Annotated in this window: 57 protein-coding genes, 1 tRNA gene and 1 pseudogene (1 of these 59 running past the window's edge); 17 read left to right on the top strand and 42 right to left on the bottom strand. The window is 62.0% G+C overall.

Features of this window, described 5'->3' with window-relative positions; genetic code table 11:
• Both D0550_RS12715 and D0550_RS12710 read right to left on the bottom strand, forming a co-directional pair.
• On the bottom strand, positions 1-383 hold the 5' portion of the coding sequence (locus D0550_RS12715; protein ID WP_206606243.1) for a MacB family efflux pump subunit. Its footprint begins 1,558 nt before the window's first position; only the first 383 of its 1,941 coding nucleotides appear in the window; the start codon lies at positions 381-383; its stop codon lies beyond the left edge, outside the window.
• Between the two features lie 31 nt (positions 384-414).
• The gene (locus tag D0550_RS12710) at positions 415-1,584 is read right to left on the bottom strand and encodes an efflux RND transporter periplasmic adaptor subunit (RefSeq protein WP_161965796.1); all 1,170 of its coding nucleotides are present in this window, start codon (positions 1,582-1,584) and stop codon (positions 415-417) included.
• A gap of 131 nt (positions 1,585-1,715) precedes the next feature.
• On the opposite strand from D0550_RS12710, the gene D0550_RS12705 reads away from it, so the two are divergent.
• Both D0550_RS12705 and D0550_RS12700 read left to right on the top strand, forming a co-directional pair.
• Entirely contained in the window at positions 1,716-3,098 is a 1,383-nt protein-coding gene (locus tag D0550_RS12705) for an ATP-binding protein (RefSeq protein ID WP_116809573.1), read from the top strand.
• A gap of 1 nt (position 3,099) precedes the next feature.
• Positions 3,100-3,786, top strand: coding sequence for a response regulator (locus tag D0550_RS12700; RefSeq protein ID WP_116809561.1), 687 nt, complete (start codon positions 3,100-3,102; stop codon positions 3,784-3,786).
• Here the strand turns inward: D0550_RS12700 and D0550_RS12695 are convergent.
• From D0550_RS12695 to guaB, 9 genes are all read right to left on the bottom strand, one after another.
• Positions 3,783-4,184, bottom strand: a complete 402-nt coding sequence (locus D0550_RS12695) for an MbcA/ParS/Xre antitoxin family protein (RefSeq protein ID WP_116809560.1) — start codon at positions 4,182-4,184, stop codon at positions 3,783-3,785. The genes D0550_RS12700 and D0550_RS12695 overlap by 4 nt on opposite strands.
• Entirely contained in the window at positions 4,160-4,651 is a 492-nt protein-coding gene (locus D0550_RS12690; RefSeq protein WP_116809559.1) for a hypothetical protein, read from the bottom strand. Before D0550_RS12690 ends, D0550_RS12695 begins: the two co-directional genes overlap by 25 nt.
• A gap of 97 nt (positions 4,652-4,748) precedes the next feature.
• On the bottom strand, positions 4,749-6,887 hold the full coding sequence (locus tag D0550_RS12685) for a CHASE domain-containing protein (RefSeq protein ID WP_116809558.1): 2,139 nt from the start codon (positions 6,885-6,887) through the stop codon (positions 4,749-4,751).
• Between the two features lie 197 nt (positions 6,888-7,084).
• The gene (locus tag D0550_RS12680) at positions 7,085-7,867 is read right to left on the bottom strand and encodes a ZIP family metal transporter (protein ID WP_206606242.1); all 783 of its coding nucleotides are present in this window, start codon (positions 7,865-7,867) and stop codon (positions 7,085-7,087) included.
• 27 nt (positions 7,868-7,894) lie between these two features.
• Positions 7,895-10,120, bottom strand: a complete 2,226-nt coding sequence (locus D0550_RS12675) for a patatin-like phospholipase family protein (RefSeq protein WP_116809557.1) — start codon at positions 10,118-10,120, stop codon at positions 7,895-7,897.
• 53 nt (positions 10,121-10,173) lie between these two features.
• Positions 10,174-10,758, bottom strand: coding sequence for a YhgN family NAAT transporter (locus tag D0550_RS12670; RefSeq protein ID WP_116809556.1), 585 nt, complete (start codon positions 10,756-10,758; stop codon positions 10,174-10,176).
• An 82-nt stretch (positions 10,759-10,840) separates the two neighbouring features.
• Positions 10,841-11,029, bottom strand: a complete 189-nt coding sequence (locus D0550_RS12665) for a hypothetical protein (protein WP_153067139.1) — start codon at positions 11,027-11,029, stop codon at positions 10,841-10,843.
• Positions 11,030-11,163: 134 nt separating this feature from the next.
• Complete coding sequence (gene guaA, locus D0550_RS12660) at positions 11,164-12,759, bottom strand: glutamine-hydrolyzing GMP synthase (RefSeq protein ID WP_275129239.1); 1,596 nt, start codon at positions 12,757-12,759, stop codon at positions 11,164-11,166.
• Positions 12,749-14,215 carry an IMP dehydrogenase gene (guaB, locus tag D0550_RS12655; protein ID WP_116809554.1) on the bottom strand — a complete coding sequence of 489 codons (1,467 nt, stop codon included), beginning with the start codon at positions 14,213-14,215 and terminating at the stop codon, positions 12,749-12,751. The genes guaA and guaB overlap by 11 nt, the downstream gene beginning before the upstream one ends.
• A 156-nt stretch (positions 14,216-14,371) precedes the next feature.
• On the opposite strand from guaB, the gene xseA reads away from it, so the two are divergent.
• Positions 14,372-16,057, top strand: a complete 1,686-nt coding sequence (gene xseA / locus D0550_RS12650; protein ID WP_206606241.1) for an exodeoxyribonuclease VII large subunit — start codon at positions 14,372-14,374, stop codon at positions 16,055-16,057.
• Positions 16,054-16,890, top strand: coding sequence for a M23 family metallopeptidase (locus tag D0550_RS12645; RefSeq protein ID WP_116809553.1), 837 nt, complete (start codon positions 16,054-16,056; stop codon positions 16,888-16,890). Before xseA ends, D0550_RS12645 begins: the two co-directional genes overlap by 4 nt.
• Here D0550_RS12645 and D0550_RS12640 read toward each other — a convergent pair.
• The 14 genes and pseudogenes from D0550_RS12640 to D0550_RS12575 all read right to left on the bottom strand — a co-directional run.
• A pseudogene (locus D0550_RS12640) lies at positions 16,891-17,732 on the bottom strand (Fic family protein); the annotation flags it as partial.
• Between the two features lie 119 nt (positions 17,733-17,851).
• Complete coding sequence (gene metX / locus D0550_RS12635) at positions 17,852-18,964, bottom strand: homoserine O-acetyltransferase MetX (protein ID WP_116809552.1); 1,113 nt, start codon at positions 18,962-18,964, stop codon at positions 17,852-17,854.
• Between the two features lie 129 nt (positions 18,965-19,093).
• Positions 19,094-20,488 (bottom strand): ribosome biogenesis GTPase Der, encoded by a 1,395-nt coding sequence (der, locus tag D0550_RS12630; protein ID WP_116809551.1) that lies wholly within the window; start codon positions 20,486-20,488, stop codon positions 19,094-19,096.
• A 52-nt stretch (positions 20,489-20,540) separates the two neighbouring features.
• Entirely contained in the window at positions 20,541-21,746 is a 1,206-nt protein-coding gene (gene bamB / locus D0550_RS12625; protein ID WP_116809550.1) for an outer membrane protein assembly factor BamB, read from the bottom strand.
• Positions 21,743-22,441 (bottom strand): YfgM family protein, encoded by a 699-nt coding sequence (locus D0550_RS12620; protein ID WP_116809549.1) that lies wholly within the window; start codon positions 22,439-22,441, stop codon positions 21,743-21,745. Before D0550_RS12620 ends, bamB begins: the two co-directional genes overlap by 4 nt.
• 49 nt (positions 22,442-22,490) lie before the next feature.
• Positions 22,491-23,771, bottom strand: a complete 1,281-nt coding sequence (gene hisS / locus D0550_RS12615; protein WP_241520790.1) for a histidine--tRNA ligase — start codon at positions 23,769-23,771, stop codon at positions 22,491-22,493.
• On the bottom strand, positions 23,768-24,673 hold the full coding sequence (locus tag D0550_RS12610) for a RodZ domain-containing protein (protein ID WP_116809548.1): 906 nt from the start codon (positions 24,671-24,673) through the stop codon (positions 23,768-23,770). The genes hisS and D0550_RS12610 overlap by 4 nt, the downstream gene beginning before the upstream one ends.
• Positions 24,670-25,452, bottom strand: coding sequence for a type IV pilus biogenesis/stability protein PilW (gene pilW / locus D0550_RS12605; RefSeq protein WP_116809547.1), 783 nt, complete (start codon positions 25,450-25,452; stop codon positions 24,670-24,672). The genes D0550_RS12610 and pilW overlap by 4 nt, the downstream gene beginning before the upstream one ends.
• Positions 25,452-26,570: a dual-specificity RNA methyltransferase RlmN gene (gene rlmN, locus D0550_RS12600; protein ID WP_116809546.1), complete on the bottom strand. Its 1,119-nt coding sequence runs from the start codon at positions 26,568-26,570 to the stop codon at positions 25,452-25,454. Before rlmN ends, pilW begins: the two co-directional genes overlap by 1 nt.
• A gap of 20 nt (positions 26,571-26,590) precedes the next feature.
• Positions 26,591-27,022: a nucleoside-diphosphate kinase gene (gene ndk, locus D0550_RS12595; protein ID WP_116809545.1), complete on the bottom strand. Its 432-nt coding sequence runs from the start codon at positions 27,020-27,022 to the stop codon at positions 26,591-26,593.
• 170 nt (positions 27,023-27,192) lie between these two features.
• Positions 27,193-27,516 carry an iron-sulfur cluster assembly protein IscA gene (iscA, locus tag D0550_RS12590; protein WP_116809568.1) on the bottom strand — a complete coding sequence of 108 codons (324 nt, stop codon included), beginning with the start codon at positions 27,514-27,516 and terminating at the stop codon, positions 27,193-27,195.
• Positions 27,517-27,593: 77 nt separating this feature from the next.
• A complete protein-coding gene (locus tag D0550_RS12585) occupies positions 27,594-27,989 on the bottom strand; it encodes an iron-sulfur cluster assembly scaffold protein (protein ID WP_116809544.1) in 396 nt (131 codons plus the stop codon).
• Positions 27,990-28,076: 87 nt separating this feature from the next.
• Positions 28,077-29,246, bottom strand: coding sequence for an aminotransferase class V-fold PLP-dependent enzyme (locus tag D0550_RS12580; RefSeq protein ID WP_116809543.1), 1,170 nt, complete (start codon positions 29,244-29,246; stop codon positions 28,077-28,079).
• Positions 29,243-29,983 (bottom strand): RNA methyltransferase, encoded by a 741-nt coding sequence (locus tag D0550_RS12575; RefSeq protein ID WP_116809542.1) that lies wholly within the window; start codon positions 29,981-29,983, stop codon positions 29,243-29,245. Before D0550_RS12575 ends, D0550_RS12580 begins: the two co-directional genes overlap by 4 nt.
• Before the next feature lie 115 nt (positions 29,984-30,098).
• On the opposite strand from D0550_RS12575, the gene D0550_RS12570 reads away from it, so the two are divergent.
• Entirely contained in the window at positions 30,099-30,902 is an 804-nt protein-coding gene (locus D0550_RS12570) for an inositol monophosphatase family protein (protein WP_116809541.1), read from the top strand.
• Positions 30,903-30,948: 46 nt separating this feature from the next.
• On the opposite strand, the gene D0550_RS12565 is transcribed toward D0550_RS12570, so the two are convergent.
• Positions 30,949-32,484 carry an amino acid permease gene (locus D0550_RS12565; RefSeq protein WP_206606238.1) on the bottom strand — a complete coding sequence of 512 codons (1,536 nt, stop codon included), beginning with the start codon at positions 32,482-32,484 and terminating at the stop codon, positions 30,949-30,951.
• A gap of 267 nt (positions 32,485-32,751) precedes the next feature.
• Between D0550_RS12565 and D0550_RS12560 the strand changes: the two genes are divergently transcribed.
• The gene (locus D0550_RS12560; protein ID WP_116809539.1) at positions 32,752-33,063 is read left to right on the top strand and encodes a lipid-A-disaccharide synthase N-terminal domain-containing protein; all 312 of its coding nucleotides are present in this window, start codon (positions 32,752-32,754) and stop codon (positions 33,061-33,063) included.
• Between the two features lie 4 nt (positions 33,064-33,067).
• Here the strand turns inward: D0550_RS12560 and D0550_RS12555 are convergent, their stop codons facing one another.
• From D0550_RS12555 to yajC, 5 genes are all read right to left on the bottom strand, one after another.
• Positions 33,068-33,820: a TerC family protein gene (locus D0550_RS12555; protein WP_116809538.1), complete on the bottom strand. Its 753-nt coding sequence runs from the start codon at positions 33,818-33,820 to the stop codon at positions 33,068-33,070.
• A gap of 33 nt (positions 33,821-33,853) precedes the next feature.
• Positions 33,854-34,828 (bottom strand): TerC family protein, encoded by a 975-nt coding sequence (locus D0550_RS12550; RefSeq protein WP_116809537.1) that lies wholly within the window; start codon positions 34,826-34,828, stop codon positions 33,854-33,856.
• 76 nt (positions 34,829-34,904) lie between these two features.
• Positions 34,905-35,840 (bottom strand): protein translocase subunit SecF, encoded by a 936-nt coding sequence (gene secF, locus D0550_RS12545; protein ID WP_116809536.1) that lies wholly within the window; start codon positions 35,838-35,840, stop codon positions 34,905-34,907.
• Positions 35,841-35,852: 12 nt separating this feature from the next.
• Positions 35,853-37,709, bottom strand: a complete 1,857-nt coding sequence (gene secD, locus D0550_RS12540) for a protein translocase subunit SecD (protein ID WP_116809535.1) — start codon at positions 37,707-37,709, stop codon at positions 35,853-35,855.
• A gap of 57 nt (positions 37,710-37,766) precedes the next feature.
• The gene (gene yajC / locus D0550_RS12535; RefSeq protein ID WP_116809534.1) at positions 37,767-38,099 is read right to left on the bottom strand and encodes a preprotein translocase subunit YajC; all 333 of its coding nucleotides are present in this window, start codon (positions 38,097-38,099) and stop codon (positions 37,767-37,769) included.
• A 242-nt stretch (positions 38,100-38,341) separates the two neighbouring features.
• On the opposite strand from yajC, the gene D0550_RS12530 reads away from it, so the two are divergent.
• The gene (locus D0550_RS12530) at positions 38,342-39,631 is read left to right on the top strand and encodes a hemolysin family protein (protein ID WP_116809533.1); all 1,290 of its coding nucleotides are present in this window, start codon (positions 38,342-38,344) and stop codon (positions 39,629-39,631) included.
• Here the strand turns inward: D0550_RS12530 and D0550_RS12525 are convergent.
• The 6 genes from D0550_RS12525 to D0550_RS12500 form a co-directional block, all read right to left on the bottom strand.
• Positions 39,628-40,755 carry an AI-2E family transporter gene (locus tag D0550_RS12525; protein WP_116809532.1) on the bottom strand — a complete coding sequence of 376 codons (1,128 nt, stop codon included), beginning with the start codon at positions 40,753-40,755 and terminating at the stop codon, positions 39,628-39,630. The two genes, D0550_RS12530 and D0550_RS12525, sit on opposite strands and share 4 nt — an antisense overlap.
• A 36-nt stretch (positions 40,756-40,791) precedes the next feature.
• Positions 40,792-41,910 carry a tRNA guanosine(34) transglycosylase Tgt gene (gene tgt / locus D0550_RS12520; RefSeq protein ID WP_116809531.1) on the bottom strand — a complete coding sequence of 373 codons (1,119 nt, stop codon included), beginning with the start codon at positions 41,908-41,910 and terminating at the stop codon, positions 40,792-40,794.
• 9 nt (positions 41,911-41,919) lie between these two features.
• Positions 41,920-42,936, bottom strand: coding sequence for a tRNA preQ1(34) S-adenosylmethionine ribosyltransferase-isomerase QueA (gene queA, locus D0550_RS12515; RefSeq protein ID WP_116809530.1), 1,017 nt, complete (start codon positions 42,934-42,936; stop codon positions 41,920-41,922).
• 68 nt (positions 42,937-43,004) lie between these two features.
• Positions 43,005-44,078: a PDZ domain-containing protein gene (locus D0550_RS12510; protein WP_116809529.1), complete on the bottom strand. Its 1,074-nt coding sequence runs from the start codon at positions 44,076-44,078 to the stop codon at positions 43,005-43,007.
• Positions 44,079-44,096: 18 nt separating this feature from the next.
• Complete coding sequence (locus tag D0550_RS12505; RefSeq protein ID WP_153067138.1) at positions 44,097-44,726, bottom strand: hypothetical protein; 630 nt, start codon at positions 44,724-44,726, stop codon at positions 44,097-44,099.
• The gene (locus D0550_RS12500; RefSeq protein WP_116809527.1) at positions 44,699-45,301 is read right to left on the bottom strand and encodes an RNA polymerase sigma factor; all 603 of its coding nucleotides are present in this window, start codon (positions 45,299-45,301) and stop codon (positions 44,699-44,701) included. The genes D0550_RS12505 and D0550_RS12500 overlap by 28 nt, the downstream gene beginning before the upstream one ends.
• Before the next feature lie 99 nt (positions 45,302-45,400).
• On the opposite strand from D0550_RS12500, the gene D0550_RS12495 reads away from it, so the two are divergent.
• The 6 genes from D0550_RS12495 (at position 45,401) to tcmP (ending at position 48,603) form a co-directional block, all read left to right on the top strand.
• Positions 45,401-45,487 (top strand) — tRNA-Leu (locus tag D0550_RS12495).
• A 204-nt stretch (positions 45,488-45,691) separates the two neighbouring features.
• On the top strand, positions 45,692-45,811 hold the full coding sequence (locus D0550_RS36825) for a DUF4102 domain-containing protein (RefSeq protein ID WP_206606237.1): 120 nt from the start codon (positions 45,692-45,694) through the stop codon (positions 45,809-45,811).
• A 96-nt stretch (positions 45,812-45,907) separates the two neighbouring features.
• Positions 45,908-46,108 (top strand): phage integrase central domain-containing protein, encoded by a 201-nt coding sequence (locus D0550_RS37135; protein WP_414717288.1) that lies wholly within the window; start codon positions 45,908-45,910, stop codon positions 46,106-46,108.
• Positions 46,109-46,303: 195 nt separating this feature from the next.
• Positions 46,304-46,615, top strand: coding sequence for a site-specific integrase (locus D0550_RS35455; RefSeq protein WP_206606236.1), 312 nt, complete (start codon positions 46,304-46,306; stop codon positions 46,613-46,615).
• 36 nt (positions 46,616-46,651) lie between these two features.
• Complete coding sequence (locus tag D0550_RS12485) at positions 46,652-47,395, top strand: DUF5131 family protein (RefSeq protein ID WP_116809526.1); 744 nt, start codon at positions 46,652-46,654, stop codon at positions 47,393-47,395.
• Positions 47,396-47,427: 32 nt separating this feature from the next.
• Positions 47,428-48,603, top strand: coding sequence for a three-Cys-motif partner protein TcmP (tcmP, locus tag D0550_RS12480; protein ID WP_116809525.1), 1,176 nt, complete (start codon positions 47,428-47,430; stop codon positions 48,601-48,603).
• Positions 48,604-48,879: 276 nt separating this feature from the next.
• Here tcmP and D0550_RS36365 read toward each other — a convergent pair whose 3' ends face one another.
• Positions 48,880-49,059 carry an ORF6N domain-containing protein gene (locus tag D0550_RS36365; protein WP_275129238.1) on the bottom strand — a complete coding sequence of 60 codons (180 nt, stop codon included), beginning with the start codon at positions 49,057-49,059 and terminating at the stop codon, positions 48,880-48,882.
• A gap of 561 nt (positions 49,060-49,620) precedes the next feature.
• Entirely contained in the window at positions 49,621-49,968 is a 348-nt protein-coding gene (locus D0550_RS12470) for an ORF6N domain-containing protein (RefSeq protein WP_206606234.1), read from the bottom strand.
• 298 nt (positions 49,969-50,266) lie between these two features.
• Here D0550_RS12470 and D0550_RS12465 point away from each other — a divergent pair, with 298 nt between their 5' ends.
• Complete coding sequence (locus D0550_RS12465) at positions 50,267-51,502, top strand: GGDEF domain-containing protein (RefSeq protein WP_116809524.1); 1,236 nt, start codon at positions 50,267-50,269, stop codon at positions 51,500-51,502.
• Positions 51,503-51,532: 30 nt separating this feature from the next.
• Here D0550_RS12465 and D0550_RS12460 read toward each other — a convergent pair whose 3' ends face one another.
• Positions 51,533-51,832: a hypothetical protein gene (locus tag D0550_RS12460; RefSeq protein WP_116809523.1), complete on the bottom strand. Its 300-nt coding sequence runs from the start codon at positions 51,830-51,832 to the stop codon at positions 51,533-51,535.
• The gene (locus D0550_RS12455) at positions 51,829-52,200 is read right to left on the bottom strand and encodes a hypothetical protein (RefSeq protein ID WP_116809522.1); all 372 of its coding nucleotides are present in this window, start codon (positions 52,198-52,200) and stop codon (positions 51,829-51,831) included. Before D0550_RS12455 ends, D0550_RS12460 begins: the two co-directional genes overlap by 4 nt.
• A 517-nt stretch (positions 52,201-52,717) precedes the next feature.
• Between D0550_RS12455 and D0550_RS12450 the strand changes: the two genes are divergently transcribed.
• From D0550_RS12450 to D0550_RS12440, 3 genes are all read left to right on the top strand, one after another.
• Positions 52,718-52,906, top strand: coding sequence for a hypothetical protein (locus D0550_RS12450; protein WP_116809521.1), 189 nt, complete (start codon positions 52,718-52,720; stop codon positions 52,904-52,906).
• A 108-nt stretch (positions 52,907-53,014) separates the two neighbouring features.
• A complete protein-coding gene (gene roxB / locus D0550_RS12445; protein WP_116809520.1) occupies positions 53,015-55,060 on the top strand; it encodes a rubber dioxygenase RoxB in 2,046 nt (681 codons plus the stop codon).
• Positions 55,061-55,177: 117 nt separating this feature from the next.
• Positions 55,178-56,305: a glycoside hydrolase family 88/105 protein gene (locus tag D0550_RS12440; protein ID WP_116809566.1), complete on the top strand. Its 1,128-nt coding sequence runs from the start codon at positions 55,178-55,180 to the stop codon at positions 56,303-56,305.
• Positions 56,306-56,309: 4 nt separating this feature from the next.
• Here D0550_RS12440 and D0550_RS12435 read toward each other — a convergent pair.
• Positions 56,310-57,182 (bottom strand): ATP-binding protein (locus D0550_RS12435; RefSeq protein ID WP_206606233.1); only part of this gene is annotated, 873 nt, incomplete at its 5' end.

The following is a 57,182-nucleotide window of genomic DNA, read 5'->3' as shown; positions in this document are numbered from 1 at the left end:
GCACGCTGTCGACGTGCATCCTGTGGCACACCGGCATAGATCGCGGGCAACTCGACGTTCTCGGCCGCACTCACTGTCGCAAGCAAGTTGTAACGTTGGAACACAAAGCCGAACGTGTCACGACGCAGCGCCGCCAGCTCGTCAGGCGTCAAGCTGCCCACATCGACGCCGTTGACTTCGTAGCGACCTTCGTTGGGCCGATCCAGACAGCCGAGGATATTCATCAGCGTGGACTTGCCGGAGCCGGACTGCCCCATGATGGCCACGAACTCGCCGCGCCGGATTTCCAGCGATGCATGATCGAGCGCACGGATCTCCGAGTCGCCGCTGACATAGACGCGACTTGCGTCGACGACTCGAATCAACGGTGTGTTGGCGTCCATCGAATTCTCCCGATGTGTCATGCGCAGCGGCTTAGAGGCGCGGGCCCATCTGTCGACCCGGGCCACCACCCTGCGCACCGCCACCGGCCGGCGCCGCAGCCGCGACAACCAGCTGATCACCCGGCGACAAACCAGAGACGATCTGCGCCATCGAACGACTGGTGAGACCAACCTGCACGTCGCGCTCGACCACACCGTCCTTGGTGAGCACCTTCGCTTTATAAGCACCCGCGCCCGCCTCACGCTGCGCCTGCAGAGCGTTGATCGGCGCCAGCGGCACATCCTTCGCTTCACCCAAAGTGAAGAACACCTGCACGGTCATCTGCGGCAACAGCAACTTCTCGCGGTTGTCGACATCGATGAGCACGTTGTAGAGCACCACGTCGTTCTCGACGACCGGCGTCGGATACACAGCACGTACATTGCCGTGCCACTTCTTCTCCGGCATGCCGAGCGTCGTGAACGTCGCCGGCATGCCGACGGTGATGCGACTTACATCGGCCTCTGCCACCTGCGCCCACACAGTCATCACATCCATGTTCGCGACTTGCACGATGACCGGTGCAGACTGTGCGGCATTCACGGTCTGGCCTTGGAGCGTGGTCTGCGATGCGACCGTGCCGTCCAGCGGTGCATAGATCTTGGTGAACCCGAGATTGGCGAGGTCACCCTCGAGCGTTGCTTCTGCGGCCTTGATTTGAGCGCGCGTCGCAGCGACCGTCGCGGCGGCGACTTTGGCCTGCGCGACGGACTGATCCACGGTGGTCTGACTGATCGCATCGGCGGCACGCATTTCCTGATTGCGCTTCAGCTCGATCGTTGCCAGCGCCGATTCGGCCAACTGCTGGTCCAGCTGCGCCTTGAGATTCTCGAGCGTGGCGCGATCTTTACGGACCGTCGACTCGTACACGGTCGGATCGATCTCGGCGATCAGATCGCCTTTGGCCACGCGGTCGCCGATCGCCACATGGATCTTCATGACCCGGCCGGACACCTGAGTGCCCACGTCGACATAGTCCTTGGGCTCGATCGAGCCGACCGCGGTGATGCTCCTCTGCAGGTCGCCCCGGGTCACGGTCACCGTTTTCATGCCTTTGGCATCGGCATTGCCGATGTAGTGGCAGGCTCCCGCCACCACCGCTGCCCCCAGCACCGTCGCCAGCCCCAGCTTGCGCCAGCCACTGAATTTCCCCGCCTGCATGGTCGAGACTCCGTCATGCGTGTTTTGCATGGGTCGAGGATGGGAGCCAAACGTGGAGGAAAATTGAAGACTTTATGGAGTCAGCGCCCCAGTCTTGCCCCAAGTGCGCCCGGCGGGCGTTAATGGTGGCCATGAAATGGAGTATCTCGACCAAGCTGTTCCTGGTCCTGGTCGCGATCAGCATCGCGACCGTGACGGCCATGGGGCTATCCGCGCGTATCAGCTTTACGCGCGGCTTCATCGGCTATCTCAACGACCAGAGCACGGCCTATGTCGAATCAGTGATTCCCCGCTTGGCCGAGGCGTACGAGAGCGAGGGCAGCTGGGAGTTCCTGTATCACAATCCCCGCGCCTGGTATCGCCTGCTCGACACTCGTGTCCGGCGCGACGGCCCGCCGCAATTCTCTGAAGTGGACTTCGCGGCCGTGCAGTTGCGCATGACCTTACTCGATGCGGACAAAGAGGTCGTCATCGGCAATCGTGACCTCACGCCTGGCGTGCCGATGCGGCCAATCAATGCCGATGGCAAGACCGTGGGCTGGCTGGCACTCGTGCCCTACCAGCAAGCGACAGCCACCGCCGACGTGCGATTTCAGCAGCGTCAGCTCAAGCAGAACTGGTTGATCGGACTCGGCACGGTGCTGCTTGCGGCACTCGCCGCATGGTGGTTGTCGCGATTGCTGGTAACGCCGCTCACACGAATCGCCTCGGCCACCCACAATCTCGCCAGTGGCGACTACACCGTTCGTATTCCGGTGACATCGAAAGATGAAATCGGCGGCCTGTCGGAAGATTTCAACCGCCTCGCGCAGGCGCTGGCACATAACGAGCAGCTGCGGCGCTCGTTTATGGCGGATGTGTCGCACGAGCTGCGCACACCACTGTCCGTGCTCAAAGGCGAGCTCGAGGCCATCGAAGACGGCGTACGTACCATGACGCCAGAGACGCTGGCGTCGTTGCAATCGGAAGTTGCAACGCTCAGCAAGCTGGTCAGCGATCTCTACGATCTGTCGCTGTCGGACATCGGAGCGCTGAGCTATCGCATGGCCGACGTGGATATCGCCGAGGTTCTGCAGTCCACGCTCGCGGCGTTCCAGCAACGGCTGGCAGAGCGCGGACTCAAAGTGGAGACGCAGATCGATGCGCCCGTCATCGTCAACGGCGACGAAGGACGACTACAACAACTGTTCAACAACCTGATCGAGAACTGCGCGCGTTACACGCAAACCGATGGCACCGTGCAGGTAGCCTGTCGGAACATCGACGGCGAAGTGCTCATTGAAGTCGCAGACTCCGGGCCCGGCGTGCCGGCCGACATCCTGCCTCGCGTCTTCGAAAGATTCGTGCGTGCGGAGGCTTCTCGAAATCGCTCGCACGGCGGCGCGGGGTTGGGCCTGGCCATCTGTGCCAACATCGTCCACGCCCACGGCGGCACGATCACGGCCACTGCTGCTCCTCTGGGCGGTTTGCTGATCGGCATTCGCCTGCCGCAGCAGCGTACGTTGAAGGTGTGATATGAGCGACGGCGCCCCTCAGATCCGAATTCTCATCGTCGAGGACGAGCCCAAGCTCGCGCAGCTGCTCGCGGACTATCTCACATCCGCCGGCTATCACACGCAGATGATCGGTGATGGCCGCGAAGTCGTGCCGGCGCTCAAGTCGGCGCATTTCGATTTAATGCTGCTCGACCTGATGCTGCCGGGCCGTGACGGCCTGGAGGTGTGCAAGGACGTGCGCGCCTTCAGCAACATTCCCATCGTGATGGTGACGGCGCGGGTCGAAGAGATCGATCGACTGTTGGGTCTGGAGCTGGGCGCGGACGATTACATCTGCAAACCGTTCAGCCCTCGCGAAGTAGTCGCGCGAGTGAAAGCTATTCTGCGCCGAAGCCCGCAGCAGGTGCAGGCTCAGGTCGACTCCAAGCTGAGCATCGATGAAGCGCAATTCAAAGCCACGCTCAATGGCCAGATGCTCGATCTCACACCGGTGGAATTCCGGCTGTTGAAGGCGCTGTCGGCGGCGCCGGGCCGCGTGTTCTCGCGTCAGCAGCTGCTGAACACGTTATATGAGGACCATCGCGTGGTGACCGATCGCACCGTCGACAGCCACGTCAAAAACTTACGCCGCAAGTTGCAACAGGCGAATCCCGGCGATGAGCTGATCGAATCGATCTACGGCGTGGGCTATCGATTTACGCTTTAGTGCTCGCGCCGAACCGCGGGCGGCATGCGCAACTCGTGTTTGCGCACCGAATTGAGATAGCGATGTACGCGCTCAGCATCCGGCGTGCCGAGCAGATCCACGGGCCGGCCGCCCAATGTTTCATTCGACGTACCGAGCCACGCTTTGGCGCGATCTACCGATCCGAGCACTTCCACGATCGTCCGGAACAGACCAACGATTTGTAGCGCACCCTGCCATTCCTCACGCTGTGGATCGAGCACGCGCTCGCCCGCCTGCAAGCTGGCGATCTCATCGGCCGATACGCGCAACAAGGACGGTAAATTTTCCGTAAGGTTGAGCTGTTCAACGGCGCGAAACAGCGCCTTGGTCAGCAAGGCAGGCGACAATTGTTTCAAATCTGCACGGTCTGCAGCCACGCGCGGGCCTCATCAAGCTTCTCGAAAGAGCGCACCGCTATTTCCCGCGGCGCTCCCGACATAATGTTCGCGACCGACTGCCTGCCGAAAAATCCATTCGGATACTTGCTGGCCGCCGCTTTCAGGCCCTCGGTGGCCGCCCGGGGCATCCAGTCCTCACGGATCCAGGCCTGATCGTCGACCCCAATCATCGCGAGCGCGGTGTCGTCACCCAGAATCCGGTGTAAAGCATTCCGTCGCAGTAACTGGAGCGCGCTCTCGTGGACGAAGCGAAACTGCGCGCTGGTGGCATACCGCCCCCAGGCCAGCACGACGCACGGAATTGCCGCATCGACCGTGATCCGACAAATAGGATTGTCCGCAAGATTCGCGACTAGCCTGGCACCGTCGCTGGATTCCGTCCGGACCACTTCCGTGAGTTGCCGCAGGGAGTCCTTCTCCCGCGCTTCCGTTGCATCATCCGTCATCGCGTCTCGACCGCCCTCCCAATTCCCAGGGGGCGATGATAGTTCGATATGGGGCTTCCCGCGACCCTAATAGCTTTACGGGCCTGTGAAAATGCTGTCAGGCGAGGGCCGGCGGGCACTCGGGCAGCACGAAATAGAACGTCGCGCCCGCGCCAGGTCGTGACTCGGCCCACACGCGCCCGCCGTGTTTCTCGATCACCGATTTCACGATGGTGAGCCCCAGGCCAGTGCCTTCGAACTCGCGCTCGGAGTGCAGGCGCTGGAAGGCCCCGAACAAACGCGGCGCATATTTGGGATCGAAGCCCACGCCATTGTCGCGCACGAAATAGGCACGATCGCCTTCGATATCGGTCGCACCCACCCAGATCTCCGGATTCGCTCGCGTCTGTGAGAACTTCACGGCATTGGCGAGCAGATTGCGCAACGCCAGCGTGAGCAGGCCCGCATCTGCCCGCACACATTCGGACGCCAGCGCGACATGCACTTCCGCCGGCGGTTGCGGATTCACCTCCGCCACCACCTGCCGCATCAGCTCGCCGAGCTCCAGCTCCTGAGTCTGCAACTCGCGCTGACTGATCGAAGCGAGCTTCAGCAGATTGTCGATGATGGCGTCCATGCGCCGTGTCGTGTCCATGATCGCAGCCATGTGGCGCTGGACTTGCGGTGAACCGGGCTGGCCTAGGTCTTCGCCGAGCAATGATGTGTAACCCTTGATCGCTCGCAGTGGCGCACGCAGATCGTGCGACACGCTGCGGGTAAACGCTTCGAGATTTCGATACGCCGCTTCCAAGCGACGATGTGCAGTCTCCAGCTCTTGCGTGCGCTCACTGACTCGGTGTTCGAGCGTGGCGTTGAGCTGCTTCACTTGCTCCTCTTGCTGGCGACGCGCGGTGATATCACGCAGTGACGCGAAGAACACTGTTTGTCCACGTCGCAGCGTAGACGCGATCGAGATCGCCACGATGATCTGGGTACCATCACGGCGCAGCGCTGGCATCTCGACTCGCCTGCCGAGCACGGTGTGCTTGCGAATATGAAAGTTCTTGACCGCATCGATGTGAGCTTCACGCAGGCTCTCCGGCACGATGAGATCGGCGAGCCGGCGCCCCAGCACTTCGTTCTTGGTCCAGCCGAAGGTCTGCACTGCCTGCTTGTTCCATTCGAGGATGCGGTCCTGCTCGTCGATGACGACGAACACTTCCAGCGAATTCTCCAGAAGCGTCGCCGCGTCCCGCTCCTGCTCGAGCAATCGCTCGTCAGCCAGCGCACGCTCGCGCAGCACATGCCGGCTGCGAGCCATCGCAAACGCCAGACTGCTCAACAACAACGAGCCGCACGCGCCGACGATCCAGACGATCCACACCGGCACGAGCTGATTGTTTCCAATCATTGTTGGCGTGGCAGCAATGCGCAGCGTCCAGCTACGTCCGCCGACCATGATATGACGCACGACGTGCGTCGACTCAGTGACGGCGACGTCGTCAGCGGCGCGTCGATACAACAACGAACTGGCGCGCACCTGATCGTCGTCATAAAGTTCGAACTCCACATCGCGCGGATCGCCCTCGAAAACGCGCTCCATGAAGTCGCCGGCTCGAAACGGGCTATAGACATAGCCGATCAGCGCTGCGCGTCGCTCTTCGAGCGTGGCTATGGGCAGATCGCGCTGGTAGACCGGCACATACATGAGAAAGCCCGGCTGCGGCGTGGAGTCGATCTCCTGCACCAGCGTGACTCTGCCGGTGACCGCCGCCGTTCGCCCATCGCGCGCCCGCTCCATGGCGACACGGCGCACGGCTTCGCTTGCCATGTCGAAGCCCAGCGCCTGCTGGTTTCGCGCGTCCTGAGGTTCCAGAAAAACAATCGCGGTCTGCGGGTGCTCGTCGCGCCCCTCTGGATTGCTCCACAGCCCTGATGGCAACGCATTCAACTGCGCGGCGCTCAACTTGCTGACCACCGCGGTGAAGCCGACTCCTTGTACGCCGGAAAGCGCCTCGCCCAGATTCAACGGGCGCACGAAACGTCGCCATTGCTGTTCGGCGATGGGCCACGCGTTATCGATGAAGCCCGCGCCGGCGCGCAGCACCGCTTCGCAAGCCATCATTCGATCTTCGATGGCGTGCTCGCTGCGAGAGGCACGAGCGTCCAGCATGCTCAAGGTGAGCGTGTGTGCCGCCCGATCCATGGACAGCGCAAACGCTGCCGTCACTGCCGCACCGAGACCCAGAATGGCCAACGCAATCGCGCCTGGAACCAACCACCCGGAATGGGATTGTTCTTGTGAATGCACCGCGGAACACTATCGTCGGGCAGCATGCTGCTGCATGGGTAGAAATACGATTGTGGGGTCCACGCAGTTCATCACCGACAGAAATCGCTTCGACGCTTAGACCGAGCGCACGATGCAGCTCACCTCTGGACAAGCTTCCAGCGTCAAGCGAACACCGCGTCCAGGAACATCATCACCGCGAAACCGCCGAGCAACGAGAATGTAGCGATGTCCTCGTAGCCGCCGCGATGCGTCTCCGGAATGATCTCGTCGCTGATGATGAACAACATCGCGCCGGCCGCCATGCCGAGCACGATGGGCATCATCGGCCCGGCGATCCACACCGCGGACGCGCCAACGGCACCGCCCAACGGCTCGACCAATCCAGTCAACGACGCCACCAGAAACGCTTGTGACTTCGGATAGTCGATAGCCAGCATCGCGGCCGCAACCGCCAGACCTTCGGGAATGTTTTGTAACCCGATGCCCACCGCCAGCGGCATGGCCTTGGCCATGTCGCCCCCGGCGAAACCGACACCGACCGCCATGCCCTCAGGGAAGTTGTGCAGAGTGATGGCGATGATGAACAACCAGAGCCGCTGCAATCGCAGGGTGTCCGGCCCTTCCTTACCCAGCACGAAGTGCTCGTGCGGCACGCGCGTGTGTATCAAGTACAGGCCAATCGCGCCACCGAGCAACCCGAACACGACGATGAGCACGCCCAGCGGCTTGGAAGAAATGTTCGCTTCGGCATGATCGAGTGCCGGCTGCAACAGCGAGAAAAAGGTCGCCGCCAGCATGACGCCAGCTGCCCCACTGAGCAGCGCATCCTGCGCCTTCGGCGACGGGCGTCGAAAGAAGAATATCCAGACCGCGCCTACCACCGTGCCCATGCCGGCGATGAAGCTGGCCGTCAGACCGCGCCAGAAAATCTCATGAGCTTGCATCGAGCAGCGCCTCCGGTCTTAACGGTCCTAGCGATAGTTGGGCAAGACCAGCGAGCCGAAACTGAGATACACCGCATCGCGCCCATCGAAGGTACGCCCGTAGCCCAGTTGCAAAGGACCGATCGGCAGGTCCAGGCCGAGGAACACGCTGCCGGCCTTGATCAGATCGCCGGTCGAGACCTGGTGTCGGTCGAGCCAGGTATTGCCCGCTTCGAGACTGCCCGCCAGGTACACCGGCAGATCGAAGATCAGACTCTGCTGGGTGAGGCGTCGATAGTAAATCCCTCGCAGGAACAGCATCTGGGTGCCGATCAACTCGCGCTCTTTCAGGCCGGAAAGAAATGTCAGTCCGCCGAGGGTGGAGAACGTCTGCAACGCGCCGGTCTCATCGCTCGACAGCGACGCCCGGCCACCGAGCATCACCGTGTTACGCCCGAAGCTATAGGCCTTGTCGAGCGCAATTCGCAACAGATCGCCGTCCTGATCGGAGCCGAGCGACTTATCAAACATCGTATAGGTGATCTCGGTACGCATGCCGTGACGCGGGAAACGCACGTTGTCGAGACTGTCCCAGAGCACGCCAAGCTCCACGCCGCCCACATCCTCCGAATTCAGCTCGCCCAACTCCGGTAAGCCAATTTGCAGGTCGGCACGCGCGCGACTGCGTACCAGCGACGTTGAAAGCTGCAACCTATCGCCAATGTCACGACCAATCTTGAACGCGCCGCCATACGTCGTCAGCCGATACTGAGCAACCGTATCTCCGTCCGCGACCAGCGGCTGATTGAGCGCGCTGTACTCGATGGACGGGGCGACGAACCAATTGCCGCGCTCGGCGAATGGCAGATACACATCGGTGGCCAACGACGCCACGCGCCCCAAACCGACGAGCGTGCGCCATTCGCCTCCCTTCTCGGTCAGACTGGTCACCCTACCTTCTACGTTCAACTGATAGTCGCTGTTGCCAGCGAAGTCATCGTCTATCTGCAAGCCGGCGCGAAACAACGTGCGGCCGATACTGGCGTCCACCGGCACGACTCTGAGCCCAGACCTGCCCTCCTCATCGGTTTCCAAGTGATAGGAGATGGATTCATATGTGCCGCGGCCGAACGAGCCGGCGATGTCGTTCTCCAGCACCTTCAAGTCCAGCGGGCGGCCCGCCTTCACCGAGAGCCGATCGCGCACGAACTCCGAGGTTGTGCTTTGTGACGTGTCTACATCGATGAATGCCACCGTAGTCGGTGGCGAATACGGTTCGCGTTGCTTGCTTTGCCAGGCCTGGTAGTCGGCCTCGGACACCGACATCTCGCGCAGCTGTTCGACGGCCGCAATGGCCGCCTTTTCGCCCGCATCGACCCCTTGGATCGCCTGCTGGAAGCTGGCACTCGTCAATGGGCCCAAGTCCGGGCGTAACAACACGTCGCGGCCGCCCAGTTTGCTCAGGCTCTGCTGCGTCCGATCGCGCATCATGCCGCCGACCATTTGCACCAGCACCTGCACGCCACTCTGCACCGACTCCGCCGGCGCCAGCGGCTGACCCACGTCGACGACGATCACGCGGTCGACGCCCATGTCGCGGGCCACATCGATGGGAATGTTATTGACGACGCCGCCATCCACGAGCACGCGGCCCTCGTGCTTTACCGGCGCGAACGCACCCGGCACGGCCATGCTCGCACGCACCGCCAGCGCCAGATCGCCAGACTGAAATACAACCGGCTTCACCTCGCCGATGTCGGTGGCGACACAACGAAATGGAATGGGCAGATCGTCGAAGCTCTCCACCTTGCCGCGGCCTAGAAACATCCGACGCAGCCACAGGCCCAGCTTTTGTCCGCGCACCAGCGTGGTCGGGAATCGTAAGTCGCCGTCCTCGATGCCGACTTCGAGATTGGCGACGATGCCGATGTCGGTTTCCTTCTGGCGCATCGGCCGCTCGCGGCGCGCCGTGCCGTCGTGGAAGATATCGACCCAGTCGATGGAGCCGATGGCTTGCTCGATCTCATCGGGGGAATAACCGGCCGCATACAGGCCACCGACGATGGAGCCGACGCTCGTGCCGGTGATCGCATGAATCGGAATGCGCTCGCGCTCCAGCACTTTCAGCACGCCGATATGAGCCGCGCCTCGTGCTCCGCCGCCTCCCAACACCAATCCGATGCGCTCGCCTTCTGCTTGCGCCAGACCGCCCACCAACATCGCCAGCAACAGCACAAGACCGCGAGCAGCCTGCCGCCAATGCGCCCACTTCATCTTCAGCCTCTCGTTAGAACTCCGGCGCGAGCGCGTCGATCACACGCTGACCCTCACGCCATGTGCAGAAACGTCGCCACGCCATTCAGGAACATCTGCACGCTGATCATCACCAGCACCATGCCCATCAGGCGCTCCATGGCAACCAAGCCGCGCTCGCCGAGCGCTCGATAGAAGAACGGTGCCGCAATCAGAATGGCCGCGGTCGCCGACCAGGCAATCGTAGTAGCCAACCACAGTTGAAACGTGCTCTCGGCGGTTGCTCTTAGCAGCAGCAGAGCGGCCAACGTGGATGGCCCGGCGATCAACGGAATCGCGAGCGGCACCACCAGCGGCTCGTCGTGCGCGGAATCCTCATGCCCGCCGGGCTCGGGAAAGATCATGCGGAGCGCGATCAGGAACAACACGATGCCGCCGGCGATGCTGATCGTCTCCTGCTTGATCTGTAGCAGCGTCAGCGCGCGATCGCCGACCAGCATGAAGAAGATCAGGACGGCGTACGCAATCAACACCTCGCGAACCAGCACCTTCCGCCGCCGCTCCGGCGGGACTCGCTTGAGCACGGCCAGAAACACCGGCACGTTCCCCAGCGGGTCCATGATCAGCCACAACGTGATGACGGCGGATAGGATGTCCATCCGCACAGGTTCTCACAAAGACCCCGATGGCGACTACGGGATCAGCAGACCGAGCGCGCTCGAACCGAACGGCCCGACTGGATCAGCCGAAGCGACGGAACAGGCGCACGAGGGAACTGGTCTTCGGCTGCGACTTCGCCACCGGCTGATGGGCCTGGGTGCGGATGGTCTGCTCGCGCCACTCGAAATAGGACGGGCTGGACGACTTGTCGTCCTCGTCGAGGAAACTGAGTCGATCGATTCGAGAGCGGGCGCGAAGGCGGGGCTGCATGACCGGTCGGTCCATAAGTTGACGAGTCGTCAACTTATGTCAGCCCTACCCCGGCCTGAATAGGGCGTCCGCTGAACGAACTCTGCGGCGCCCACGTCGTGAAGAATTTGCAGCCGCGCTGCGCGGCTACTGCTCTACTCCCACTCGATCGTCGCCGGCGGCTTGCCGGAAATGTCGTACGTGACTCGCGAAATGCCGTCGACCTCGTTGCAGATACGACGAGCCACGAGATCCAGGAACTCATACGGCAGCCGCGACCAGCGAGCGGTCATGAAGTCGATCGTTTCGACGGAGCGAAGCGCGATGACATAGTCATAGCGACGGCCATCACCCATCACCGCAACGGAGCGCACCGGCAGGAACACCGCGAACGCCTGGCTGGTGCGGTCATAGAGATCGTGCTTGCGCAACTCGTCGAGGAAGATCGCATCGGCTTTACGAAGCAGATCGGCGTATTGCTTGGTGACTTCACCGAGGATGCGCACGCCCAGGCCCGGACCGGGGAACGGATGGCGATACACCATCTCGCGCGGCAGGCCGAGCTCGACGCCGAGCTTACGCACTTCATCCTTGAACAACTCGCGCAGCGGCTCGCACAGCTTGAGATTCATCTTCTCGGGCAGGCCGCCGACGTTGTGATGACTCTTGATCACATGCGCCTTGCCGGTGCGAGAGCCGGCGGACTCGATGACGTCGGGATAGATCGTGCCCTGCGCGAGCCAGCGAATGCCCTGCAGCTTGGCGGCTTCTTCTTCGAATACTTCGACGAACAGGCGGCCGATGATCTTGCGCTTGCGCTCCGGATCCACCTCGCCCTTCAGCGCCGTGAGGAAACGTTCTTCGGCATCGACACGAATCACACGCACACCCATGTGCTTGGCAAACGTTTCCATCACCTGGTCGCCCTCACCCTGCCGCAGCAAGCCGTGGTCGACGAATACGCAGGTAAGCTGATCGCCGATCGCACGATGTAACAGCGCGCCGACGACGGAGGAATCGACACCGCCCGACAGGCCAAGCAGCACGTTGTCGCGACCGACCTGCTCACGCACGCGAGCGATGGAATCGGAGATGATGTTGCCCGGGCTCCAACGCGCTTCGCAGCCGCAGATCTCGCGCACGAAACGTTCGAGGATCTTCACGCCCTGCAGCGTATGAGTGACTTCCGGGTGGAATTGAACGGCGTAGTAGTGACGCGACTCATCGGCCATCGCCGCGAGCGGCACGCTGTTGGTGAAACCCACAGCCACGAACCCTGGTGGCAGCTCATCGACCTTGTCGCCGTGGCTCATCCACACATCGAGCAGCGGCCGGCCCTGCTCGTCTTTGTGATCGAACAAACCGTCGAGCAGTTTGCACGGTGCCGACGAAGTCACCTGCGCATAGCCGAACTCGCGATGCGTGCCGGCGGTGACGCGACCGCCGAGCTGCGCAGCCATCGTCTGCATGCCGTAGCAAATGCCCAGCACCGGCACACCGCTTTGAAACACGGCTTGCGGTGCTGCGGGACCTTTCGCTTCCGTCACCGACTCCGGTCCGCCGGAGAGAATGATGCCCTTGGCACCAAACTCGCGAACCTCGGCATCCGTGATATCCCACGGCAGGATCTCGCAATACACGCCGCTTTCACGCACTCGACGCGCGATCAGCTGAGTGTATTGCGCGCCGAAATCGAGAATCAGAATACGGTGCGCGTGAATGTCCGAGCGAGGCAAAGTATCAGCTGACACGGTAGTTGGGTGCTTCTTTTGTGATAGTCACATCGTGAACGTGGCTCTCGCGCACACCGGCGTTCGTGATGCGCACGAACTGCGGCCGCGTCCGCATCTCTTCGATGGTGCGGCAGCCGGTGTAGCCCATCGCTGCCCGCAGGCCGCCGGCCAGCTGGTGCAGGATGGTGACAATGGAGCCCTTGTAAGGCACGCGACCTTCGACGCCTTCGGGGACAAGCTTTTCCAGTTCCGCGGTCGCGTCCTGGAAATAGCGGTCCTTGGAGCCGTGCGCCTGAGACATCGCGCCCAATGAGCCCATGCCGCGATAGGACTTGTACGACGCGCCTTGATACAGCTCGACATCGCCCGGCGATTCTTCGGTACCGGCGAACATGCCGCCGCACATCACCGAATTCGCACCGGCGACCAGCGCCTTGGCGATATCGCCGGAGAAGCGAATGCCACCGTCCGCGATCAGCGGCACGCCAGTGTCCTTCAGGGCAGCGGCTACATTTGCGACGCCCGTGATCTGCGGCACGCCCACGCCGGCAACGACGCGAGTCGTGCAGATCGATCCAGGGCCGATACCCACTTTCACGCCATCGACGCCTGCCTCGACCAGCGCCAACGCTGCATCCGCGGTCACGATATTGCCGCCGATGAGCTGCTGATCCCGCCAGGTCTTCTTGATCTCGCGGATCGTCTGGATCACGCCGCTCGAATGGCCGTGCGCTGTGTCGACGATGATCACGTCGACACCGACTTCACGCAGCGCGGCGACGCGCTTCATCGTGTCTGCACCGGTGCCGACGGCGGCGCCGACGCGCAGCGCGCCTCGCTCGTCCTTGGCGGCACGTGGGAATTCGGTGGCCTTCTGGAAGTCTTTGACCGTAATCATGCCCTTCAAGTTGAAGTCGGCATCCACTACCAGCACCTTCTCGATGCGATGCTTGTGGAGCAGCGCCAGCACTTCTTCCTTCGGCGCGTTCTCCCGCACGGTGACCAGGCGCTCTTGCGGGGTCATGACGGTGGAGACCGGGGCGTCGAGCTTGGTTTCGAAGCGCAGGTCGCGGTGGGTAACGATGCCGACCGCCTTGGAGCCGACCACGACCGGGACGCCGGAGATGTTCTTGGAGCGGGTCAGCTCCAGCACTTCGCGAATGGTCTTGTCGGGGGAGATGGTGATCGGGTCGTGGATCACGCCGCTTTCGAACTTCTTCACCTTGCCCACTTCGCGCGCCTGGGCTTCGATGCTCATGTTCTTGTGGATGATGCCGATGCCGCCTTCCTGGGCAATGGTGATTGCCAGGCGCGCCTCGGTAACGGTGTCCATGGCGGCGGACAGGATGGGCAGGTTGAGACGGATCGCGCGGGTGAGTTGCGTGCTTAGGTCAGCGTCGCGCGGCAGGAAATTGGAGTAAGCCGGGACCAGAAGCACGTCGTCGAAGGTGAGTGCTTCCTCGAGAATACGCATGGGAGTGCCCGCAGATTATCGATGAAAGCACGTCATTGTACGCGGCGGAGCCTCTCCGGTAAATGTGCTGCCCGAGGTCGGGCAGGAACCGCGGGATCCGCCGAGGGACATCGCCGGACGTGCGCGGCCGGGGCGTAGGCTGTAGCCTTCCGGGCCATGAATCGCGAATTGGAATTCGACTTCTCGATGCCGCCTGCCCCGAAGGCGCCGACGGAGGACGCGCCGGCCGCGCGGCCGCCCGAGCCGGCCCCGGTGGCGAAGAAGGCCGCCACTGCGCCCGCCCGCAGAGCGACCCGGCAAGCGGTGCGTGCGCCGATAGACGATATCGATGGAGCGGCACCCGAGCCGCGCGAACCTGAACGCGATGTCTACACCCCCGGCCGCCTGAACAAGGAGGCTCGGCTGCTGTTGGAACGCGGGCTGCCCTCATTGTGGCTGGAGGGCGAGATTTCCAACCTGTCGCGGCCCTCCTCCGGCCACTGGTACTTCTCGCTCAAGGACGAGTCCGCCCAATTACGCTGCGCCATGTTCCGTCAAAAGAACCTGGGGACCCGCTTCACGCCCAAAGACGGCATGCACGTACTGACGCGCGGGCGCGTGAGCCTTTACGAGCCGCGCGGTGAGTATCAATTCATCGCCGACTACATGGAGGAAGCGGGCGAAGGCGTGCTCCGCCGCCGCTTCGAGCAGCTGAAGAACAAGCTGGCGGCCGAAGGCCTGTTCGACGCCAACCGGAAGCGGTCGCTGCCTCGCCTGCCCCGGCGGATCGGTGTGGTGACTTCCCCCACCGGGGCCGCCGTTCGCGACGTGCTCAATATTCTGCGGCGACGGTTCTGCACGATCCCGGTGCTGATCTATCCCGTCCAGGTGCAAGGCGCGACCGCGGCCGGCCAGATAGCCACGACGATTCGCATGGCCTCGGCTCGCGCCGAGTGCGACGTGCTGATCGTTGCTCGCGGCGGCGGCTCGCTGGAAGACCTGTGGGCGTTCAACGAAGAGGTGGTCGCGCGCGCCATCTTCGATTGCCAGATTCCGGTCGTGTCCGGTGTCGGTCACGAAGTCGATTTCACGATCGCCGATTTCGTCGCCGACGTGCGCGCACCGACGCCCTCGGGTGCGGCCGAGATCGTCGCGCCGGATTGCAATGAATGGACGCGCAGCGTCGAGCTGTTTGGCCGTCGCGTGCGAAACGCGATGGTGCGGAACATGGCGGCTCGTCAGCAGCAACTCGTGTGGCTGGAGCGGCGCCTCGCTCAGGTGCATCCGGGCGTGGAGCTGCGGCAGAAAGCGCAGCGCCTCGATGATCTGGAGCAGCGTTTGAATCGCTGTGTCCGGCACGGACTGTCTCAGCGCCGCAGCACGCTCGTGGAACTGGCTTCACATCTGAGACAGCGCTCGCCCGCCCTGCGGGTGGCCGCTGCACGCGGCAGATTGGACATCGCTCGCAAGACGCTGGCCACGTCGTTGCAACGGCGCTTAAATCTCGCCGAGGGTCGCCTGCGCCATGCTGGCAGCGACCTCCGACAACGTTCTCCGGTCGCACGCATTACAGCCTTGCGCCGTCGAGTCGAGATTGCCGATCGTAGCATGGAGACGTCGCTGCACAGGCAGCTGCGCAAGCTGGAAGCACGGTTCAAGCTCGCCGCCGGCAAGCTGAACGCGGTGAGCCCACTTGCGACGTTGCAGCGAGGTTATGCGATCGTGACTGACGCCAACGGCACGGTCGTTACGGATGCAACGGCAGTGAGCCCTGGCGACATGATTCAGGCACGTTTGTCGCGCGGCACGGTCCAAGCTCGCATCGAGCACATCAAGCCGCATCGAGATGACGAGAACCAATGACGACAATCCAGTCTCGCTTCCTGCGTCTGTCCGCTTCCTTGTTGTTGTTCGCCAGCTTCGCCGCCGGCGCAACTGTATTACCGCAGGAAAGCCGCGTTCCTGGCGGCATCGCACTCGTTCCCGTCCCGGGCGGCGCAGTAGCGCCGACAGTGATCTTCAACACGCATCGGGTCGCTGTGATTCGCCGCGACGATCAGTGGCTCGCGGTGGTCGGCATTCCGCTCGCGGAGAAGCCCGGCGAGCTGAAGATCAAGGTCAGCACGCCGCAAGGCACGACCGAGGTGCCCTTTCAAATCACGGACAAGAAATACCGCACGCAGTATCTGACCATCAAAGATCAGCGCAAGGTCGAGCCGAATCCGGACGACTTGAAGCGCATCGGAACGGAAACGAAGCGGTCGGATACGGCGCTGTCGAAGTTCACCGGGACGGAAACGCCGTCTCTGCAGTTGCTGGCCCCCATTGAGGGCGTGCGCTCCGATTCCTACGGCTCGCGCCGCGTGTTCAACGGGCAGCCGCGCAGTCCTCACTCTGGCATGGACATCGCCGCCCCCAAAGGCACGCCGATCAAATCTCCCGCCGCAGGCGTCATCGTGGAAGCCGGCGACTTCTTCTTCAACGGCAACACGCTCTACATCGATCACGGCGACGGCCTGGTGACCATGTACTGCCACCTCGACACCATCAAAGTAAAACTCGGCGACCGCGTCTCGCAGGGTGAAGTCATCGGCACCGTCGGCGCGACCGGTCGAGTCACCGGCCCGCACCTCCACTGGGGCGTCGCTCTGAATCGCGCGATGGTGGATCCGGCGCTGTTTATCGGCAGCAAGTAGCTACTCGATATGCAGCGAATAGCTGGTACTCCGACCGCCCCCAGGGTCTTTTTTCAGCGCGCCCTTCGCGACCAGATCGAGAATGTCGCGATGGGCCGTATCCTGGGAGCACTTGCAGAGCGCGGCCCATTTCGACGTCGTGAGCTTGCCTTCGAAGCCATCGAGCAAACGGTTCAGCACCTTGATCTGCCGTTCGTGCAGGGGCTCTTTGGCGAATCGTTCCCAAAAGCGCGCCTTGTTCAGCACGCCACCGAGCAACTGCTGTGAGCTTTCCATCGCGCGCAGCAGGCAACTCAGAAACCACTCGTGCCACCCAGTGACATCGAGCTCGCCTTTTTGCGTGCGCTCCAGCATCAGATAGTAATCATCGCGCTCACGTCTTATCTGCGCCGACATGCTGTAGAAACGCTGGCGAGATTCTTCCGATCGCGCCAGCGCCATATCGGCGATCGCGCGCACGATTCTGCCATTGCCGTCATCGAAGGGATGGATGGTCACGAACCACAAGTGCGCGAGGCTCGCGACCAGTAGCGAGTCCATCTCGCCGGGTTTGTTTAGCCAGGCCAGGAATTTCTTCACCTCGCCCTTGAGGCGTTTCGCGGACGGCGCTTCGTAGTGAACTTTTTGGTTGCCGATCGGGCCGGAGACCACTTGCATCGGCCCATCGCGGTCGTCCCGCCATTTGCCGACCAGGATATCGCGCATGCTGCTGCGCCCCGTAGGAAACAATGAGGCATGCCATGCGAACAGTCGCGCCTCCGTCAACGGCTGGGCATATCGAGCATCATTTCGACGACGCCGTCGACGTTGCGGTCCGAGCGGACCAGACCGCCAACATCCAAGCAGTGGGGCGAGCTTTGGACCGTCCCAAGTCAGCTGTGGCCAGCCTGGCAGTTGCCAGATGAACATACCTGATCTCCGCACGTCATGCGGAGAATATCAGCTCTAATCTCCGCATGGATCAGGGACTCGTCAGCTTCAGCTCCGCCAGGAACTCGCTGATCACCGGGCGGAAGCGGTCCATGTCGACCAGGAAGGAGTCGTGGCCCTGGAGCGAGGCGAGACGGGCGAATTGCACGGTGCGGGTGCCGTTGCTCAGGCCATCGGCGAGCTCTTGCTGCTGCTCGATTGGGAATAGCAGATCGGTCTCGACACCGATGATCAACGCGCGCTCGACCGTGAATCGGCGCAACGCCTCGGCGACCGAGCCGCCATGGTCGGCGAGATCGAACAGGTCCATGGCGCGCGAGATGTAGAGGTAACAGTTCGGGTCGAACTGACCGATGAACTTGACGGCGTGATTCTCCAGGTACGACTCGACTTCGAAATCGATGCCGAACGGATCGCCGGGCTTGCGCTCGGCATTGGCGCGCTCGCGACCGAATCGCTGCAACCATTCCTTTGCAGACCGATAAGTAATCATGCCGAGCTTGCGCGCGAGGCGCATGCCCTGCACGGGGATCGCGTCCTGCGCATAGTTACCTTCCAGCCACGCGGGATCTTTGCGAATCATCTCCCGCTGCAGCGAGCGCAAGGCGATCGCGAATGGCGTCGAGCGCGCGGCGGATGAAATGGAGACGAGTGCGCGCGCCCCTTCAGGAAACAAAGCGCAGTAAGCCAGCACGGTCATGCCGCCCAGCGACGGGCCGACGACTGCGGCGAGCTTCTTGATGCCCAAAGATGCGACGACTTCATGGCCGGCGCGCGCGATGTCTTCGACAGTGAGCACCGGGAACGTCAGTCGATAGCACTCGCCGGTGGCGGGATTGATCGAAGCCGGCGAGGTCGAGCCGAACGGGCTGCCGAGCGAGTTCACGCAGATGACGAAGAAGCGGCGAGTGTCGATCGGCCGGCCCGGGCCGATCATGTCTTCCCACCAGCCAGGCGCAGGATCTTCGGTGGAGGACGCGGCATGCGCCGAGGGCGACAGGCCGGTGAAGATCAGGATGGCGTTGTCGTTGCAGAAACTCAGGTCGCCCCAGGTCTCATACGCGATGTGCACGTCCTGCAGAGCGCCACCCCGCCGCATGGGAAACGGCCGGTCGAGCTTGAGAATCTTGCGTGCTGAAGCCATGGATGAATCCAGAACCGGATTGTTACCGGCAGTGTAAACCCGTGCCGTAACGATAGAACATCGCGGGCTGCTATATGCAGATGCCCGACATTGCTGTTGCGCGCAGGGACACCCGCCCCACGCTAAGCATCAGCTCTTCTTGTGGGCGCGCTTCATCTTCCGCTGTTGGGTACGCCGCTGGCGCGGTGTCAGCGGATTCCGCTTGCCTTTGAACGGATTCTCATCGGTCCGGAACTGTACGCGCACGGGCGTGCCTTCCAGCCGGAAGTTCTTGCGGAATACATTCGCCAGGTAGCGCTTGTATGCATCCGGCACGTGCTGGATCTGGTTGCCGTGGACCACGATGATGGGTGGATTGCGTCCGCCCTGGTGGGCATAGCGCAGCTTGATGCGACGGCCGCGAACCAATGGCGGCTGATGCTGTTCCATCGCCGTTTCCAGCACTCGCGTCAGCTCCGGCGTTGGCATCTCTCGCATCGACGCGTCATAGGCGTGCTTCACCGCGCGCATCAACTCGCCGACACCCGTGCCATGCAACGCCGAAATGAAATGCACCGGTGCGAAATCCAGGAATGGCAGGCGCAAATCCAGCCCCGCTCGGATTTCGTCGCGCTTGTCGGAATGGATGCCGTCCCACTTGTTGACCGCGATCAACAACGCGCGGCCGCGTTCAGCGACCATGCCGAACAAGCTCGCGTCCTGCTCCGTCACGGCATCGTGTGCATCGATCACGCCGATGACGACGTTGGCCGAATCGACCGCCTGCAGCGCTTTGATGACGCTGAACTTCTCGATCGCCTCTTCGACGCGGGCGCGGCGTCGCACGCCGGCCGTGTCGATCAATGTGTACGTCTGGCCATCGCGCTCGAACGGCACGAACACCGCGTCGCGGGTGGTGCCGGGCTGATCGAAGGAAATCAGTCGTTCTTCGCCGAGCAGACGATTGATCAGCGTGGACTTACCGACGTTCGGTCGGCCGATGACCGCAACCCGAATGTCGTCCTGCCCGCCCGCCGCTGCCGCCCCTTCAGGCAATTCGATGCCTTCGAGCGCCTCTTCCATCAACGAGCGCACGCCATCGCCATGCGTGGCGGAAATGGCATGAGGCTCGCCTAAACCAAGCGAGTAAAAGTCCGCACCCGCCGTGGCCGAGTCGACGCCTTCAGCCTTGTTGGCAACGAGGAAGACTTTCTTGTTGAGCTTGCGGAGCGTCTGCGCGATGTAGTGATCGTCCGGCGTCACGCCGCTGCGCGAGTCGACCAGAAACAAAACACGATCGGCCTCTTCGACCGCGCGCAATGCCTGCTTGACCATCTGCTGCTCGACACCTTGCGCGTCGATGACCAGACCGCCGGTGTCGACGACGACATACGGGATCGAGCCGACTTTGCCGTAGCCGTAATTGCGATCGCGCGTGAGGCCGGGCATATCCGCGACCAGCGCGTCGCGGGTACGCGTCAGGAAGTTGAATAACGTCGACTTGCCGACGTTGGGACGACCGACCAGAGCAACAACAGGCAGCATGATGGGTAACTAGAGATAACGAATGAGTGCGTGCTGCCTGAGCAGCGGCCGGTTATTGGCCGCTGTCGGCTGTTTTGACTTCGCGCGCCTTGCTGCGAAATGCCAGCAACTTGCCCGAATCGGTCTGTACGAACACGCGCTCGTCGTCGGTGACCGCCGCGTTGCTGATGCGCTCGCCATCGGTCTTCTGACGCGCAACGAGCGCGCCCGTGGCCTTGTCGAGCCAGTGCATATAGCCCTCGAAGTCGCCGACCACCAGCGCGTCGCCGTCGATGGCCGGTGCGGTCAAGCCACGACGCCTCATCGCGTCCTGCTCCCATTGCACGGCGCCGTCACTGCGGCGCATGGCAATCACCACGCTGTCCGCGTTGGTGAGATACAGGTTCTGTTCGTCCATGGAGAAGCCGCGATAGCTCGAAGCATCGCGCGCCCACCAGATCTGGCCGGAATCGCGCGCCAGCATCGCGACGCGGCCCTGGAAGCCGACCACGAAAATGTCATCACCCGCGACGCGCGCCGGCGAATCGATGTCGGCGAGCCGCTCCAACTCCGTGCGGCCGCGAGGTGAATTCACGATCGTGTCCCACAGCACATCGCCGTTACGGGGATCGATGGCCAGCACCTTGCCATTGTCGAAGCCCGCGATGATGCGATCGCCTGCCAGCACCGGCGGCGCCGTGCCACGCAGCGTGAGTCTCGGCACCGCCTCATCGACGGCCCACTTGGTCGAACCGTCGGTCGCGGACAGACCTTCGATGTGACCATCGACGGTGCGGATCACGACCAGGTCATTCACGATCAGCGGCCTGGCGAGGATCTCGCTCGCGATGGCCTTGCGCCAGCGCTGCGCGCCATTGGTTGCGTCGAGCGCGATGATGTCGCCGTCGCTCGAGCCGAGCACCACCATGCCGTTGCCCACTTCAGGGCCCGCCGACAGCGCCAGCTTGGTCTTCGCGACCCAGACGCGCTTGCCAGTGGCTGCGGCCACGGCGATTACCTCGCCGTCGTGGCCTGCGGCGTACACCGTCCCGTCGACGATGTTCGGCTTCAACGCCAGGCGCAGTCGCTCCGCCTTACCGCCCAATCCCGCCGACCAGATACGACTCACGTCGCGTGTCGCTTTGAGCTCAGTCAGCTCCGCGGGCGGATCCACTTCCTTGTCATTGTCGCAGCCGAGCATGATCAGCAAGGCCGTCGCGGCCGCGGCAACGCGCGCGCCGCGATATAGACGCGTCAAGGAAGCTTTCTTCTCGATCATGGTTGACCCTCGGCAGCAGCCGGCTTGGTCTCGGACGTCTCGGCCTTCTTATCGCCGCCCACGTCCTGCAGTTTCATTTCGAGCAAAGTGCGGTCGATCGCACGATCGGCACGTGCATCGATGTTATCCGTCAGCGCCGCGGCGTACTCGGCCCGCGCGCCTTCGAGATTGCCTTTCGCAACCTGAGCGTCACCCCGGATCTCACGAACCTGCGCCGTGAACGCGCCGGCCTTCTCCGGATCGAGCAGCTTCAGAGTTTCGTCATATTTGCCCTGCTGATTGAGCAGACGAGCGACGCGCAACCGCGCCACCCACGCCAGCTCCGCGTCGGGGGACTCATCGGCGACAGCCCGCAGCAGCGGCAGCGCCTCTTCGTACTTGCCGTCCTCGACTTCCTTTTTCGCCAGCAGCAAGCGGCTCTGCTGCGTGTACGGAGATTTCTTATGATCCGCCACGAGCGTGCCGAGCGTGCGCTTCGCCGCTTCTTCATCCTTGCGGTCGAGCGCGCCGACGAACTCGTCGTACAGCTTGGCGGCCCCGGCGGCTTGATTCGCAGTATGGATCTTCCAATACTGCCAGCCGCCCAGCAGCACCAGGCCCAGCACGATGCCGCCGAGAATCCAGCTCCAGTTGTCCCGCCACCAGGTACGGAGCGCTTCTTCCTGATCGCGATCGGTCAGATAATCTTCGACCATGACTTGCCGTCTTGAATTGTAGTAAGAGGTAGAAACTCAACGCCTTAGGTCAACGCCGTGTGAGGCGCTCGCCCAGCTCATCGACCAGTCGCTCCCAGGCGACTTCCACCTGCGGCGCTTCCACCCGCAGGGACTTCAGACCAGCGACGCGCTTTTCAGTTTCCGAGTCGCCGAGAATCAATGCCCAGGCCGCGCCGCTCTTGTCGGAGCGCTTGAGCTGCGATTTGAAACTGCCACCGCCGCAGTTCATCTCGATGCGCAAGCCGGGGATTTGGTCGCGCAGCATCTCAGCAATCCGCAGCCCTTCGGCTTCGGCCCGCTGGCCAGCCACCACGAAGTACACGTCCGGGGCCGGCGCCGGCACCTCGCCATTTTGCACTTTGATCAGGTCCACGATGCGTTCCTGGCCCAGCGCCCAGCCGATCGCCGGCGTCGAGTCGCCACCCAGTTGCTCGACCAGACCGTCGTAACGGCCGCCCGAGCACACCGCGCCCTGCGAGCCCAACTCGGTCGTCACCCACTCGAACACCGTGTGCGAGTAATAATCCAGACCGCGGACCAGCAGCGGATTCAAAACATACTTCACGCCCAGCGCGTCGAGGTGACGGCACAGCCCGCTGAAGTGCGTGCGCGATTCCTCGTCGAGATGCTCGGTCAGCATCGGCGCATTCTTGATGATGTCCTGCAGATCCGGGTTCTTGCTATCGAGAATGCGCAGCGGATTGCCTTCCAGACGCCGCAGACTATCGGGATCCAGCTTCGACTTGTAGGCAGTGAAATACTCGACCAGCTTCTCGCGATACACACGGCGCGAGGCCGGCGTGCCGAGCGAGTTCAGGTTCAGCTCCAGGCGTTGCACGCCCGCCTGGGTCAGCAGGCGCGAGCTCACCAGGATCACTTCGGCGTCGATGTCGGGGCCCGGATAGCCAAAGGCCTCAACGTCGAGCTGATGAAACTGACGGAAGCGCCCCCGCTGCGGCTTTTCGTGCCGAAACATCGGCCCGGACGTCCACACGCGCTGCTTCTGGTTGTGCAGCAGCCCGTTGCTGATCATGGCGCGCACGACACCGGCAGTCGCCTCCGGACGCAGCGTGAGCGAGTCGCCACCTGGATCCTGGAAGGTGAACATCTCCTTCGACACCACATCGGTGAGCTCGCCGATGGAGCGCTTGAACAATCCGGTGTGCTCGACCAGCGGCACGCGGATTTCCTGATATGCATACGAGGCAAAAATATCGCGCGCCAGATTCTCCAGGCGCTGCCAGGCCGCCGTTTCGGCCGGCAAGATATCGTTCATGCCGCGCGGCGGCTGGATCTGCTGCTGAGTCACTCGACCGGAACCTCACCACTCATCTCGACAGTGCCGTTCGCACCGACCACGAATTTGGTCGCGTCCTTCCCCGCCCTGCGTGGCACCACGACCGGACGATCGTTCACTTGCACCGTGACCGCGGACGCCTTGCCGAGCGTGACTCGCAATGGCGGTGTGCCCGTAATGGTGCTCACCTTGCCGCTCTCACCCAAACCGAACATCAAACGCTTACCCGTCGCGTCGTAGATCTCGGTCCACGACGCATCGTTGAACTGCAGCCGCATGCGGACTTCTACCGCTGTTGCTGCCGCCGGCCCCTCCGCCTCAGGCACCGCGTTCGATACCGGCGGCGGCGACTGTACCGCGGGCTCTGGCGTGTCTGCGGGCTCTGGTGGCAACGTCGATGGCAGTGGGCCGGAGTCGGTGATCGCCTCATCCGGAATTGCCGTCTGCATCGGATCGCCCGGCGTCGACACCGTCGACCACAGCCACCAACCCAACGTGAGCGCGACCAACGCCACGCCGGACCACAAGGGCCCCGCCAGCGAGCGACGCTCCATGCTCACCGGACTCGCGGTCAGAGTCGTCGGTAGCGGCGCCATGATCTCCTGTCGACCGGTCAGCGCCTCATAACGCTCGATGATCAACTGCGGCGACAGCCCCACCAGTGCGGCGTACTGACGCAAGTGCCCACGCGCGTACACCGACGGTCCCAACGCCTCGAAGCGATTGCCTTCGATGGCATCCACGGCGCGGGCATCGAGATGTAACTCTTCGGCGATGTGCAGCTGAGTGATCGAGCGACGCTCGCGCTCCCGCCGTAGCAGTTCACCGGGCGTCAGCGACTCGGGGGCCGGCTCCGCAGAGCTGGCCTGCGCGGTCTCTACCGCCGAGTTCTCGCTGTCACCGCCTGCATTCATCCAGGATTCCGCTCGGACTCGATCAACTCCTTGGTCTGAGCGGCCCTCGGGTATTCCAGCTTCAAACGCTCCGCATAATTCTTTGCGGCGGCGGCATTGCCCAGGCCCCGCTCGATACGCACGCCCAGCCACAGCGACGCCGGGCTGGTGCGGCCAACTTCCATGTACCGTTCGAGAAAGCCACGAGCGGACAGATAATCGGTTTGTTTGTATTGCAGATCGGCCATCTGGAACAGCGCGTCGCCGAATTTCGGCCGCACCGCCAGCGCCTTGCGCAGATTGTCCTCGGCACGCTGCAGATCGCCGCCACTACGGGCACAGTTCGCCGCGTTCAGATACGCGACCTCGGGCGTGCGATACAACGGATTGGTCGCGGCGTCGATCATCAGCTTTTCGCCGCGTGCGTGCTTGCCCTTCTGGCACAGATACGCGCCGTAGTTGTTCTGCACTTCCGGATTCTTCGGATCGAGCGCGAGGCCCTTGGCGAAGTGCGATTCGGCCTTGTTACTTTCGCCGAGCCGCTCGTACAGCATGCCGGCGGTAATCTGCGCCTTGGAATTGCGCGGATTCTGCTCGATCGCCCGGTCGATCTTTTCCTTGGCCTGCACCAGATTGTTCTTGCGCAGATAGTCGATGCCGAGCTCCAGGTTGATCTCGGCGGCGCGCGCGTTGTCGGGTGTGCCCAGCTGCTTCTTGTTGCTGCTGCTGACACTGGTGCTGCTCACGCAGCCGGCGAGCGCGGCCGACACCACCAACAGAGCCACCGCCGTGCTTCTCATTACTGCACCGCCACTGAGATCAGCTTCGAGCCCAGACGAACTGTCGTACGGTCGTGCACGCGTCCCACCAGCTGACCGCAAGCGGCATCGATGTCGTCGCCGCGCGTGCGGCGCGTCGTTGCGATCACTCCGTTGGCATTGAGAATGTCACGGAAGCGCTCGATGGCCGCGGCACTGGAACGTTTGTAACGCGTGCCCGGAAACGGGTTGAACGGGATCAGATTCAGCTTGGCCGGCCGGCCCTTGAGCAAGGTGACCAGCTCGTGCGCGTGCTCGGGGTGATCGTTCACGCCATCGAGCATGACGTATTCGAAAGTGATGCTGCGGGCGTTTTGTTTGTTGACGTACACCCAGCACGCATCCAGCAGCTCGGCGATCTTGTGCTTGCGATTGATCGGCACCAGCTCGTCGCGCAGCGTGTCGTTCGGCGCATGCAACGACACGGCGAGCGCGCAATTGGTTTCTTCGGCGAGCTTCAGCATCTGCGGCACGAGGCCCGAGGTGCTCACCGTGACGCGACGGCGGGAAATATCGAAACCCAGATCGTCCATGAGAATTTCCGTGGCGGGCACGACGTTGCGATAGTTCGCGAGCGGCTCGCCCATGCCCATGAACACGATATTGGTGACGACGCGGTCGCCACCGTGCTGGTAGCCCAGCTCCTTGTTCGCGAGCCACACCTGACCGACGATTTCGGCGGCGTTCAGATTGCGGTTGAAGCCCTGCTGCGCGGTCGAGCAGAACGTGCAATCCATGGCGCAGCCGACCTGGCTCGAAATACACAGCGTGCCGCGGCCCGGCTCGGGGATGAACACCATCTCGATGCCCTGCTTCACGCCCTCACTGGTGTTCATCGCCAGCAGCCACTTGCGTGTGCCGTCGGCGGACACCTGCGTCATCGTGATTTCAGGGACCGCGACTTCGGCGACCTCGACCAGCTTGGCGCGGAAGCTCTTCGCCAGGTCGGTCATCTGGTCGAAATCGGCAACGTGGCGCTTGTACAGCCACTTCATCAGTTGCCGGGCGCGAAACGGCTTCTCGCCCATGTTCGCGACGAATGCCTCCAACTCGGTTCGTGTCAGACCGAGCAGGTTCGTTTTGGCTGTCGTCGCGTTCATGAGCGCCTGCAATCGCGGATTTAGCGCGTGCGCGGGCAGAGTTCGGTGGCCGCGAAGAAGTATGCGATCTCGATTTTCGCGTTGTCGAGGCTGTCCGAGCCGTGCACCGTGTTCTCGTCGATGCTGTTGGCGAGGTCGGCGCGAATCGTGCCCTTATCGGCCTTCTTCGGGTCGGTGGCGCCCATCAGCTCACGGTTCTTGGCCACCGCGTTTTCACCTTCCAGCACCTGGATCATCACCGGGCCGGAGATCATGAACTTGACCAGGTCGTTGAAGAACGGGCGTTCCTTGTGCACCGCGTAGAACCCTTCGGCCTGGGCCTGGGTCAGCTGCAGCATCTTGGCGGCAACGATCTTCAGACCGGCCTGCTCGAAGCGGCGGTACACCTCGCCGATCACGTTCTTCTGCACGCCGTCGGGTTTGACAATGGAAAAAGTGCGTTCGACCGCCATGGAAAGTCCCGTTAATCAATGAATTGGAAGAGGTTCGCCGAGCCGGACCAAAACTGGTGTCGCCGGGCGGCGGCAATTGCGCGCGCGCAGTCTACCCGGCATGGCCGGGAGCAGCAAGAAAATGAATAGGGACGCGGAGTTAGGCTGCTAGACCAGGTACTTACACGGTCCTACACGTTGAAGCTTTCGCCGCAGCCACATTCGCCTTTCGCTTTCGGATTGCGGAAGCGGAACGCCTCGTTCAGGCCCTGCTTCACGAAGTCCACCTCGGTACCGTTGATGTAGTCGAGGCTGTCGCGGTCGACAATGACTTTGACCCCGTGGTCCTCGAACACCACGTCGTTGGAACCGACGTCATCGGCATAGTTCACCACGTAGGCGAAGCCCGAACAGCCGGTCTTCTTGACCGCCAGTCGCAGGCCGAGGCCATGGCCCCTGCGTGTGAGGAAAGACTGGACACGATCGGCGGCGGCGGGAGTCAGTGAGATGCTCATAGCGGGTACAAGCGTGATGGCGACGGCCTGCTGAATCAAGTGCGAAGGTCATGCCAATTCGGCCGACCTGGGGCTGATTATGGAATAAGCCGGGCCCAGGCTTCACTCAGGGCATGCACCGCGTCTTCGAGAATGAGAAGTCGGCCACGCTTTTCCAACGGAAACTGCAGCGCCTGGTCGGCATCGCGCCAGCGCCAGGTGTGCAACTGCTCGCGAGTGAGCCCCACCAGCCGCTCGCTCAGCCAGGACCCAGCTGCGATGCAATGAGGACAACCATAAGCCTCGAAACGCACCGCTTCGATTCGATCCTCAGCGATGCGCGCACTGAGAACGAACATGGTGCCCTGAGCCACGCTGCCCGCCGTGCCGCGGATGACGCCCTCGCCCGCTTCGAAGTGACCGCCGTTGCGCGGACGCTCGAAATGGTCGACGACGGTGGGCGAGTATTCCGGTGATCTCTGGTCTATTGCCATTTTTCGGCACAGCCGCTTCGCTCAGCGAAGCATTCCAATCAGTGGCATCTTTGCTGATCTCAGGGAAGTCGATGAATCCGAGCTTCCCTAGGTTCCATGGGGAGTCAAAGCACGCAACCGTGCGACCTCCCGGTCCACGACGGCGATGGCGCGATCGACATCGTCCTCGGTCGTGAAGCGGCCGAGGCTGAAGCGGATCGAGCTTTGCGCCAGCTGATCGCTCCTGCCCAACGCACGCAGCACATACGACGCCTCGTCCGAGCCGGACGCGCAGGCCGAGCCCGACGACACCGCCAGCTCACGCAGCCCGAAGCGCAGGCTCTCGCCTTCAACGTCGTGGAAACAAACATTCAGCACGCCAGCGACGCGTTCGGTCGGATGGCCGTTCAGCTCCACGCCACCGATGGCGCAGAGGCCCTGCCACAGTCGCTCACGCAGCGCTGCAATTCGCGCCACATCCGCTTCGCGTTCACGTTCACCTACCTCGAACGCCAGGCCCATGCCGACGATCTGATGCGTCGGCAACGTGCCCGAGCGCAAGCCCGTTTCCTGCCCGCCGCCATACGACAACGGCCGCAATCCCAACGGCGGGCGGCGACGGATATAGAGCACTCCAATGCCTTTCGGACCGTAAGCCTTGTGCCCGGTGAGCGACAGCAGATCGATGTTCATCGCCTCGACGTTGATCGGCAATTTGCCGGCGCTCTGCGCGGCGTCGACATGGAACGCGACACCTCGCTCGCGACAGATCGCGCCAATCGCGGCCACGTCTTGAATAACGCCCGTCTCGTTGTTCACGTGCATGAGCGAAACCAACTGCGTGTCCGGCCGCAACGCTTCGCGGACCTGCTCGGGCCGCACGATGCCGTCGGCGCCCGGCTTCAGCCAGGTCACGTCGAAGCCTTCCTTCTCGAGCTGCTTGAATGCATCGACCACGGCTTTGTGCTCGGTGCGCGAAGTAACGACGTGACGACCGCGATCCGCATGAAACCGCGCCACGCCCAAAATCGCCAGGTTGTCCGACTCCGTGGCACCGGAAGTCCAGATGATGCATTCCGGACGCGCGCCGATCGCCGCGGCCACTTGCTGGCGCGCCTTTTCGATCATGGCGCGCGCACGTGTGCCGAACGAATGCCCCGATGAAGGATTGCCGTGCGCGCCTTCGGGGCGCAGACATTCGATCATCAGCTCGGCGACCCGAGGGTCGACCGGCGTCGTGGCCGCATAGTCCAGATAAATGGTCTTTGCTGCAGTCATGAGGAGGCGGTCTTGCCGGCGGTGCGCCGGCGCGATTGAACGGCTGTCAGGATGCCACGAAGAATGTTCATTTCATTCTGGTCGAGCCGCGCACGGTTGAACAGCCGACGGATGCGCGCCATCAGATGGCCCCCGCCGGTGCGATCGCGAAATTCGATCTCTTCCAGCACACGATCGAAGTGTTCATACAACAACTCCATCTCACGTGCCGTCGCAAACGGCACATCGAGCGGTGGCGGCGGCGGCGCGCCAGTGCGGGTCGCCAGCATGATCTCGTATGCAATCACCTGAACGGCCATGCCGAGATTCAACGATGCATAGTCACCCGCAGTAGGAATGGTCACGAGCCGATGGCACCGCGACAGCTCGACGTTGAGCAGCCCGAATTTCTCCGAGCCGAACACGATCGCCACATTGCCGACCTGTGCTGCTTCGGCCACCAGCTGCGCGCATTCACGAGGCTCGACCAGATCGAAGCTCAGATACCGCTTGCGGGCGCTGGTACCGACCACGAAACCGCAGTCGGCGATGGCGTCATCGAATTCCTCATGCACCCGCGCCGCATCCAGCACGTCGTCTGCACCAGACGCGCGCGAAGTCGCCTCCGCATGAGGGAAAGCCTTAGGCCGCACCAAGTGCAGCTCACTCAGCCCCATGTTTTTCATGGCGCGAGCCACCGCGCCAATGTTGCCGGGGTGGTTGGGATCGACCAGGACGACACGAATGCTCATCGTAATGCGCTATTCTAACTCCCCTTCGGACGGCATGCCGCCGTCATGCTCTTTACCAATTTCTGCCCCCTGCCCTGATCTGCCGTAGATCCGGGGCTTTGCTCGTCGAGGTGGTTTTTCCATGCAGCCTTTGCTCAATATTGCCGTCCGCGCCGCCCGTCGTGCCGGTGAAGTCATTGTCCGCGGTATGAACCGCGTGCACCGCCTCGATATCCGCCAGAAGGGGCAGAACGATTTCGTCTCGGAGATCGACACCCAGGCCGAGATGGAAATCATCGATACGGTGCGCAAGAGCTACCCGGACCACGCCTTCCTCGCCGAGGAAAGCGGCTCGCATGGCGGCTCGATCGAGAGCGAATTCGTCTGGATCATCGATCCGCTCGACGGCACCACCAATTATCTCCATGGCTTTCCGCAGTTCGCCGTTTCGATCGGCGTGCAGCGTCGTGGGCGCATGGAACATGCGGTTGTATACGACCCGCTGCGACAGGAGCTGTTTACGGCATCGCGCGGTGAAGGTGCACAGCTCGATGGACGCCGCATTCGAGTCAGCCCGCACGTGGGGCTGGATCGGGCACTGATCGGCACAGGCTTTCCTTATCGCACCAATCTGCATTGGCTCGACAACTACATGGCCATGTTCAAGGCAGTGACCCAGGCCACCGCGGGCATTCGCCGTCCGGGCGCTGCGGCGCTGGATCTCGCTTACGTGGCGGCCGGCAGGCTCGATGCGTTTTGGGAGTTCGGCTTGTCGCCATGGGATACGGCGGCCGGATCGCTACTGATCACTGAAGCGGGTGGCCTGGTGAGCTCACTGCAGGGAACGGAATACAAACAAGGCGGAAACATTCTGGCCGGCACGCCGAAGGTGCATGCGCCGCTGCTGGAACTGCTGGCACCGCACGTGCCGGCTGAGCTGAGCTGATTCGAGAGGCGCTCTCCCGGCGGGAGAGCGCCTTTTTCACAACTGTTTAATCCTGAGCCGGCGCAGGCTGCTTGGTGCTGCCGTTGCCCGAGCCGTTCTGGCCCAGCGGGCTCTTGCCGTAGCCGTACACCGCGTACACCAGCAGGCCGATGCCGGCCCACACGAAGAACGTCAGCTGCGTACGCAGCGGCAGCGAGAACATCAGGAACGCGCAGCCCGCCATCGCCAGCGGCGCGACGATCCACACGCCCGGGGCGCGGAACGGACGATGACGATCCGGCTCGCGCTTACGCAGAATCATCACACCCGCAGCGACCGTGAGGAACGCGAACAGCGTGCCGCTGTTGGAAAGGTCAGCGAGCACGCCGACCGGGAAGAACGCCGCGAACACCGTCACCGCCAGACCGGTGACGATCGTCACCACGTGCGGCGTCTGGAACTTCGGATGAATGCGCGTGAGCGCCTCGTTGAACGGCAATAGCTTGTCTCGCGCCATCGAGAAGAAGATGCGCGTCTGGCCGAACAACATCATCAGAATCACCGACGGCAGCGCCAGGAACGCCGCCAGGCCGATCAGCTGCGACACCTTCTTGTAGCCGATCTGATCGAGCACGTGCGCCAGCGGCTCGCCGCTGCACACCAGCTTGGGGCTGTTCTCCGGCTGACGGCACGCGGCCGCGAGGTCCGCACTGCCCGGCTCATAGGCGAGCTGGGTCACCGGATCGACCACTGGCTGCGCACCGATCGAGCCCACTGCGCCGGAAGCGACCAGCACGTAGAAGATCGTGCAGATGACCAGGCTGCCGATCAGGCCGATGGGCATGTTGCGTTGAGGGTTCTTGGTCTCTTCGGCCGCCGTCGACACCGCATCGAAGCCCACGTAAGCGAAGAAGATGGAGGCCGCGGCACCGGCGATGCCCATGCCGGAAATCTCGCCGAGGAAGCCATTCGGAGAGAACGGCTCGAAGTTGTCCATGTTCATCACCGGTATCGCCAGGGCGACGAACAGTGTCAGCGCGACCACCTTGATGCCGACCAGAATGGCGTTGACGGTCGCGCTCTCGCGCGTGCCGAGCACCAACAGACCGGTCACGAGCAAGGCGATGACCGCGGCCGGCACATTCATGATGCCGCCGACGTGCACGCCGCTGGTGAATGCCGACGGTAGGTTTATATCGAAGGATCGTTGCAACAGGCCGACGAAATAATTCGACCATCCCACTGACACGGCGCCCGCCGCGACGGCGTATTCGAGGATCAGCGCCCATCCCACCATCCACGCGATCACTTCACCGAGCACCGCGTAGGAGTACGTGTAGGCAGAGCCGGAAACCGGCACCATCGCTGCCAGCTCCGCATAACACAGCGCCGTGACGGCGCAGACGAAGCCCGCGATCACGAACGACAGCATCATGCCGGGGCCGGCCTTTTGTGCGGCTTCAGCTGTGAGCACGAAGATACCGGTGCCTATCACGGCGCCGATGCCGAGCATGGTCAGCTGGAACGCGCCCAGCGTACGCGTCAGCGATTTCTTCTCGGCGCTCTCGAGAATCTGCGCGAGAGGTTTGATACGCCAATTCATTATGTCGGTTTCCTCGGGGCTGTCATGCCAGTGTTGGACCGGAGTCAGGGGGAACGCGCTCGTCGGCGTCCTGTGGCGTCAGGCGAGCGGATCATAGGCGCATCCGGCAGCGGACGTCACCCGACCTACGTTAGGAATACGATAGAAAGCGCTATGCGCACTATCGTGGGCCGCACCGCCATTCCCCGGCACCATAACGGGGACAATATCTGTACAGTCGCGGCCATCCCGCTTTTGCTTCAAGCCCCCTCAAGATCGCTGGCCGCCATGAATGATGTCTTGCTCGTAATGTTCGGAATCACGGTGACCCCGTGGAAGCTCGTCGGCTACACCGGTGTGTTCCTATTCGCCGGCCGCTGGTTCGTGCAGCTGGCCGCCTCGAAGGCCTCCGGCAAGCCGGTCATGCCCACCCTGTTCTGGTACATGAGTGCCCTCGGCAGCGTGTTGCTGCTCGCCTACTTCGTGTTCGGCAAGAACGACTCGGTCGGCGTCATGTCGAACCTGTTTCCGCTGTTCGTCGCGCTCTACAACTTGTATCTGGACAGCAAGAACAAAAAGCGGCTCGCGGCCTTGGGCTGATCGCCTATTCGTCCAGCCGCTTGCGCAGCTGAACCGGCTCTTCGCGCGGCCGGTTCAGGCGCTTGCGCAGTTGCATGTTGAGCAGCTCCACTCCCACCGAGAACGCCATGGCGAAGTAGATGTAGCCCTTGGGAATGTGCAGGCCGAGGCCTTCGCCGATCAGCGCCACGCCGATCAGGATCAGGAACGACAGCGCCAGCATCTTGATGGTCGGATGACGATCGACGAAATCGCTGATCGGGCCCGCCATGAACATCATCATCAGCACCGCGATGATCACCGCCGCGATCATCACTTCGACATGATCGGCCATGCCGACCGCGGTGATCACCGAGTCGAGCGAGAACACGATGTCGATGACGGCGATCTGCAGGATGGTCGACAGGAACGTGGCCTTGCCCTTGGCTTCACGCTGTTCCTCTTCGCCTTCCAGGCTGTGGTGAATTTCCAGCGTGCTCTTGGCGAGCAGGAACAAGCCGCCGCCGAACAGGATCAGGTCGCGCCCCGAAATGCCGCGGTCCATGATCGAGAACAATTCCTTCGACAGCCCCATCACCCACGTGATCGACAGCAGCAACAGGATGCGCGTGATCATCGCGAGCGCCAGGCCGAAGGTGCGGCCCCGGGGTCGCTGTTCCGGCGGCAGGCGGCCCACCAGGATGGAAATGAAAATGATGTTGTCGATACCGAGGACGATCTCCAGGGCCGTCAGCGTCAGGAACGCCAGCCACACCTGGGGATCGGTCAAGAGTTCCACAATCCGAACCTCATAAGATGAGAATCAACAACTTCAATCGTTGCGCAGCTGTGACGCTTCGCGCCGCGACACCCACAACGACGCGATGATGCCGATCGCCAGGAAGCCGACGATCACGCCCAGCGAGACGATGTGCGGAATTTCCAGATGATGATGCAGCATCATCTTCACGCCGACGAAGGCCAGAATGAAGATCAGGCTGAACTTGATGTACTTGAACATCATCATCAGGCCGGCGATCGCGAAATACAGTGAGCGCAGGCCGAGGATGGCGAACGCGTTCGAGGTGAACACGATGAACGGCTCCTGGGTCACCGCAAAGATGGCGGGGATGGAGTCGACCGCGAACACCACGTCGGCGAAATCGACCAGCAGCAACGTAACGAACAGCGGCGTCGCGGCGCGGGCGCCATCGACCACGGTGAAGAAGCGCTCGCCGTCGAGCTTGTCGGTGACCGGATAAACCCGGCGCGCCAGCCGCACCAGCACGCTCTTGCCCGGATCGAACTGATCTTCCTCGCTCTTCAACATGCGCGCCGCCGACAGCAGCAGAATCGCGCCGAAGACATAGAACATCCAGTCGAAGGCATGGATCAGCGCTGCGCCCGCCGCGATCATCGCGCCGCGCAGCACGATGGCGCCGACGATGCCCCAGAACAGCACACGGTACTGGTACTGCGCGGGAATCTTCATGTAAGTGAAGATGATCGCGATGACGAAGATGTTATCGACCGACAGCGTCCACTCGAGCAGATAGCCGGTGATGTACTGAATGGCCGCTTCGCTGCCGCCGGGCGCATCGGGCGCGGCGCGCCAGCCGAACCAGTGATGCTCGTAGACGCCGTACACCAATGCGGAGAACGACAGCGCCACCAGGATCCATACGACCGTCCAGCCGAGCGCCTGACGGACGCTCATCTCCTTGGACTCCCGATGCAACACCACCAGATCCAGCGCCAGCACGCCGAGATACAGGACGAAGAACACCACCCAGACCATCAGGCTCATGACTTGGCCGCTGCTGCGCTGATTATTGCGGTATCCGCCATTTGGGCCTGAGGTTCCAATCCGACATGTCGTCTATTCAGGGCAACGCGTCGAGTTCGGTGGTGTCTTTCTTTTGCTCGATGAGGTCATGGGCGGTCAGGTTCATGTCCAGCGCCAGCGCGCCGGCCACGTAGATCGAAGAGTATGTGCCGACCAGGATGCCGATGGTCAACGCCCACGAGAAGCCACGCAGCGTCTCGCCGCCTTCGATCAGCAGCACGACCACGACCAGCAAAGTCGCGCCCGAGGTGATGATGGTTCGCGACAGCGTCTGATTGATCGACGCGTCCATGATCTCTTCGGGGGTCGCCTTGCGCATCGAATGGAAGTTCTCACGCACGCGGTCGAACACCACGACCGTATCGTTCAGCGAGTAACCGATGACGGCCAGGATCGCCGCCAGCACCGCCAGATCGAACGGCACGTCGGTCACCGCGAAGAAGCCGAGAATGATCAACGGATCGTGCAGGGTCGCGATCACCGCGCTGACGCCCATCTTCCATTGGAAGCGGAACCAGGTGTAGATGCCGATCAGCACGAACGTGAACAGAATCGCCAGGCCGCCCTGATTGGTCAGCTCTTCGCCGACCTGCGGACCGACCACCTCGGCGCGGCGCAACTCGACATCCGGATCGATCTTCTTGAGCGCGTCGGTGACCGACTTGCTGACCTGGTTCACGTCCTGCCCCTCGGTGGGCAACAGACGCACCATGATGCTGCGGTCGTCACCGAAGTTCTGCACCTGAGCTTCGTGGAAGCCGGCTTCCTGAAGCGCGGTACGCGTGCGCTCGAGATTCGCCGTCTTCGGATACGCGAACTCGAGCACTACGCCGCCGGTGAAGTCGATGCCCAGATTCAGGCCGTGCACCAACAGCAGGATCACCGATGCGATGAGCGTCACGCCCGACACCCCGTACCACACCTTGCGGGTGTGCATGAACGGGTACTTGGTGACCGTGTGGAAGAACTCCATGGCGGGGCTCTCTTAAATGGACAGGTGATCGAGCTTGCGGCGGGTACCCCAGATCGCGTGGACCAGGGCACGGCTGCCGACAACCGATGTGAACAGTGAAGTGATGATGCCGAGCGTCATCACGATGGCGAAGCTGCGGATCGTGCCCGTGCCGAATGCGAACAGCACCACGCCGGCGATCAAGGTGGTCACGTTCGAGTCGGCGATCGTCGCGAACGCCTTTTCGAAGCCGACGTTGATCGACTGCAGCGGCGAGTTGCCGTTGCGCAGCTCTTCTCGAATACGTTCGTAGATCAGGATGTTCGCGTCGACCGCGATACCCATGTGGAACACGACCGCGGCGATACCGGGCAGCGACAGCGAGGCTTGCAGCATCGACAGCAGGCCGACGGTGAGCACCAGGTTCGACAACAGCACCAGATTGGCGATCCAGCCGAACGAGCGGTAGTACGCCGCCATGAACGCGAACGTCAGCAACAGGCCGATGGCCATGGCGCGGATGCCGCGATCGATGTTGTCCTGACCCAGGCTCGGGCCGACCGAACGCTGCTCGACGATGGTCTGCGGAGCCGCCAGCGCGCCCGAACGCAGCAATAGCGCCAGTTCGCGGGCTTCAGTCGCCTGCAAGCCGGTGATACGGAAGCGCGAGGACAGCACGCTTTGAATGGTCGCGTCGCTGATGACTTCCTCTTCGGTACACAACGCGCCGTTACGCGTGCCTTCACAGCGCTCGCCTTCGGCCAGTTGTTTCTTCTCGATGTAGACGACGGCCATGCGCTTGCCGACGTTGTCGCGGGTCGCTTCCATCATCGACTGACCGCCGCGCGAATCGAGCGAGACGTTGACTTGGGGGGAGCCTTCGGCAAAACCCGAGGACGCATCCGAGAGCTGCTCACCGGTGGCGATGATGTCGCGCTTGACCAGGATGGGCCGGCCATCGCGCGTCTTCAGCAGCTTCGAGCCGATCGGAACGCGCTTGGTCTGCTCGGCTTCATAAGGATTGTTGTTCTCATCGACCAGGCGGAACTCGAGCGTCGCGGTGGCACCCAGCACGCGGATCGCTTCGTTGGGATCCTGCACGCCCGGCAGCTGCACGACGATGCGGTTCACCGCCTGGCGAGTGACGATGGGCTCGGAGATACCCAGCTCGTCGACGCGGTTACGCAGGGTGGTGATGTTTTGTTGAACGGCGATGTCTTGACGGCGTTTGACCTCGGCCGGCGTCATCGTCATTTCAATGACCGGACCTTCAGCGCTGTCCGACGTATTCAGCAGGATGCCGCCGTCTGGGGTGCGCAAGGCGTCCTGTGCCTTGGCCACATCTGCCTGGCTGCGCAGCGTGACGCGCACGACACCGTTGACGGTGGTCACTGCGCCATAAGGAATTCGCCTGTCTCGCAGTGTTGCGCGAGCATCGCGCTCCATGCGATCGATGGCCTGCGTAACCGCGCCCTGCACGTCCACTTCATAGACGAAGTGCACGCCACCGCGCAGATCGAGGCCGAGGCTCATGGGCTTCAGTCCCGCCTTGCGCATCCAGTCCGGCGCGCGCGAAGCGGTGGACAAGGCGACCAGGAATTCGCCCTCGCCGCGCTTGGTGATGGTTTCACGCGCCTTGGCTTGCGCCTCGGCGTCCGCAAAACGCAGTACCAGACGGTCCTTTTCGGTATGGGACGCTTCCACCGGCACGCCGTCGGCCTGGAGCAATCCCAGCACTTTGGCAGTACTGGCCTCGTCCATGGCCGCCCGATCGTTGCGCGACAGTTGCAGTGCCGGTCCTTCGCCAAACACGTTGGGTAACGCGAACAGCGTGCCGACCACCATGACCATGATGACCAGCCAGTATTTCCACTTGGCAAATTGATACATGTGAATGTCGCGAGTATCGCGGCGACGCCGGCCGGGCGGCCGGCGTTACCTTCCTGGTTATGCGCTTTTCAGCGTGCCCTTCGGGAGTTCCTGGGAGACAGCGTGACGCTGCACCTTGATATTGACCCCCGGGGCGATCTCGAGGGTGACGAATTGCTCGCTCACCTCGGTAATTTTGCCGAGGATGCCACCACTGGTGACCACCTCGGCGCCAACACCCAAGGCCGCCACCATGGCGCGATGTTCCTTGGCGCGCTTGGTCTGCGGACGGATCAGCAGGAAGTAGAACACTACGAAAATCAGCACCAGCGGCAGAAATTGCATGAGCGCGCTGGGCTGGGCCGGGGCGCCGGTCGCCTGTGCGGCAGCGGTGGAAATTAACCAGTCCATCTTGCAATGCCCCCGAAACTGAGAAAAAACAGAGAAAAAAGCCCTTCGGAAAGGGCGAGATCACGACTCTGCCGGCGCAAGCACGCGCGCACCCGGCGGCCGCCGGGTCGGCAAAGAGCGGCGCATTATACACACCGCCCTTGCGGCCACTATCCAAGCCGCAGCACCAGGTCCGATCCCCCTGCCGGCTGGAAGACTGCCGTACACTGTCGGTCCCTTGGCTATGAGGCTGATTCGGCTACATGCTATCCCGCGATGTCCTGATCCTGCTGCTCTTGATCCTGGTGAACGGATTCTTTGCGCTGTCGGAAATGGCCCTGGTCGCGGCGAAGAAGGTTCGTCTACAGGCGGCCGCCGAACAGGGGCGCTCGGGGGCCAAATCGGCCCTGGCGCTGATGGAAGACCCGACCACCCTGCTGTCGGCCATTCAGATCGGCATCACGGTCATTTCGTTCGCCACCGGCATCTACAGCACCAATGTGTTTGCCGAGCCCCTCGCCCAGCAACTGGTCCCGCTCGGCATGCCCGCCAAGTTCGCCGGAGAAGTTGCGACCGTGGTCGTGGTGCTGATCGTGACCTTTGTATCGCTGATCCTGGGCGAGCTGATGCCCAAGCGCGTCGCGCTCCTGCATGCCGAATCCCTGGCGACTGCGGTCGCCCCGCCGATGCGCTTGTTCGCCACGATCATGGTGCCGTTCGTGTGGTTGCTGCGCGTGACGGTCAATCGATTGCTCAGGTTGCTGCCGATCTCGTCCGCACCGCAGGCGGCGGTCACGGAAGATGACGTGCGCGCGCTGGTCGCCGAAGGCACGACGGCCGGCGTATTCCTGGCTTCGGAGCGTCGTCTGCTCGAAGGCGTGCTCGCGCTCGCCGATCGCAAGGTTGGCTCGATCATGATTCCGCGCCAGGACGTGATCTGGCTGGATATCGAAGAGCCTATCGAAGTGCTGTGGCAACGAGCCAAGGAAAGCGGTCACGCGCGCTTCCTGGTAGCGCGGGAGAAGTTCGACAACCTGCTCGGCATGATTACGCTCGCCGACCTGAGCGAGGCGCTGCATCGGGGCGAGCTGGATCCGGAGAGGGATCTGGATCCGCCGCTGCACATTCCCGATTCGATCTCGGTCCTGCAGTTGCTCGATCAATTCCAGCGCTCCAGTACGCACCTGGCCTTGGTCACCGACGAATACGGCGAAATCGAAGGGATCACCACGCCCATCGACATCCTCAAGGCGATTGCCGGCGAGCTGCCCGATCTGGGCAGTCGCGAGCGCGCCGAATACGTTCAGCGCGACGACGGTTCGTGGCTGGTCGACGGGCACATGCCCATCGAAGAGTTACAACAGCGGTTGGGACGCCGCGATATGGGTGGGCGCGACTATCACACCGTCGCGGGCTTCGTGCTCGCGCGCCTCGGCCGCATTCCGAAAGCGGGCGACACGCTCACCTGGCGCGATCTGAAGATCGAGATCATGGACATGGACGGCGTGCGCATCGACAAGATCCTGCTGCGCAAGCTGAGCCCGGGGACCTAAGGCGTCCCCGTCTTCTTCTTGACCTTGATCGGGGTCGTGCCATCGGTCGAGACGATGGCGCTCTCTTCCTTGGTGGAATGCTCTTCCAGCCACTCGCGCCAGATCGCCAGCGACACCGCCAGCAGCACCGGACCGATGAACAGGCCGACCAGGCCGAACGCCAGCACGCCGCCGAGCACGCCGAACACCACCAGCAGGAACGGCATGCGCGTCGCGTTTGAAATCACCAGCGGACGCACGATGTTGTCCACCCAGCTGACCAGGATCACGCCCCACAGGATCAGGCCCACCCCGTTGACCATGTCCCCGCGCACCAGTGCCCAGGTGGCAAGACTGCCCCACATCACGGGCGCGCCAAAAGGAATCAACGCAATGATCACGGTGACCGCGCCCAGCAGCACCGGCGCTTCCACGTCGAAGATCCAGTAGCCGATACCGGCCACCACACCCTGGGCGAGCGCGCCCAGCATCAACGCATACACGACTGCCTGTGTGGTGAAGCCAGCCGCATCGATGTAGTCATGCACGCGCGGGCCCAATATTCCTTCCAGGACCGCCCGCGCTTCCCGCATCAGTCGCGGTCCATCGCGCAACAGGAAGTACATGGAGAACACAGCGAAGAACAGTTTCGCGATGTTGCGTCCGGCACCGCCGATGAGCCGCGACACTTCCACCGACGACTGTTCCATCATCAGCATCACTTGACTGCGCAAAGCCTTCGGGTCGGCGGCGATTTGATCCAGGATCTCCTGCGCGTGCCCGCCGACATACGGCAAGTCGCGAATGGCCTGCGGCAACACCGGCTTGGTGGCCAGGAATTCCTGGATCTCGGTATACGCCGCCACCGCTTCCACGCGCAGCATCAGGATCAGCCACACCAGCGGCACGACGATGATGACCGTCACCAGGATGGTGGAAATCAGCGACGCCGCCGAACTGCGACCGCCGCACAGCTTCAGAATCCGTAAATGCAGCGGCCAGGCGACGTACGCGAGGATGGCGCCCCAGATCAGCGGCACGATGAACGGCTGCAACACCGTGAAGGTCAGCAGCAGAATGCCCAGGATCAGACCTGCGACCAGCAGGCGGCGGAACCAAGGCGCGGTAGGCAGATCGGCAAGCATGGGTGGGAAGCGGCTAGCTCAAACGTGGTTGTCGCATCAGTCGCTGGCGTCGCTTCTGGACCGGCGCGCATAGAAATCCGCGACGAAGGCCTCGAAGCGATGCTCCTCGATGGCAGTACGCAGGGACTGCATCAAGGACAGATAGAAGTACAGATTATGAATGCTGCCGAGGCGCGCGGCCAGAATTTCGCCACAGCGATCCAGGTGTCGCAAATAAGCACGGCTGTAATTCATGCAGGTGTAACACGAGCATGCCTCATCCAGCGGCCGGGTATCGGTCTCATATTGGGCATTACGGATCCGCACCACCCCGGTGCTGGTGAACAAGTGACCGTTGCGTGCGTTGCGCGTCGGCATGACGCAATCGAACATATCAACGCCCCGGCGCACCGCTTCGACCAGATCTTCGGGCGTGCCGACGCCCATCAGATAACGCGGCCGATCCTTCGGCAGATGGGGCGTGATGCCATCGAGCATGCGCTCCCGCTCCTCTTTCGGCTCGCCGACCGCCAGCCCGCCGACGGCATAGCCGTCGAAACCGATCTGCTGCAAGCCCGCCGCCGATTCCTGACGCAGCGCTGTATACATGCCGCCCTGAACGATGCCGAACAAGGCGTTCGGATTTTTGAGCCGATCGAACTCGGCGCGACTGCGCAGCGCCCAGCGCAATGACAACTCCATCGAGCGTCGCGATTCTTGCTCCGTCGCCGGATACGGCGTGCATTCATCGAAGATCATCACTACATCGGAGTCGAGATCCTTCTGCACTTGCATGGATCGCTCCGGAGTCAGCATCACCGCATCGCCATTGACGGGCGAACGGAAATTCACACCCTCCTCGGTGATCTTGCGCATGGTCGCGAGACTGAACACCTGAAAGCCGCCGGAGTCGGTGAGAATCGGCTTTTCCCAATGCATGAATCGATGCAGTCCGTCGTGGGCCCGAATCACGGGCATGCCCGGACGCAGCATGAGATGAAATGTATTGCCGAGCACGATCTGCGCGCCCATGCCGACGAGCTCTTCCGGCGTCATCGCCTTCACGGTGCCGTAGGTGCCGACGGGCATGAAGATGGGCGTCTCGACCACGCCGCGAGGAAACGTCAAGCGACCGCGACGCGCGCCGCCATCCGTCGTGATCAATTCAAACTGCATTGCCATGAACTAACGACGCTCCAGAAACATCGCGTCACCGTAGCTGAAGAAACGATAGCGCTGCGCGACCGCGTGACGATACGCGGCCATCACCTGATCGAAGCCGCCGAACGCGCACACCAGCATCAATAAGGTCGACTCGGGCAAATGAAAGTTGGTCAGCAACGCATCGATGACTTGGAATCGATAGCCCGGCGTGATGAACAGACGCGTCTCGCCTTCATACGGTTCGAGCATCCCCGATTGCGCCGCTGACTCGAGCGAGCGCACGACCGTTGTCCCTACTGCGATCACGCGCCCGCCCCGTGCTTTCGTTGCGGCGATGGCGGCGCAGGCTTCGGCGCTCACGCTGATTCGCTCGGCATGCATGCGATGCTGCTGCAAATCATCGACGCGAATGTTTTGAAACGTGCCCGCGCCGACATGCAATGTCACAAACGTCGACTCGACGCCCTTGGCTTTGCAGCGAGCGAGCGTCTCATCGTCGAAATGCAGGCCAGCCGTCGGCGCCGCCACTGCGCCCGGCTCACGCGCGTACACCGTTTGGTAGCGAGTCGCGTCGTCGAGCTCGGCGTTGCGCTCTATATAAGGCGGCAATGGCATCGAGCCATATTGCTGAAAGAACGCGAGCGGCTCGGCGTTCAGCTCCAATTCGAAGAGATCGTCGTGCCGCTTGATGAAGCGCGCTTCGACGCCGCCAGCCAACGCGACGGGCGCTTCGGCCCGCAGCGGCTTGCTCGCATGCACATGTGCCAGGATGCGATTTCCGTCGAGCACGCGTTCGAGCAGGATTTCTACCTGCCCGCCCGTAGGCTTCACCCCATGCACGCGCGCGGGAATCACCCGCGTGTCGTTGAAAACCAGCAGGTCTCCGGCCTTCAGCAGGCCCGGGAAGTCGGTAAAACGAAGGTCCTGCAGCGGCGCGGTCAGTGGAATGTGCAGCAGCCGGCCTCCCGCCCGTTCCACGGGGGGATGCTGAGCAATCAGGTCGACCGGGAGGTCATAGGCGAAGTCGGTGCGCCGCATGGGGCGCGCACGGTAGCAGAAGATAGCCACCGACGCTGATGCGTCGGTGGCCTGTTTTGGGGCTGGGTCTAGGCTGACTCGCCTACGATGCTGATGATCCGCTCCGGCCCACCCGGCGGAGGCGGTGGCGGGAGTGGCGCGGTCGTCGGGCCGCCCGGGCCCGGTCCGATCATGATGTCTCCGCGCGGACCTTCCAGCTGCTGATGAAAGATGAAGGACCCGGTACGCCCCGCAGTCGGCTCGTCCGGAATGGTGATGTCGAATGACAACTTCTTTTTCTGGCGCAGCACGTTCAGCGTCAATTTCTCGCCGGCCTGATAAGAGCCCAGGATGCGGAGGGCATGCGCCGGGTTCGCCGGCGTGCGTCCGTCGATATCGACGATGACATCGCCGTCCTCCAGCTTCAGACGACTGTCCGCGGGCGCTCGCACTACCAGTAAGCCTTTGTCGGTGCCGAAGTATTGGCCGAGCTTGGGCGTCAGCGGCACCAATTCCGCCGAGCCGAAGACGCCGACGGCGCGCAGCGCGGCCATCGGTCCCATCGCGAAGCCAGGTGCATGCGCTCTGCGTAACTCGATCGACGGCATCGCGAACATCCGATCCGGTGCCTGGGCCGTCACGGCAACCGTGGCGACCTTTTTGTCGCGGCGATAGCGCAATTGCACCTTCTCCCCGGGCTTCACGCCGCCCAGTTCCTTGAGCAGCACTTCGCGGGCGGTCAGATCATCGGTGCGCTTCAGTTGCTTGTCGCCGATAGCGAGCAACACGTCACCTGCCTTCAGACCCGCGCTCTCGGCGGCGCCGCCGGGGCTTACGCTTACGATCGCGACACCCTCAGCTTGCTCCTCGCCGCGCGCACCGAGGTTGATGCCCAACATGGCACGCGGCGGACCGAACGGCATCGCACGTCGAATCTGCGGCATCGAGTACTCCGACATCGACATGCTGAGTTCGGCCACATCGCGTGCCGCAGTGTCCAGCCGCAGCCGCGCGTCTTCGAGCTTCTTCTCGATCTCCGCCTGCGATGCCTCGGGCTTCTTCGCCACCTCCGCCGCCGTCACCGACGCGGTCGCAACGGCCGCAGCAATCGCCAGTAACGCGACGCGAACCTGCCTCGTCGGACGCAATGACCTGGTCGTCATAACCTCGTACTCCCAGTGTTAAAACCAGAGCGCGCTGGACTCCGCGTAGCGCACCTTCACCAACGAATCCATCAACTCCACGCGCTCGCGCCACAGCTGACGAGACTGCTCCTCGCTCAGATCCACCTCGGGCACGTAGGAAAGCTGGAAATCCAGCCATTGGATGCGCTGCTCAATCGTGTCGATGGCCGCGGCCGTAGACACGCGCTCGACCTGCGGGCGCATCGGCAGCTTCTGCAACAGCTCCTCGAGCTGCTGCGATTGCGCGACCAATTCATCCAGGTGCGGAACCAGCTGCGGCAACGATGCCTCGGGCTTCGCGAGCGCGGTCGTCGCGCCGCTGCGCCGATCGAAATGGCCCGCAACGACCGTGATCACGGTCAACGTCACCACCGCCGCGGCCGCCGCCGCGCCTCCCATCTTTCTCAGACGGACGCGGTGACTGCGTTCAGGCGCCGTCTCGCGGACCCGTTCCCACGCCATCTCTGGCGCCTCAAACGACGGCAACGCGCGCATTTCCTCGCGCAGCGCCTCGATACGCTGCAACTCGCCGGCGCAGATCGGGCACGCCCTGACGTGTTCCGCCACGTCCGCCGCCACCGGCTCGCCATCGCGAAGACTTAACAAGTGCTCGATGCGTGCGTGCATGACGTTGATTCCGCCGGTTGCTCCAGCAGCTCGCGCATCCGGGCATGCGCCCGCGCCAGCTGCGACTTCGAGAAACTCGCCGTGCGTCCCAGCAGGCGTCCAATCTCCGCGTGTGTGTAACCTTCTACATCGTGCAGCCACACCACACTGCGCGTGAGCGCAGGCAGCACCGCCAGAGCACGTTCCACATCGGCACTCGCCGACGCCTGCGCGTCGGGATGCGAGGCCCCATCCAGCAGCACCACCGGCGCCGTGGATTCATCGTCGTTATCCAGGTACAGCAGGCTGCGATGCCACGGTGAACGCAGGTACATCAAGCACTTGCTCACCGCGATACTGCGCACCCACCCGCCAAACGCCCCCTCCCCGGTATACGCGCCGATGTTCCGCAGCACCTCGACGAACGTCTCCTGAAACAGTTCATCGGCAATGGCCGCGCGGACCACCAGGCGCCGGATCAGGGTATAGATGGGTCGGCGACAGGCCCGGTAAATGGCCTCATGGGCCCGCGGCTCGCCCGCCTGGGCAGCCCGAACCACTTCAGCGGCGACCTCGATACCCTGAAAGTGCGACATTGCGAGGTTTGATGCGCCTGCCGGACAAAAGGTCGCAAAAAAAGTCGTTGTGGCCGGCCAACGACATTCCGCTATAATCGCCGCCCTTCGCTTCCCGTAGCCGGTGTGGCGGAACTGGTAGACGCAGCGGACTCAAAATCCGCCGACCTTAAAATCGTGTGGGTTCGATTCCCTCCACCGGCACCATCTCTACATCCGAGAGCGTTCAGCAAAGCCCTCTCACGCCCATCCCCTCCCACCTGGGGGAACTGGGCGATGGCGCCTACAGAGCTAGATTCGCGCGGCCAAAGCCGCGGAAAAGCCGTTCAAGTTGTTCGACGTCGGCGGACTCTATTTGCTTGTTACCCCTAGTGGTGGCGGTTGAAGTATCGCTACGGGGGGAAGGAGCGCGTGATTTCGCTCGATGTGTATCCGGATGTTTCGCTGAAGCGGGCACGGATTTGTCGGGATGATGTTCGGCGGATGATTGCCCGAGGGCATTCACCCAAGCGCGCCGCGGCAAGCGGATAAGAACGCGCGAGCCGTCACCTTCGAGCTAGTCGCGAACGAAGGCTGGAACTGCAAGCGAAGAAACTTGCGCCGGTGACGCTGAGCAAGGCGCGGTGGATGACTACTGAGTTCGTCTTGCCTCACATCGGATCGAGACCGATCCATAAGGTCACACCAGCGGAAGTCTTGGCAGCTATGCGCCCAATTGAGGCTCGCGCGAAACACGAGACGGCACATCGAACGAAGCAATACGTGGGGCAGATATTTAGGTACGCCGTCGGGTCGGGCCGAGCGAGATATCACTTCTGCCCTCCGTGACGCGCTCACGCCAGCGCCGACCAAGAATCACGCCACCGTCACCGATCGGTCGCCATTGGAGCGCTGCTGAGAGCTATCAACAGCTACTGCGGTCAGCCTGTTACGCATGCGGCTCTAAAACTCGCACCACTCGTATTCGTGCGCCCCGGTGAACTGCGGCAGGCGGAATGGTCCGAAATAATTCGACGCAGCGGAATGGCGCATTCCAGGCAAGAGGATGAAGGCGAGCTGCACATCGTCCCGTTAGCAGAACAAGCAGTACAAATCCTGCGAGACATTCCATCAACTGACCGGCAGAGCCGCTACGTCTTTCCTTCTTTGCGAACAGGTGACCGGCCGATGTCGGAGAACACTATTGCCTACGCGGAGCGCAACAAGGTGCGCGCGGCACACAAGCGCGCAACGCGGCTCGCGGAGCGGAGGCGGATGATGCAGGCCTGGGCGGACTACTTGGAGGACCTTCGATCAACCAAGGAAGTCATATATACGCGTGCGGCGAATCAATGACTTGACCAGACCACTGTATGCAACTACAGTAAATTTATGGCCCTAGCTACAAGCATCGAATGGACTGACGCAACGTGGAATCCAATCTCGGGCTGCACGAAAATCTCCCGTGGCTGTGACAATTGCTACGCCGAGCGGATCGCGGAACGGTTTAGAGGCGTGCCGAATCATCCGTTTGCACATGGTTTCGATCTGACATTTCGGGAGCATAAGCTCCGTGAACCACTGTCGTGGCGCGCGCCTCGCCGTGTGTTCGTCAACTCAATGAGCGATCTTTTCCACAAGGAAGTTCCTGCTTCTTTTTTAGATCGCGTGTTTGAGACAATGGAAGCCGCCGATTGGCATGTGTTTCAGGTGCTTACCAAGCGCAGCTCCCTGATGCGCCGATATGTTAATAAAAGATATCCGGATGGAGTGGCACCAAAGAATATTTGGCTTGGTGTATCCATCGAAGATAGAGGGGCGCTGACCCGTCTAACTCATTTAAAGCAGGCCCGCGCAGCCGTCCGGTTTGTCTCGTTTGAGCCGCTCTTGGAAGATCTCGCCACTCTGGATCTAAGTGGAATTCATTGGGCTATCGCCGGCGGCGAGAGCGGACCTGGGGCACGACCAATCGAACCCGAATGGGTTCGCTCCATCCGAGACCAATGCAAAAAACAGCAGGTCGCATTTTTCTTTAAGCAGTGGGGCGGCCGGACGTCAAAATCGCGCGGCAACCGACTCGATGGCCGTCGATGGCTTCAATATCCGGAGATCACAGCAGCTCAACCCACGGTCTAAGTATGTAAACCACTTTAACGTAGGCGCAACGCGTGGATCGTAGCAAGCTCGAATCCTACTCAGGGCGTGAACAGGCCTCAGTCAAACACCATCTGCTGGAGTCCTACTTCAAGCGGCTGATAATGATAACTGCACAGGGGCGCTACAACCGAATCGCATATGTTGACGCATTTGCCGGACCATGGCAGTCCTCGCGCGATGACCTTAGCGATACGTCATTCGCTCGCGCCGTAGAAGTTATGGAGAGTTGCCGCGCTGAGCTCGAGCGGGTATTCCGCCGCTCAGTCTCATTTCGGGCTCTTTTCGTCGAGCGAAATCCAACCTCGTATGCACGGCTACAGACCTTCGCACAACAGCGCTCGACCACTCAGCTTCAGATTACTGCAATCAATGAAGACTTCGCGGAATCTGCCGAATCGGTCGCCGCTTGGATTCGCGACGAAGAAATGGCATTTGTGCTGGTTGACCCAACCGGATGGAAAGACGTGGTCTTCCCTGCAACGCTCGCACCTCTGCTCCGAAAGCCAAACGTAGAGATGCTAATAAACTTCATGTGGAACTTTATTAGCCTCGCCGCAGGTCATGCGAATCAGCTGAAGAATCTGCAAAGCACGTTTGGAGACGAGTATCAATCAATCGTCAAAGATGGCGCAAAGAGTGGCTTGTTGATGCCCACCTATCTGCGCCGATTGAGGGAGACCGCAGGACGCACGAATTCGAGATCGCGCCTCCGAGCAGCGTACTTCCCGGTCGAATTCCCGAACAAAAAGCGGGTCTACTACTACCTAACGTACGTGACCCATCACTACAAAGGGATGATCGTGTTCCTCGAGGAGTCGGAAAAAGCGTTCAAATACCAAGACGAAGTTAAATTCATTGTGAAACAGCAACGCAGGGAGGTTGCGTCAGGCATGACGGACATCTTCGGGGATGATCTGGGCGATCAGACAGATGAGAAATTCAGACCTATGACGGATGCACGATCTCTGTGGCTGGAGGCGTTACCCAAGGCCGGAGCTGAACTATTGGTAGATGAAGAAAAAATTGCCAATATGGCGGAGAAAGGAAATTGCCTGATTTCATCCCTGCAAGACGCGCTCCGCGATCTGATATCGGACCGAACAATGCAGAATCTAAGCTCGGCCAAGCTCCGGCCGAAGAACGTCGTGGATTTCAAGAAAGGCGAGACGATCAGACGGTTTGTATAGAGCGTGCACCTCAGTCGCTTTCCTGAGCACAGCTAGCCCGAAGCCAATTCCTGCTCCGACATTGCCCCACCACAGTCGACTGACGGTTGCTTACCGCCGATCTGAGACGCAGCGTGTATGCCATAGCCCAGCTCACGCATGATTTGGGCGAACGCGTCGAACGTTCCGCCCCGCGACGACGCGGTGCCGGCGGGCTCATTAGTTCGTGGATGGCCTTCAGTAATCCCGTGATCGCTTGATCATGCGTCGCAAGTTTGCGCTCCGGCTCGGCAAACTTCAGCGCCAGTTCCTTGTTGGAAGCCAGCAGATCGCGCAGTTTGACGAATTGGCTGCCTGAATCGCTCCGTGTTCCGTAAAGGCGTACGGCAGGAGCTTTACGTGGGAACCTCGGCCGCTCTTTAAGATCGCAAATTGCGATCTTAAAGATTCGACCTCCTCCCGGGTGAGCTGGAACATGAAATCCCCGGGAAAACGGTCCAGGTTGCGCTTGACGGCCTCGTTGAGCCGACCGGTTGACTCCGTAGATCGCCGCGAGGTCGCGGTCCAGAATGACTCGACAACCTCGCATTGGGGAGGATCGATGAGCCGATTTGCTCGATCGGCACGAGCGCAGTGTCTTCGTTCTTGGTCATTCTTGCTCCTGGACTTCTCGAAATGTCCTCGTACAATTTTCCGCATCGTCCCGTCGGGCTGCGGACGGCGGAAAAAGGGGCTAAACCTACGGGTGGGCCCCTTTCCTTTTTCTGGGGTTGTGCAGTGACGTTCGCTGCCCCTGCCCTGATCCCTTTCAGTTCGGCCCCTTACCTTTTGTTTCTGTCGATGAATCATTGAGAAGCGCTGCGTCGCTGCGCGCACTTGCCGTGGCAACAGGCGCGCGAACGAACGAGACCGCATCCGCCAAATCGACCTCGCCTTCGTTACAGCACTCAGCTGCGCACCGAATGCATGTCAGCACCGCCGTAGTCTTCTGAAGCTCTCTGACTTCCGCGGGAATGCGCGCGGCATCCACCGTAGCCGTCACGTAGCACCGCCTTGCGCGGAGAAGTACGCGGTGAGCGCTTCCATGACTTCTTCAACGCGCGCGTTCGCTTGTGGTAGTCGTCCGTTGTGCGGACGGCGCCTGACAGCCGAGGTGGACAGGCGGACACTTGCAGTCTTCAAGATCGCAATTTGCGATCTTGAACATTCAGCCACTTCCCCGCTGAGCTGGAACATGAAATCTCCGGGAAAACGATCCACGTTACGCTTGACAGCTTCGTTGAGCCGGCCAGTCTTGACTCCGTAGATCGCTGCAAGGTCGCGGTCCAGAATGACGCGATAACCGCACATGACAAGGATCAATGAGCCGATTTGCTCGACCGGCACGAGCGCGGTGTCTTTAGTTCTTGGTCATCGATCGACGCGTCGCCACTCATCAGGCTCGAAACGCGTGCTTCCAATTCGGTGATCGCGACTCGCCTCCAGCCCAGCCGAACTTTTGCGGAGGACGACAGACGCTCAAGTCGGCTCTGCGTTTCTCGCAGACGCGCGCGGACTGGAGGCAGGTGTCAAGTCCTCGTGGACTCAGTCAACAGCCCCACTCCAGCGAGGAGACTGCTAATTCCATGATGCAGATTCCGAACAGATCACACTCGTTATGGCAAGAACAGCTTAGTCTTGCGGCATGGCCAAAGGGGCACCACTGAATCTCGCCGCAGTTCCGGATTCGCCGTATGCGGCGGAGCTGCTGCGTGCTCAGCAGCATCTCCAGTTCAGTCCCGAGGTGGAGGCAGAGTACGTCCGCACCCATCTGCTCGACAGTCATCTGCTCATTCGAGTGACGTGCGCCCTCGCCGCCGTACTGGCGGTTGCGCGGGGCGTCGAACAAACGGCCACCGGGTTCCCGGTGGGTGGTCCTGCGATCGCTATCGCCCTCGTGACCATCGCTTCCGTGCTGTTGGCGTCGGTGGCGTGGAGCTCGGTTTTCGAGCGCCTCTTTCTTCCTTTCGCCCGTGTGATCGTTCCAGTCAGGAATGTGGTGGTTGCCGGCTGCATAGCCGCCGCCGCAGCGGATGGTCAGCGCGAAATGCTGATGTTCTTGCCGCTGCTGTTGTTCGGCCCTTTTTTCTTCCTGGGACTGAGCCATCGAACGGCGCTGTTCACGAGCATGCTGACTGCAGCGTCCTTTGTCGTTCATGCCGCGCTTTGCGGACTGGCGTTGCCAGTGGCCCTGCGCTCCATCGCCTTCCTGCTCATTGCCTTGGCGGGATGCGCCGTCGCCGCTCGGCATCTGGAGCGGTTGTCACGCACGTCCTTTCTCGAAACCCGCCTGATATCGCAGCTGGCTCAACACGACACCTTGACCGGTACCAAGAATCGCCGCGTATTCGACGAGCACCTGGCGCGCCTTTGGCCGCAGGCTGTCGCAGAGAAGCACACGATCGCCATCCTGCTGATCGACGTCGACCATTTCAAAGCCTACAACGACTATTACGGACACCAAGCCGGCGACGGCAGCCTGCGTCAGATCGCCGAATGCTTGCAGTCGATCGTGCGGGGTCCGCTCGATGTGTTGTCCCGCTACGGCGGCGAAGAGTTCGTCGCCATGCTCTTCGACGTCGACAGCGATCAGGCTATGGCCATCGCCGATCGCGCGCGCCGCTCGGTCCACGAACTAGGGATCGAACATCGCGGCTCCCGCACGTCCGCGACCATCACCATCAGCATTGGTGTCGCGGTCATCGAACCCTCCCCCGCCCGAACCCCTCGTGGCGCCCTGCAGCTGGCAGACCAAGCGCTCTACGCCGCGAAGATCAGCGGCAGGAATCGCGTCCGGATGATGAATGAGGCCGATTACGAAATGCTCGTGACCGGCATGTTCAACCTGGGACAGGGAACGCTCAGTCCGCGGTCGGCGTGAACGGGCTTGCGAACGCAGCACTCCCCCGCTTCAGCGACCGCGGTACTTACGTAACGCAAGCGCCGTGGCAGGAAAGAAGACATACGTGACGGGAAAAATCGTCTCCAGATACTGATTCACCGAGAACTGCCCCGATGAAACCACGATGAGGATCGCCGGGGCGAGCCACCAACCGGTCGCTGCAATCAGCAGGACAACGAGCAACGCCGGGTTCGACATCATGACGACTCGCAAGCCACGCTGTGAAAGCCCCGCGATTCGCATCAACAAGATCGCAGCGACGGCAATCCCGGTCGTCGCCATGACGGCGGCTTCCAGCGAAGCAGTCATCGTGCCTTCATGTGCAACTCCACCTGGGCAATGGACGAGGCGCCAATCCAGGCGATCAACGTGGTGATGCCAACCGTGGCAATCGCCTTCGTCTGCGGGGCCGCGCGCGCAACCTGGGTAACCTCTGTATCTGCAGTGCTTTGATTGGGGGGCGCGTCGGCATCCTGAGCGGACGAGTTCAGCAGTTCGGCAAACAGAGGCAGCACATACGTCCATGCCACGAACGCCATCAACAGGACCAGCACCAACTGGCCCTCTTTGAATGACAGCCCGGGCAGGCGGGAAATGATCAATCTGTCGATCAGCGCCGAGCCGAACAAGAGCAAGAGCACTCGCCCGATCAAGCGCGACCAAGTTGCGCGTTTCATTGAGAAGTCAAGCTCGGTTCCCTCTGCATCTCGACGGAAACACCGGTCGAAAAAAGCGGCGCATGACAGTTGTCATGGGTGCCGTTGGTCGAGCCAGGCACGGGTCGCGCGCGTGACGAAAACCTGTGTGCCGCCACGTGCGGCTGTAGAAAAGCCCGCAGCTCGACTTATCGATTCAGAAGCCTTGACAGACTGCTCGTCTTCGCCGCCGACCGACGACCGCCAAGTGATCCACAAAAGCTGGGGACAACCCTGTGGATATCTTTGTGGGCATACCTACCCTGCCGGAAAATTCGCGGGCGCGCGTCACATGCTCAACTTTTGACCAATCCAGCACCTGGCGAGAACGCCGCGCGCGCGAGGCATCAGGACTGGATCAGCGTGAACGTCGTCCCCGGGTCGCCGATCACTTCCATCTGGCACAGGTCGTCCCGATCGGAGGTTCGAGTGCCGCAGCTGGCATGGGGCGACGCGCGGCATCAAACGGTCATTCCGGCAACTCACAGAGAGGTGCCTGATGACACTCCGGATCGTGGTGAATGTGCTGATCTCGATCGGCCTGGTCGTAGCCGCCGTGATCGCGAACCGACGCTGGTGCACGCCGCCCGAGTATGCCGACCGCTATTGCGATCAATGCCGCATGCTCACCCGGCATCATCCCAAGAATGGGTGCGCGATCTGCGCACAGGAAAACACGGCGGTATGAGTCCTGCCGAAATCCGTCGGAACGGACGATGCGCGAGCGCTCCCTTCGTGCAATGTTAAATCCCAGAAGAAAACATTTCGCACGGAAGCAAGCCAAAGGGGACCTCCGATGAGCTCAAAGCAACACCGGGCGCGCGCCAAGGTGCAGCGCGCTTCGATCTTCGTAGTCCTTGGATTAGTCGCAGGTCACAGCAGCAGCACCGATGCTGCAACGGATCTCATCAAGAGCAGCCGCGGCGGTTCACAGCTCTGGGATTACTGCGAGGGCAAGGGCGATGCCACGCTCTTGCCTGCGGATCCGCGCTCGTTGGTACAGCCTGGGATCGGCACTGGGCGTGCGGTTGCATTCAATGCATTCTGGAAAGACTGCCACACCGATCCGGCGGCAGTCCAAGAAGCCGGTCATCCGAAGACATGCGGCGAATTGCGCCAGCGTTTCTATCGTGGCGATGGCTTGCTCGACACGGGCTCGCGCACTGTTGCCGCACTCTTCACAGGCGACAATCCCACGACGATCGAGTCTGTGTTCGGCGCGGCCACGCTCACGGCCGCTCAATACAACTCGTTGTGGGTCAGCTGGGGCGGTTTCCTGCTTCGTCCGGACAACTTCGATGAGCTGGTTGCCGAGCGGTATGGGTCGGTGTTCGGGGCGGGACGCAATCCGTATCCCAAGCCGCTCGAAGATCCGAACCGGACCAACGGCGGCACCGGTCGCTTACCCGAAATGTTTACTCAGTTGCGCAACCCCGACGGCTCATGGAGTGGACGCATCGGCATTACCTGTCACGCGTGCCATAGCGGCGCGGCGAATGGCGCACATACGCCAGGGAGCGGCAGCAGTCTTCAGGATTTGCATCTGCTCCTGCGCGATGCGGTGCCGCTCGGATATCTGCCATCGCTCGCTTCACTGGCCAACCTCACGCGCACGCGCGGAACCAACAACGCCAGCGACATCAACCTGGCCTTCTTGTTTCCCGACCAAGGCTTGATATCGATCAGTACCGCGCTCGGCGTGCTCGCCTCGGGCTCGACGGCGTCCATGGACACACCGGCGTGGTGGAACATGGGCCATCGCCCGGTGAAATTCGTCGACGGAGTGTTCCCGATGGATGCGCCGCGCGTCGACATGGTGTTCTACACGCCTGCGTTCGGTCTGTTCGGCTCGCTCGGCGGTCCACTGTCGGAAGCCGGCCAGAACTGGATGCGTGCACACGGCCCGGATGCGAATACCTGGATCGAATCCCTGAAGGCGCCTGCGTATCCCGGGACGATCGACACCGCGCTGGCCGAACAAGGCGCGGTGCTGTTTCATACGCTCAATCTGTGGGCTTCGAACCGCAACAACCCCGTGCCGAAGCCGAGCGCAGGCAATGGCTCTTGCGCGAGTTGTCACGGTGCCTACGCGCCGCGTTACGTCAACGATCCAGCTTTCCTTGCGTCACCTGCGCTCGAAGGTATGGCCGCCTATATCACTCCGCAGCGAATCATCCAGACGGATCCGGTGCGGCAGCAGACGAACAACGAAGCGGTGCAGATCGCCGGCGCCAGCAATTTCTTTGGCTATCCATCAACGGCCGGCACGGCCAACGATTGCGGCCCGCAAAACCGTGCGGATTTGCGAGGCAACCGCGAACTCGGCTATCTCGCGCCGCCGCTCTACGGCATCTGGGCAACAGCGCCGTATATGCACAACGGCTCGGTGCCGAATATCTGGGAAGTGCTGAAGCCGTCGGACCGCACGCCGCTTTGGAAGCGAAAGTCCAAGACGCCGCGCTGGGATCAGACCGGCCGCGCGATCATGGGCTACGACACGAGCATGCAGGCGTATGACACCGCCAAGCTCGGCTGGAAGTACGACGCAATCCAATGCAGGCGCCCTTCCCTCCTAGACCCCTTGCCCTCACCGTACCTGCGATGCGATCCGAACGATGACTTGCTGCTGTCGTGGTACGACGCCCTGCTCACCAACCTCTACGGCAATGTGATCCTGGCCTGGAACGTGCTGTTCCCACCGACGATCACGAACACCGACATTGAGAATCGCAAGATCTATAACAGTTATATGTTCGGCCAGGGCAACGGCGGCCACACGTTCAATGCCGTGCTCACGGATAACGAGCGCAAGGCCATCATCGAGTATCTGAAGACATTGTAGTGGCCAAGGTGAAGCGCCAGCGCTGAACCGCAACGGTTAGGACATTCCACGGAGGGGTCACCGCAGCTACAATCGTTTCCGGAGAAAACGGTCGCGACGCAATTAAGGATGAGTTGCATGCACGCACGTATCGTCCTCGCCTTCGGCACGACATTGATGATGTTCGCGAGCTTGGTAGCAGCGGACACAAAAGCCTTCGACAGCGCCGCCACACTCGCACTCATGGAGCGAGCCGCTGACTGGCAACTCGCCCATCTCGAACCGGTGGACAGCGTCAAAGTCATGCGGGAGGAAACTCGCAGTCCGCGCAGCTGGCAGCAAGGTGCTTTTTACGTCGGGCTCACCGCACTGGCGCAGCGGAGCAAGTCAGAGCGCTTCCGCGAAGCGATCTTGAGTCATGGACGCAGCCAGCAATGGCGACTCGGCGAACGGACGTATCACGCCGACGATCACGTCATCGGCCAAAGCTATCTTTGGGCATCGACTCACGGCGCGGGGCCGGAGGCGATCGTGCCGGCGCGACGCAGGCTCGATGCCATCCTAGCCGCACCGTCCGCAGCCGATCTGGCCGCACACCGGGAGACGCAGTGCTGGGATCGGTGGTGTTGGTGTGATGCGTTGTTCATGGCGCCGCCGCTGTGGATCGAGCTGTCGCAGATCACCGAGGATTCCCGCTATGCCGAGTTTGCACACAAGGAGTGGCAAGCAACGCAGGACTATCTCTACGACCGCCAGGAACATTTGTTCTATCGCGACAGCCGCTTTTTCGAGCGGCGCGACTCCAAAGGCGGCAAGTTGTTCTGGAGCCGCGGCAATGGCTGGGTATTCGCCGGAGTGGCGCGCGTGCTCACACTGCTGCCGAAGGATGATCCGGCACGTCCCGCGTACGAAGCATTGTTCAAAGAAATGGCGGCAAAGCTGCGGACATTGCAAAAGCCAGATGGCTACTGGCCAACGTCGCTGCTCGCGCCGGAAAACGCGCCTCCGGAATCTAGCGGCACGGGCTTCTTCGTGTACGGACTCGCTTGGGGCGTCAAGGCCGGCTTGCTGGATCGAGCCACCTATGAGCCTGCCGTGCTGCGTGGCTGGCAGGCGTTGCAAAGAGCGGTGGATGCGGACGGTCGGCTCGGATGGGTACAACAAGTCAGCGACCGTCCGGAGCAGGTCGCACAGTCCGACACGCAGTTCTATGGCGTCGGCGCGTTGCTGCTCGCAGGCTCTGCGGTGCTCGATTTAGCCAGGTAACGACTCAAGCATCGAGCAAATGTCGCACGCGAGCGGCCAGCTGCGCGCGATTGAAAGGCTTGGTCAGCAGCTCGGCGTTCGGGTCCAGCTTACCCTGTTGAAACATCGCGTCCTGCGCGTACCCGGTCGTGAACAGCACCGGCAGCTCGGGGCGCATGCGGCGTGCTTTCTCAGCGAGCTCGCGGCCATTCATGTGCGGCAGCCCCACATCGGTGAACAGCAATCGAATCTCCGGATGCGCGGCGATCATCTCCAGCGCTGAAGGACCATCGGACGAATGCAAGACCGAGAACCCCAGCTCCTGCAAGCACTCGATGCTGTAAGAGCGCACATCCTGCTCGTCTTCGACGACCAGAACGGTCTCGTTGACGTTGCCGCGTGGCGCGTCATCGCCGCTTCGATCGGACCGGGTCACTAGCGGAGTGTCGACGCGAGGCAGGTACACCTTCACCGTCGTCCCTTCGCCAACTTCGCTGAGCAATTTAACCGTGCCGCCCGACTGCTTCACGAAGCCAAACACCTGACTCAAGCCGAGCCCCGTGCCCTGCCCCATCGGTTTGGTCGTGAAGAACGGATCGAAGGCGCGGGCGATCACTTCTGAAGACATGCCGACGCCGGTATCGCTCACGCTGATGACCGCATGCGGGCCAGCCTGCAATTCGCCCAGGCGCAGAGCCTCATCCTCGCTGATCGTTACGAGATCGGTCGAGATGGTCAATGTTCCCGTGCCGGACATGGCGTCGCGAGCGTTCACCGCCAGATTCAACAGCGCGCTTTCCATCTGATTGGGATCGACGCTGACCTGTCCGACGCCGGCGCTGAGCCGAGATTGCACGGTGATGCCTTCAGGCCTGTCTCTTATACACATCTCCGAGCC

Source organism: Steroidobacter cummioxidans (genome assembly GCF_003104955.1).
This window is presented reverse-complemented; position numbering and strand designations above follow the sequence as displayed.

Bases quoted from the DNA above. Each gene is read 5' to 3' on its own strand.
- D0550_RS12530 (WP_116809533.1), top strand. From the start codon at position 38,342: ATGCTATCCCGCGATGTCCTGATCCTGCTGCTCTTGATCCTGGTGAAC.
- D0550_RS12710 (WP_161965796.1), bottom strand. From the start codon at position 1,584: ATGCAGGCGGGGAAATTCAGTGGCTGGCGCAAGCTGGGGCTGGCGACG.
- secF (WP_116809536.1), bottom strand. From the start codon at position 35,840: ATGGAGTTCTTCCACACGGTCACCAAGTACCCGTTCATGCACACCCGC.
- D0550_RS37135 (WP_414717288.1), top strand. From the start codon at position 45,908: ATGACTACTGAGTTCGTCTTGCCTCACATCGGATCGAGACCGATCCAT.
- xseA (WP_206606241.1), top strand. From the start codon at position 14,372: ATGAATCGCGAATTGGAATTCGACTTCTCGATGCCGCCTGCCCCGAAG.
- ndk (WP_116809545.1), bottom strand. From the start codon at position 27,022: ATGGCGGTCGAACGCACTTTTTCCATTGTCAAACCCGACGGCGTGCAG.
- D0550_RS12620 (WP_116809549.1), bottom strand. From the start codon at position 22,441: ATGGTCGAAGATTATCTGACCGATCGCGATCAGGAAGAAGCGCTCCGT.
- D0550_RS12460 (WP_116809523.1), bottom strand. From the start codon at position 51,832: ATGACTGCTTCGCTGGAAGCCGCCGTCATGGCGACGACCGGGATTGCC.
- D0550_RS12675 (WP_116809557.1), bottom strand. From the start codon at position 10,120: ATGAAGTGGGCGCATTGGCGGCAGGCTGCTCGCGGTCTTGTGCTGTTG.
- D0550_RS12645 (WP_116809553.1), top strand. From the start codon at position 16,054: ATGACGACAATCCAGTCTCGCTTCCTGCGTCTGTCCGCTTCCTTGTTG.
- metX (WP_116809552.1), bottom strand. From the start codon at position 18,964: ATGGCTTCAGCACGCAAGATTCTCAAGCTCGACCGGCCGTTTCCCATG.
- rlmN (WP_116809546.1), bottom strand. From the start codon at position 26,570: ATGAACGCGACGACAGCCAAAACGAACCTGCTCGGTCTGACACGAACC.
- D0550_RS36365 (WP_275129238.1), bottom strand. From the start codon at position 49,059: ATGTTCCAGCTCACCCGGGAGGAGGTCGAATCTTTAAGATCGCAATTT.
- D0550_RS12705 (WP_116809573.1), top strand. From the start codon at position 1,716: ATGAAATGGAGTATCTCGACCAAGCTGTTCCTGGTCCTGGTCGCGATC.
- D0550_RS12440 (WP_116809566.1), top strand. From the start codon at position 55,178: ATGCACGCACGTATCGTCCTCGCCTTCGGCACGACATTGATGATGTTC.
- bamB (WP_116809550.1), bottom strand. From the start codon at position 21,746: ATGATCGAGAAGAAAGCTTCCTTGACGCGTCTATATCGCGGCGCGCGC.
- D0550_RS12610 (WP_116809548.1), bottom strand. From the start codon at position 24,673: ATGAATGCAGGCGGTGACAGCGAGAACTCGGCGGTAGAGACCGCGCAG.
- D0550_RS12690 (WP_116809559.1), bottom strand. From the start codon at position 4,651: ATGACGGATGATGCAACGGAAGCGCGGGAGAAGGACTCCCTGCGGCAA.
- der (WP_116809551.1), bottom strand. From the start codon at position 20,488: ATGCTGCCTGTTGTTGCTCTGGTCGGTCGTCCCAACGTCGGCAAGTCG.
- guaB (WP_116809554.1), bottom strand. From the start codon at position 14,215: ATGCGTATTCTCGAGGAAGCACTCACCTTCGACGACGTGCTTCTGGTC.
- pilW (WP_116809547.1), bottom strand. From the start codon at position 25,452: ATGAGAAGCACGGCGGTGGCTCTGTTGGTGGTGTCGGCCGCGCTCGCC.
- D0550_RS35455 (WP_206606236.1), top strand. From the start codon at position 46,304: ATGGCGCATTCCAGGCAAGAGGATGAAGGCGAGCTGCACATCGTCCCG.
- D0550_RS12670 (WP_116809556.1), bottom strand. From the start codon at position 10,758: ATGGACATCCTATCCGCCGTCATCACGTTGTGGCTGATCATGGACCCG.
- D0550_RS12665 (WP_153067139.1), bottom strand. From the start codon at position 11,029: ATGCAGCCCCGCCTTCGCGCCCGCTCTCGAATCGATCGACTCAGTTTC.
- D0550_RS12450 (WP_116809521.1), top strand. From the start codon at position 52,718: ATGACACTCCGGATCGTGGTGAATGTGCTGATCTCGATCGGCCTGGTC.
- D0550_RS12570 (WP_116809541.1), top strand. From the start codon at position 30,099: ATGCAGCCTTTGCTCAATATTGCCGTCCGCGCCGCCCGTCGTGCCGGT.
- D0550_RS12680 (WP_206606242.1), bottom strand. From the start codon at position 7,867: ATGCAAGCTCATGAGATTTTCTGGCGCGGTCTGACGGCCAGCTTCATC.
- D0550_RS12485 (WP_116809526.1), top strand. From the start codon at position 46,652: ATGGCCCTAGCTACAAGCATCGAATGGACTGACGCAACGTGGAATCCA.
- D0550_RS12510 (WP_116809529.1), bottom strand. From the start codon at position 44,078: ATGACGACCAGGTCATTGCGTCCGACGAGGCAGGTTCGCGTCGCGTTA.
- D0550_RS12585 (WP_116809544.1), bottom strand. From the start codon at position 27,989: ATGGCAATAGACCAGAGATCACCGGAATACTCGCCCACCGTCGTCGAC.
- D0550_RS12455 (WP_116809522.1), bottom strand. From the start codon at position 52,200: ATGAAACGCGCAACTTGGTCGCGCTTGATCGGGCGAGTGCTCTTGCTC.
- D0550_RS12700 (WP_116809561.1), top strand. From the start codon at position 3,100: ATGAGCGACGGCGCCCCTCAGATCCGAATTCTCATCGTCGAGGACGAG.
- D0550_RS12465 (WP_116809524.1), top strand. From the start codon at position 50,267: ATGGCCAAAGGGGCACCACTGAATCTCGCCGCAGTTCCGGATTCGCCG.
- roxB (WP_116809520.1), top strand. From the start codon at position 53,015: ATGAGCTCAAAGCAACACCGGGCGCGCGCCAAGGTGCAGCGCGCTTCG.
- D0550_RS12550 (WP_116809537.1), bottom strand. From the start codon at position 34,828: ATGAGCCTGATGGTCTGGGTGGTGTTCTTCGTCCTGTATCTCGGCGTG.
- iscA (WP_116809568.1), bottom strand. From the start codon at position 27,516: ATGAGCATCTCACTGACTCCCGCCGCCGCCGATCGTGTCCAGTCTTTC.
- tgt (WP_116809531.1), bottom strand. From the start codon at position 41,910: ATGCAGTTTGAATTGATCACGACGGATGGCGGCGCGCGTCGCGGTCGC.
- D0550_RS12505 (WP_153067138.1), bottom strand. From the start codon at position 44,726: ATGCACGCACGCATCGAGCACTTGTTAAGTCTTCGCGATGGCGAGCCG.
- yajC (WP_116809534.1), bottom strand. From the start codon at position 38,099: ATGGACTGGTTAATTTCCACCGCTGCCGCACAGGCGACCGGCGCCCCG.
- D0550_RS12525 (WP_116809532.1), bottom strand. From the start codon at position 40,755: ATGCTTGCCGATCTGCCTACCGCGCCTTGGTTCCGCCGCCTGCTGGTC.
- queA (WP_116809530.1), bottom strand. From the start codon at position 42,936: ATGCGGCGCACCGACTTCGCCTATGACCTCCCGGTCGACCTGATTGCT.
- D0550_RS12565 (WP_206606238.1), bottom strand. From the start codon at position 32,484: ATGAATTGGCGTATCAAACCTCTCGCGCAGATTCTCGAGAGCGCCGAG.
- D0550_RS12500 (WP_116809527.1), bottom strand. From the start codon at position 45,301: ATGTCGCACTTTCAGGGTATCGAGGTCGCCGCTGAAGTGGTTCGGGCT.
- D0550_RS12560 (WP_116809539.1), top strand. From the start codon at position 32,752: ATGAATGATGTCTTGCTCGTAATGTTCGGAATCACGGTGACCCCGTGG.
- secD (WP_116809535.1), bottom strand. From the start codon at position 37,709: ATGTATCAATTTGCCAAGTGGAAATACTGGCTGGTCATCATGGTCATG.
- D0550_RS12580 (WP_116809543.1), bottom strand. From the start codon at position 29,246: ATGACTGCAGCAAAGACCATTTATCTGGACTATGCGGCCACGACGCCG.